The sequence below is a fragment of the Hymenobacter elongatus genome (assembly GCF_004745955.1).
In the GTDB taxonomy this organism is placed as follows: Bacteria; Bacteroidota; Bacteroidia; order Cytophagales; family Hymenobacteraceae; genus Hymenobacter; species Hymenobacter elongatus.
Map to the genome: position 1 here is coordinate 1 of NZ_SRLD01000018.1, position 57,671 is coordinate 57,671.

Annotated in this window: 41 protein-coding genes and 1 riboswitch (1 of these 42 running past the window's edge); of the genes, 23 read left to right on the forward strand and 18 right to left on the reverse strand. The window is 61.4% G+C overall.

Going from position 1 to position 57,671, the window contains the following annotated elements; all coding sequences use genetic code 11:
• Positions 1 to 411: 411 nt before the first annotated feature.
• The 3 genes from E5J99_RS10490 to E5J99_RS10500 all read right to left on the reverse strand — a co-directional run bounded on the left by E5J99_RS10490 (position 412) and on the right by E5J99_RS10500 (position 2,888).
• On the reverse strand, positions 412 to 777 hold the full coding sequence (locus E5J99_RS10490; RefSeq protein WP_135497684.1) for a hypothetical protein: 366 nt from the start codon (positions 775 to 777) through the stop codon (positions 412 to 414).
• 282 nt (positions 778 to 1,059) lie between these two features.
• Positions 1,060 to 1,842, reverse strand: a complete 783-nt coding sequence (locus E5J99_RS10495; protein ID WP_135497685.1) for an alpha/beta fold hydrolase — start codon at positions 1,840 to 1,842, stop codon at positions 1,060 to 1,062.
• A 62-nt stretch (positions 1,843 to 1,904) separates the two neighbouring features.
• Entirely contained in the window at positions 1,905 to 2,888 is a 984-nt protein-coding gene (locus tag E5J99_RS10500) for a hydrogen peroxide-inducible genes activator (RefSeq protein ID WP_245318875.1), read from the reverse strand.
• A gap of 84 nt (positions 2,889 to 2,972) precedes the next feature.
• Here E5J99_RS10500 and E5J99_RS10505 point away from each other — a divergent pair, with 84 nt between their 5' ends.
• Positions 2,973 to 4,478, forward strand: coding sequence for a catalase (locus tag E5J99_RS10505; protein ID WP_135497686.1), 1,506 nt, complete (start codon positions 2,973 to 2,975; stop codon positions 4,476 to 4,478).
• A gap of 230 nt (positions 4,479 to 4,708) precedes the next feature.
• Here the strand turns inward: E5J99_RS10505 and E5J99_RS10510 are convergent, their stop codons facing one another.
• The 3 genes from E5J99_RS10510 to E5J99_RS10520 form a co-directional block, all read right to left on the reverse strand.
• The gene (locus E5J99_RS10510; RefSeq protein ID WP_167852078.1) at positions 4,709 to 6,049 is read right to left on the reverse strand and encodes a family 1 glycosylhydrolase; all 1,341 of its coding nucleotides are present in this window, start codon (positions 6,047 to 6,049) and stop codon (positions 4,709 to 4,711) included.
• Between the two features lie 35 nt (positions 6,050 to 6,084).
• Positions 6,085 to 7,761: a GMC family oxidoreductase gene (locus E5J99_RS10515; protein WP_135497688.1), complete on the reverse strand. Its 1,677-nt coding sequence runs from the start codon at positions 7,759 to 7,761 to the stop codon at positions 6,085 to 6,087.
• A 118-nt stretch (positions 7,762 to 7,879) separates the two neighbouring features.
• Complete coding sequence (locus tag E5J99_RS10520; RefSeq protein ID WP_135497689.1) at positions 7,880 to 8,479, reverse strand: gluconate 2-dehydrogenase subunit 3 family protein; 600 nt, start codon at positions 8,477 to 8,479, stop codon at positions 7,880 to 7,882.
• Positions 8,480 to 8,775: 296 nt separating this feature from the next.
• Here E5J99_RS10520 and E5J99_RS10525 point away from each other — a divergent pair, with 296 nt between their 5' ends.
• Complete coding sequence (locus E5J99_RS10525; RefSeq protein ID WP_135497690.1) at positions 8,776 to 12,774, forward strand: T9SS type A sorting domain-containing protein; 3,999 nt, start codon at positions 8,776 to 8,778, stop codon at positions 12,772 to 12,774.
• Between the two features lie 390 nt (positions 12,775 to 13,164).
• Here E5J99_RS10525 and E5J99_RS10530 read toward each other — a convergent pair whose 3' ends face one another.
• Positions 13,165 to 14,010, reverse strand: a complete 846-nt coding sequence (locus E5J99_RS10530) for an SDR family oxidoreductase (protein ID WP_245318883.1) — start codon at positions 14,008 to 14,010, stop codon at positions 13,165 to 13,167.
• Between the two features lie 386 nt (positions 14,011 to 14,396).
• A complete protein-coding gene (locus E5J99_RS10535; RefSeq protein ID WP_135497692.1) occupies positions 14,397 to 15,497 on the reverse strand; it encodes an alkene reductase in 1,101 nt (366 codons plus the stop codon).
• 166 nt (positions 15,498 to 15,663) lie between these two features.
• Here E5J99_RS10535 and E5J99_RS10540 point away from each other — a divergent pair, with 166 nt between their 5' ends.
• Positions 15,664 to 16,077: a winged helix-turn-helix transcriptional regulator gene (locus E5J99_RS10540; protein WP_135497693.1), complete on the forward strand. Its 414-nt coding sequence runs from the start codon at positions 15,664 to 15,666 to the stop codon at positions 16,075 to 16,077.
• Between the two features lie 10 nt (positions 16,078 to 16,087).
• Positions 16,088 to 17,785: a hypothetical protein gene (locus tag E5J99_RS10545; RefSeq protein WP_135497694.1), complete on the forward strand. Its 1,698-nt coding sequence runs from the start codon at positions 16,088 to 16,090 to the stop codon at positions 17,783 to 17,785.
• A 99-nt stretch (positions 17,786 to 17,884) separates the two neighbouring features.
• Here E5J99_RS10545 and E5J99_RS10550 read toward each other — a convergent pair whose 3' ends face one another.
• Positions 17,885 to 19,000 (reverse strand): alkene reductase, encoded by a 1,116-nt coding sequence (locus E5J99_RS10550; protein WP_135497695.1) that lies wholly within the window; start codon positions 18,998 to 19,000, stop codon positions 17,885 to 17,887.
• A 176-nt stretch (positions 19,001 to 19,176) separates the two neighbouring features.
• Positions 19,177 to 19,283: riboswitch (SAM riboswitch) on the forward strand.
• A gap of 70 nt (positions 19,284 to 19,353) precedes the next feature.
• Between E5J99_RS10550 and metH the strand changes: the two genes are divergently transcribed.
• A complete protein-coding gene (metH, locus tag E5J99_RS10555) occupies positions 19,354 to 23,520 on the forward strand; it encodes a methionine synthase (protein WP_135497696.1) in 4,167 nt (1,388 codons plus the stop codon).
• A 97-nt stretch (positions 23,521 to 23,617) separates the two neighbouring features.
• Complete coding sequence (gene metF / locus E5J99_RS10560; RefSeq protein ID WP_135497697.1) at positions 23,618 to 24,574, forward strand: methylenetetrahydrofolate reductase [NAD(P)H]; 957 nt, start codon at positions 23,618 to 23,620, stop codon at positions 24,572 to 24,574.
• Here the strand turns inward: metF and E5J99_RS10565 are convergent.
• Complete coding sequence (locus E5J99_RS10565; RefSeq protein WP_135497698.1) at positions 24,571 to 25,260, reverse strand: MarR family winged helix-turn-helix transcriptional regulator; 690 nt, start codon at positions 25,258 to 25,260, stop codon at positions 24,571 to 24,573. The two genes, metF and E5J99_RS10565, sit on opposite strands and share 4 nt — an antisense overlap.
• A gap of 114 nt (positions 25,261 to 25,374) precedes the next feature.
• Between E5J99_RS10565 and E5J99_RS10570 the strand changes: the two genes are divergently transcribed.
• The 8 genes from E5J99_RS10570 to E5J99_RS10600 all read left to right on the forward strand — a co-directional run bounded on the left by E5J99_RS10570 (position 25,375) and on the right by E5J99_RS10600 (position 33,777).
• Complete coding sequence (locus E5J99_RS10570; RefSeq protein WP_135497699.1) at positions 25,375 to 27,828, forward strand: TonB-dependent receptor; 2,454 nt, start codon at positions 25,375 to 25,377, stop codon at positions 27,826 to 27,828.
• 119 nt (positions 27,829 to 27,947) lie between these two features.
• Positions 27,948 to 28,424 (forward strand): tetratricopeptide repeat protein, encoded by a 477-nt coding sequence (locus E5J99_RS10575; RefSeq protein WP_135497700.1) that lies wholly within the window; start codon positions 27,948 to 27,950, stop codon positions 28,422 to 28,424.
• A 249-nt stretch (positions 28,425 to 28,673) separates the two neighbouring features.
• Positions 28,674 to 29,255 (forward strand): energy transducer TonB, encoded by a 582-nt coding sequence (locus E5J99_RS10580; protein ID WP_135497701.1) that lies wholly within the window; start codon positions 28,674 to 28,676, stop codon positions 29,253 to 29,255.
• A 69-nt stretch (positions 29,256 to 29,324) separates the two neighbouring features.
• Positions 29,325 to 29,858, forward strand: coding sequence for a hypothetical protein (locus tag E5J99_RS10585; protein WP_135497702.1), 534 nt, complete (start codon positions 29,325 to 29,327; stop codon positions 29,856 to 29,858).
• Between the two features lie 65 nt (positions 29,859 to 29,923).
• Positions 29,924 to 31,447 (forward strand): N-acetylmuramoyl-L-alanine amidase, encoded by a 1,524-nt coding sequence (locus E5J99_RS10590; protein WP_135497703.1) that lies wholly within the window; start codon positions 29,924 to 29,926, stop codon positions 31,445 to 31,447.
• Positions 31,448 to 31,621: 174 nt separating this feature from the next.
• Positions 31,622 to 33,022, forward strand: a complete 1,401-nt coding sequence (locus E5J99_RS10595) for an L-lactate MFS transporter (RefSeq protein ID WP_167852073.1) — start codon at positions 31,622 to 31,624, stop codon at positions 33,020 to 33,022.
• A gap of 42 nt (positions 33,023 to 33,064) precedes the next feature.
• Positions 33,065 to 33,211: an MFS transporter small subunit gene (locus E5J99_RS21265; RefSeq protein ID WP_167852072.1), complete on the forward strand. Its 147-nt coding sequence runs from the start codon at positions 33,065 to 33,067 to the stop codon at positions 33,209 to 33,211.
• Between the two features lie 113 nt (positions 33,212 to 33,324).
• Positions 33,325 to 33,777 (forward strand): putative signal transducing protein, encoded by a 453-nt coding sequence (locus E5J99_RS10600; RefSeq protein WP_135497704.1) that lies wholly within the window; start codon positions 33,325 to 33,327, stop codon positions 33,775 to 33,777.
• Positions 33,778 to 33,786: 9 nt separating this feature from the next.
• Here E5J99_RS10600 and E5J99_RS10605 read toward each other — a convergent pair whose 3' ends face one another.
• On the reverse strand, positions 33,787 to 35,001 hold the full coding sequence (locus tag E5J99_RS10605) for a molybdopterin molybdotransferase MoeA (RefSeq protein WP_135497705.1): 1,215 nt from the start codon (positions 34,999 to 35,001) through the stop codon (positions 33,787 to 33,789).
• Between the two features lie 145 nt (positions 35,002 to 35,146).
• Here E5J99_RS10605 and moaC point away from each other — a divergent pair, with 145 nt between their 5' ends.
• Together moaC and E5J99_RS21860 are read left to right on the forward strand one after the other, a co-directional pair.
• Positions 35,147 to 35,638, forward strand: a complete 492-nt coding sequence (moaC, locus tag E5J99_RS10610) for a cyclic pyranopterin monophosphate synthase MoaC (RefSeq protein WP_135497706.1) — start codon at positions 35,147 to 35,149, stop codon at positions 35,636 to 35,638.
• The gene (locus E5J99_RS21860) at positions 35,628 to 36,815 is read left to right on the forward strand and encodes an NTP transferase domain-containing protein (protein WP_245318877.1); all 1,188 of its coding nucleotides are present in this window, start codon (positions 35,628 to 35,630) and stop codon (positions 36,813 to 36,815) included. Before moaC ends, E5J99_RS21860 begins: the two co-directional genes overlap by 11 nt.
• A gap of 130 nt (positions 36,816 to 36,945) precedes the next feature.
• On the opposite strand, the gene E5J99_RS10620 is transcribed toward E5J99_RS21860, so the two are convergent.
• Complete coding sequence (locus E5J99_RS10620; protein WP_135497707.1) at positions 36,946 to 37,362, reverse strand: molybdenum cofactor biosynthesis protein MoaE; 417 nt, start codon at positions 37,360 to 37,362, stop codon at positions 36,946 to 36,948.
• A gap of 249 nt (positions 37,363 to 37,611) precedes the next feature.
• Positions 37,612 to 37,854 carry a MoaD/ThiS family protein gene (locus tag E5J99_RS10625; protein ID WP_135497708.1) on the reverse strand — a complete coding sequence of 81 codons (243 nt, stop codon included), beginning with the start codon at positions 37,852 to 37,854 and terminating at the stop codon, positions 37,612 to 37,614.
• Positions 37,855 to 37,983: 129 nt separating this feature from the next.
• On the opposite strand from E5J99_RS10625, the gene moaA reads away from it, so the two are divergent.
• Positions 37,984 to 38,991 carry a GTP 3',8-cyclase MoaA gene (gene moaA / locus E5J99_RS10630; protein WP_135497709.1) on the forward strand — a complete coding sequence of 336 codons (1,008 nt, stop codon included), beginning with the start codon at positions 37,984 to 37,986 and terminating at the stop codon, positions 38,989 to 38,991.
• A gap of 26 nt (positions 38,992 to 39,017) precedes the next feature.
• Here moaA and E5J99_RS10635 read toward each other — a convergent pair whose 3' ends face one another.
• Entirely contained in the window at positions 39,018 to 39,695 is a 678-nt protein-coding gene (locus E5J99_RS10635) for a hypothetical protein (protein WP_135497710.1), read from the reverse strand.
• Positions 39,696 to 40,031: 336 nt separating this feature from the next.
• On the opposite strand from E5J99_RS10635, the gene E5J99_RS10640 reads away from it, so the two are divergent.
• On the forward strand, positions 40,032 to 40,808 hold the full coding sequence (locus E5J99_RS10640; RefSeq protein WP_210114435.1) for a DUF6252 family protein: 777 nt from the start codon (positions 40,032 to 40,034) through the stop codon (positions 40,806 to 40,808).
• A 42-nt stretch (positions 40,809 to 40,850) separates the two neighbouring features.
• On the opposite strand, the gene E5J99_RS10645 is transcribed toward E5J99_RS10640, so the two are convergent.
• Positions 40,851 to 42,011 (reverse strand): putative sulfate/molybdate transporter, encoded by a 1,161-nt coding sequence (locus tag E5J99_RS10645; protein ID WP_245318879.1) that lies wholly within the window; start codon positions 42,009 to 42,011, stop codon positions 40,851 to 40,853.
• Positions 42,012 to 42,168: 157 nt separating this feature from the next.
• Positions 42,169 to 43,278: a molybdopterin-synthase adenylyltransferase MoeB gene (gene moeB / locus E5J99_RS10650; protein WP_135497712.1), complete on the reverse strand. Its 1,110-nt coding sequence runs from the start codon at positions 43,276 to 43,278 to the stop codon at positions 42,169 to 42,171.
• Positions 43,279 to 43,667: 389 nt separating this feature from the next.
• Here moeB and fdhD point away from each other — a divergent pair, with 389 nt between their 5' ends.
• The 4 genes from fdhD to E5J99_RS10670 all read left to right on the forward strand — a co-directional run bounded on the left by fdhD (position 43,668) and on the right by E5J99_RS10670 (position 48,315).
• Positions 43,668 to 44,561 (forward strand): formate dehydrogenase accessory sulfurtransferase FdhD, encoded by an 894-nt coding sequence (gene fdhD, locus E5J99_RS10655; RefSeq protein ID WP_135497713.1) that lies wholly within the window; start codon positions 43,668 to 43,670, stop codon positions 44,559 to 44,561.
• A gap of 82 nt (positions 44,562 to 44,643) precedes the next feature.
• Positions 44,644 to 44,967: a DUF7009 family protein gene (locus E5J99_RS10660; RefSeq protein WP_135497714.1), complete on the forward strand. Its 324-nt coding sequence runs from the start codon at positions 44,644 to 44,646 to the stop codon at positions 44,965 to 44,967.
• A gap of 56 nt (positions 44,968 to 45,023) precedes the next feature.
• Positions 45,024 to 47,582, forward strand: a complete 2,559-nt coding sequence (locus E5J99_RS10665; RefSeq protein WP_135497715.1) for an FdhF/YdeP family oxidoreductase — start codon at positions 45,024 to 45,026, stop codon at positions 47,580 to 47,582.
• A 175-nt stretch (positions 47,583 to 47,757) separates the two neighbouring features.
• Entirely contained in the window at positions 47,758 to 48,315 is a 558-nt protein-coding gene (locus E5J99_RS10670; RefSeq protein ID WP_135497717.1) for a hypothetical protein, read from the forward strand.
• A gap of 138 nt (positions 48,316 to 48,453) precedes the next feature.
• Here the strand turns inward: E5J99_RS10670 and tamL are convergent, their stop codons facing one another.
• Together tamL and E5J99_RS10680 are read right to left on the reverse strand one after the other, a co-directional pair.
• Positions 48,454 to 50,895 (reverse strand): translocation and assembly module lipoprotein TamL, encoded by a 2,442-nt coding sequence (gene tamL / locus E5J99_RS10675; RefSeq protein ID WP_135497719.1) that lies wholly within the window; start codon positions 50,893 to 50,895, stop codon positions 48,454 to 48,456.
• Between the two features lie 24 nt (positions 50,896 to 50,919).
• The gene (locus E5J99_RS10680) at positions 50,920 to 56,061 is read right to left on the reverse strand and encodes a translocation/assembly module TamB domain-containing protein (protein WP_135497721.1); all 5,142 of its coding nucleotides are present in this window, start codon (positions 56,059 to 56,061) and stop codon (positions 50,920 to 50,922) included.
• 388 nt (positions 56,062 to 56,449) lie between these two features.
• Between E5J99_RS10680 and E5J99_RS10685 the strand changes: the two genes are divergently transcribed.
• Positions 56,450 to 57,671, forward strand: partial view of a 4-alpha-glucanotransferase gene (locus E5J99_RS10685; RefSeq protein ID WP_135497723.1) — the 5' end (the start) only. The gene runs 1,517 nt beyond the window's last position; the window shows 1,222 of its 2,739 coding nt (coding positions 1–1,222); its start codon is at positions 56,450 to 56,452; the stop codon falls past the right edge of the window.

Sequence of the window (57,671 nt, forward strand, 5' to 3'; positions counted from 1 at the left end):
GGCCAGCGCTGGGCCAACCACGGTTGCGACCATCTGCTACGGCTACGCGTAGCCTACAAAAGCCGAAAGTTCGACCTCGTCACCCAACTACTCAAAAGCAGCCAAGCGAAGATTTGAATTACACCCTCCGCCATACCCCATATACGGACAAGAAAGAACCCATGTACAACTATAGTGCTCACAACTAGTAGTAGATGCTCCTTTCTTTTGTGTAATCAGGTGTTGTTGGCGAACTCCATTGGCATAGGCAAATAGAGTTACTTGTTTATTCTCTAATTGAGTTACAATCAGATTGCCTGTAAAAGCAGTGAGAAATTCACTGCCGCTCACAACTGACTTATGCCCACTAATATTGCCTTTTAGGCTTGTGTTTACGTATTCAACTAAGCTACATTGGAATTGTCCGTCAGTTTACTTGAAACGCAAGTATTTGTGACTTCCTAACAGGGTAATAATATGAGGTTTTGCTATAACAGGCTCGAGCGGTACATAGAAATAAGAAACGGAATTACTTGTATTTTTCCTCAGCGTATTCTCCCATTTCGGAATGTAGCTCCACGAAATCCCGTTCAAGGGTTTTGTCGGTAACATATCACGGAGTATATCGTTGTACTTCTCTTCCTGAAATTGCCGCTGCAACAGTTGACTGTTGGCAGGCTGATAGATATTACTAGAAGAAATATTCGGAGTAGGTTCTTCGTCTTGCTTGATACAGCTCCCTAATAGAAGCAATGCTACGGCAATACCGTAAGTCCACAAACGCGTGGTGTAATTCATCAAATTAGATATATAAGACGAAGGAAATCGGTATTCATATCCCGCACCAGAAAATATTGCTGGTGATCTACCTAAGAAAGTAGATTGAAACAGAAAGCACTAAGAATGCAATAGGATAGAGCGGAGCTGAACACTGTGTTCAGGTAGATAGCAGTTGCTACAAATATATTATATCAGTGGAGATGAAAAAGTTTTAAGTCATTATTTTTTCGTTAAGTTATTTTATGCTTTGAAGGAGAGAAATGTGATGAGAACACAACAATAAGTGACACGGAACAAAGATTATCCAACCAACCCCTGCTTCGCCACGAACTCGCGCAGCAGCTGAGCTACTTCTTCCGGTGCTTCCAGCGGTGGCAGGTGGCCCACGCCGCCGATGATTTCCAGCGGCGTGCCGTCGGGTAGGTAGGGCAGGGTTTCGAGGCCGTGCACCGAGGGCGACATAATGGGGTCGGCGCCGCCGGTGATGATGAGGCACGGCAGTTGCACCAGGCACAAGCGCGCCGAAATATCCTCGCGGCTGCCGTGGCGCATCCACGCATCCCAGGCCGGGTGCGAAGCGCGCAAATTGTCCTCGATAACCAGCCTGGTGACTTCCTCCGCAACGGGCCGCACCAGTAGGATATCGGCCGTGGCGGCCGCAGCGGCCGGGTGGCCGAATGCTTTCAGCGAGGCCGCCCGCTCCGCATCGGTCATGGGCTCGATGGTAGGCGGCGACGGGGCCAGCAGCACCAGGCCGCGCAGGCCGGCGGGCTGCCGGGCGGCCACGTCCATGGCTATTTTGCCGCCCATCGAATGGCCTACCAGCACGTAATTGGTGAGCTTGTGCCGCTCGACCACGGCCAAGATATCAGCCGCGTAGTGCTCCAGGGTGTAGCCGGCGTTGGGGGCCGCGGCCGCGCCGAAACCGCGCAGATCGGGGGCCAGGCAGTGGAAATCGGGTGCCAGCTGCTCCATTACCAGCTGCCACTCCCGGCCGCTGCCAGCCCAGTAGTGCAGCAAAACGAACGTAAGTGGGCCGTGGCCGGCTTCCCGCGTGGGCAAATCGATGGGGACTAGGGGCATGAAGGAGGCAGTTGCTTTTCTGTAGCGTACGCAAACCGCCGTGCCGTGGCGCAGCTGCCCGCCTACTTCCACCGGATCTTCTGCCCCGCCTTTCCTACCTGCAGCCGGGCGGGCAGCTTGGCCAGAATAATATCGCGCAGCGTAGCCAGCAGGGGCAGCCGCACAAAGCCGTGGTGCACCACGAGGCTCACTTCCCGCACCGGCTCGGGCGCGGCAAAGCGTTTAATCATCGGATTAGTATCGACTTCGTTCAGCACCGCCAGCTCCGGCACCAGCGTGTAGCCAGTGGTCCGGCTTACCAGCTGCTTGAGGGTTTCAATCGAGCCGCTTTCGTAGGTGTAGGGGCGGGGCGCGGCCGGCGCGGGCCGGTTGCACAGGTTCAGCACCTGGTGGCGGAAACAGTGGCCCTGCTGGAGTAGCCACAAGCCGTCGGCGTCCAGGTCGGCGGGCTCGATAACTACCTTTTCGTAGAGTGGATGCCCTTCGGCAATGTAGCCCAGAAAGGGTTCTTCCAGCACCGGAATCTCGCGCAGGGCCCGGTCGTCGAGCGGCGTCACGAGCAGGCCCACATCCAGGGTGTGGTCTTTGAGGCGCTGCATAATCTGAGCCGATTGCAGCTCCTCGACATGTACCCGCAGCTGCGGGTGGCGCTCCACGAGCTCCACCAGAAACAGCGGCACCAGGTACGGAGCCAGGGTAGGAATTACGCCCAGGCGCAGCTCGCCCACCAAGTCGCCTTTTTCGAGCTGCACTACCTCGTGGAGCTGCTGCACTTCGCGCAGGATCTGGCGGGCCTGCTGCACCACTTTAGCGCCGGCCACCGTGGGGCGCACGCCTTTGCTGGTGCGGTCGAAGAGCAGGATGCCCAATTCCTCTTCCAGCTTTTGTACCTGCATGCTGAGCGTGGGCTGGGTAACGAAGCAGGTAGAGGCCGCCAGCACAAACTGCCGGTGGGTATCGAGGGCCACGATGTATTCAAGCTGTTGCAGATTCATGCTCCGAATATAGCCAATGGCTATACACTTATCATAAGTATTGATTTTCATTATACTGCATTAAACCCAACCTTTGAGGCCGCTCCCCAAGCCTGGAGTCGCGCACCTACTATTCTCACCTCATCCGCTACTAGCATGGAAGAATCCACCCAACCCAGGAAGCTGACCACGGCTTCCGGTCGTCCCATTTTCGATAACCAAAACTCGCAGTCGGCTGGAGCCCGTGGCCCGCTGCTGCTGCAAGACTATTTTCTGCACGAAAAGTCGGCCCACTTCAACCGGGAGCGGATTCCGGAGCGGGTGGTGCACGCCAAGGGCAGCGGTGCCTACGGCACCTTCACCGTCACGCACGACATCACCCACCTGACCCGCGCCAAGCTGTTCAGCAACATCGGCAATGCGTGCAAGCTGTTCACCCGCTTCAGCACCGTGGGCGGCGAGAAAGGCTCGGCCGACACGGAGCGCGACCCCCGCGGCTTCGCCCTGAAGTTCTACACCGAAGACGGCAACTGGGATTTGGTGGGCAACAACACGCCGGTGTTCTTCGTGAAAGACCCGCTGAAGTTCACCGACTTCATTCACACCCAGAAGCGCGAGGCGCGCTCCAACCGCAAGTCGCCCACGATGATGTGGGACTACTGGAGCCTGAACCCCGAAAGCCTGCACCAGGTCACGATTCTGATGAGTGACCGGGGCACGCCCTATGGCTACCGCCACATGCACGGCTACGGCTCCCACACCTTCTCACTGATTAACGCCGGGAATGAGCGCACCTGGGTGAAGTTCCACTTCCGCACCCAGCAGGGCATCAAGAATTTCTCGAACGAGGATGCCACCAAAATGAAGGGCGAAGACCCGGATTTCGCCCAGCACGACCTGATTGACGCCATCGACGGCGGCAACTTCCCGCGCTGGACGATGTTCATCCAGACCATGACCGAGGAGCAGGCCCGCGACTTCCGCTGGAACCCGTTTGACCTCACCAAAGTGTGGCCCCAGGGCGAATTTCCGCTCCAGGAAGTGGGCACGATGGAGCTGAACCACATTCCCGAAAACTACCACGCCCACGTAGAGCAGGCCGCCTTTGCCCCCGCCCACGTAGTGGACGGCATCGGCTACTCGCCCGACAAGATGCTGCAGGGCCGCATTCTGAGCTACCCCGATGCCCACCGCTACCGCCTGGGGGCCAACTACGAGCACCTGCCCGTGAATGCCTGCCCCTTCGGCTTCAGCAACTACCAGCGCGACGGCCGCATGGCCCTCGGCGACAACGGCGGACCCGGCCCGAACTACTTCCCCAACTCCTTCGACGGCCCCGTGGAAGACAACACTCAGGGCGAGCCGGCCCAGGCGCTGGACGGCTTCGCGGCCCGCTACGACCGCAACGAAGGACCCGGCAACGACGACCACTACACCCAGGCCGGCAACCTGTTCCGGTTGCTCGACGCCCAGGCTCAGCGCAACCTGATCAACAACATCGTGGGGGCCATGAGCGGCATCGACGGCCCCAAGAAGGACCTTATCACCCAGCGCCAGCTCTGCCACTGGTTTCGGGCCGATATCCGCCTGGGTATGGCCGTGGCCAAAGGCCTCGGTGTCGATGTGGAGATGCCGACGCAACATGTAGCCGCCGCGGTTTAAAGGATATCTGACCTACCTTTTTCTGCACAAACAGCCGGCTCTCGCAAGGAGGCCGGCTGTTTGGTTTTTATGTGTCATTGCGAGGCGAAGCCGAAGCAATCCGTCCTCTGCGAAGGTAGTCCCGGGAAGGGGCTCGTCACTGTAACGCGAAGTTCCACTTCGCGAGTCGTTGAACAACTCGCGAAGTGGAACTTCGCGTTACATGCGCTTTGCTCACCATGGCAGGCCTTCTACACCTCCACCTTCAGCGTGGCTGGCTGCTCAGTAACCTGGAACATCTCGCCGTGGGGCACGATGGTAATCTGGCCGTATTCCTGCAACAGCTGGCGGTAGGATTCGGCCACTTTGCGGGGCTTGCGGTCCAGGTCGTAGAGGCCACAGGCATTTACTTTGCCGACTTTCCGCGACAAGGCAATGTCCCAATCGACCTGGTCGATGAGGGAATACCAGGTGAAGCCGAGCACGGGAACCCCCTCCTGGCGCATGCGCAGAATGTTGACCCACTGCTTCCAGAGCCAGGTAGGCGCGTCGTTGGCATCGAAAACGTTGGTCTCGGTGTGCATCACGGGCTTGCGGTAGCGCTGGTAATACTCGTGGGTGATGTTGTACCAGCCCAGCACGTCCATGCTGGTGCACTCCTCGCCGCTGGGCAGAATAATTCGCTCGTTGCGGCCGTAGTAGTCGTTGCCCATCACTTGGTAGCCCGGCGGCTCACCGGCCATAAACCACTCGTATTCCCGGCGTGTCATCCCGTTGTCGTACAAGTAGTTGAGTACATCGGCATCGGGGTGATGGGCGTAGAGCAGGTCCAGCGACAGAAACCGCAGCTTGTTTTCCAGCTTGATCTGGGCGCAGGGCGTGGCGCGCAGCTCATGGATGTATTCGGCCGATTCGCTTTGCACGATGATGCAGTCGGGTCGTACTTTGGCAATCTGCTGCGTGGCCATAATGCTGGCCGCCACGATATGCTTCATGGCCGTCACGAAAGCCTTATCGGACTTGAGCTGCTCGTTCCAGATACCGTCTTTAGCGCTCATGCGGGCCGTCACGAAAATCTCGTTGATGGGCGTGTAGTAGCGCACCCACGGGTAGCGCTGGGCCACGGCTCCGGCAAACTCGGCAAAATGCACCGGCAGCTCGGGGTTTTGGAAGTTGCCGATCCAGTCGGGCACGCCAAAGTGCAGCAGATCCAGAATCGGGGTGATTTCCAGCCGCTGCATTTCGGCCATGGCCTGGTCGGCAAACTCCCAATCGTATTTTCCCGGCCCCAGGTGCATGCTGTAATAGGGCAATCCGTAGCGCAACACCTTCAGGCCTAAATCCTTGACCAGGGCCAGATCTTCCTTCCACCGGTCGTAGTGGCCACACTCGGCCAGCAGGTCGCGGCGGGTTTTACCGTTGTCAATCGTGGGGTAAGAGCATTCGATACCGGTGGCAAACATGAAGTTGCCGGGCTCCCCCGTGGGCAGGCCGCTACCGTCGCGGCCCCCGGCACCACCATATTCGTCGCCGGCGTAGTTGCCGTCGCCAAAATGGTCTTTGATATGGGTTAGAAAGCCTTTTGCCATAATACTGAGGATGAAGAGGAAAGTGATGTTGCGAGCGGTTACTTCTGGCTTTCCAGAAACTTATCGGCCGTGCGCAGCGCCAGGGCCATAATCGTCAGGGCTGGATTGACGCCTAACGCACTGGGGAATACGGAATTGTCGCAGATATAGAGGTTGGGCACATCGAAAGCACGGCCATTGGCATCCACCACGGCATCGTCGCCCGAGAGGCCCATGCGGGCCGTACCGATAACGTGGGCCGAGCGCTGAAACGCCCAGATATCGGTGGCCCCGGCGGCTTCCCAGATACGGCGCATGAGCTTTTCGGCGTGGGCATTCATGCGGTGCTCGTTTTCGTGGTTGGTGAAATGCACGCGGGGCTTGGGCAGGCCCCGGGCATCCTTTTCCTCGGCCAGCTCCAGAAAGTTATCGGCGTGGGGCAGGCAGTCGCCCAGGATGTTGATACCCGCTATGTGGTTGTACTGCCGCATGTAGTCGCGCAGGCGCTGCCCCCAGAAGCCCCGCCCCCGTGCCACTTCCCCGGCGAAAGTAACGGGCATTATACCAATGCTTTGCAGCAGGTAGCCGCCGGCAAAATCCGCGTCTTTGGGCCGGTGCGTGTCCTCCGAAATCAGGGCGCCGGGAATGCCTTTGTAAGGGCGGATATCTTCGGCGAAAGTACCGAACACCTGCACGCCGGGATGGGCCATAAAGTTGCGGCCTACGTGGCCGCTGCTCAGCGCCAGCGCATTGAGCAGCAGCAAGCGGGGCGTTTCCACGGCCCCGGCGCACAGAAACAGGTGGCGGCAGCGCAGGCGCTGCTGTTCGCCGTTCTGCTCATATACTACCCCGGTTATCGTGCCGCTGGCGTCACGCTCAATCTCGGTTACGTAGCTGTTGGGCCGGATATCGGCCCCGTGCGCGGCGGCCAGGGGCAGAAACGTGACGTCCATACTGGCCTTGGCCCCAGTGCTGCACCCGGCCTGGCAAAATCCCCGGTTGGTGCAGGCCTCGCGCCAGCCTACGCCTTCCTGGTAGTAGCGCGCCGACAGCGCCGCATTGGCCGCCGGCGACGTCCGGATGCCCAGCGTTTCGCAGCCGCGCTGCATCAGCTGGGCGGCCCCGTTCAGAGGCAGCGGCGCCAAAGGGTAGCCCTTGCGGCGGGCGGCCCCCCAGGGATACGGCGTGGGGCCGGAAATACCCAGAAACTGTTCCAGCTCTTCGTAGTAGGGCTCCAGCTCGTCGTAGCCAAAGGGCCAGTCGACGCCCACGCCGAAGTCGCGGTGCAGGTGCAGGTCGGCGGGCTGGGGGCGCGGGGTGTAAGCCGTGTAGTGCAGCGTGGAGCCGCCCACGCCGATGCCGGAGTTGTTTTTGCCGAAAGCCACCGGATCCTGGCCGGCCGACAGCCGCTCATCGTTCCAGAACAGATATTCCTGGGCTTTTTCGTCGGTGGCAAAGTCCTTTTTCGGGTCGTGCCAGGGGCCGGCCTCCAGCGCCACTACTTTCAGGCCGGCCATAGCCAGCCGGGCCAGCAGCGGTGCGCCCCCGGCCCCGGTGCCAATTACGATGCAGTCGACTCCCTCGGCGGGCAGCGGAATTTCCAGCGGCGCGGGCTGCGGCACGATGGTACCGGCCGGCTCGGCTCCTTCTGCCACCAGACTCCGCAGCAGCGGGTCCTGAATTTCGGTTTCTACCGGATTTACAATGCCTTCTTCCAGGATTTCTTCGTCGGGCATGAGTCGTGTACTTATGAAATAATGGAAGGAAAAGGAAGCGGGTCGGTGCGTGGGCGCAGCTGGCGGCGCAGGCAAACCAATGCGCTACAACAAAACGCCAGCCGCCCCAAACCCTGTCTTACCGGTTCGCCTCTGGTTCGCGGGGCTCGGTTTCGTTGAGGCCGAGACGGGTCCAGCCGGGCACGTCGGCCATACCTACGTAGCCGATTTCCTCCTGGGCCAACGGGTGAGCGTAATACGTATCGGTCAGTTCGGCCAGCAGCTCCTCGAAGAAGCGGCCGGCGGGCACGGTTTGCCAGGCGTCGCCGGGAGCCTGCTCGTCCTGCACGGCTTGCAGCACGGCGTCCTGCTGTTCCGGACTCAGGCGCTCAAAGTCCTGCTGAAACATTGCCTGGGCACTTTCCCGGATGCCGCCCAGGCCCAGCCGGTAGGCTTCGCGGTCGGGGGGCATCACGTCGTAGCGCCAGCCGTCGGAGCCGCCCGCCAGCAGGCGCTGATCCAGGGCCGGGGCCAGCTCGATGGGTTCGGGGCGGTCGGGCTGCGGAAACAGGCGCGCGGCTACGGCCCGCAGCAGGGCGTAGGTAGCGGGGTCGAAAAACTGCGGCGTGTAGGGCGGCGCGTTCAGGCGGGCTTGCAGGGCCGCCCGCGTGGCCTCGGTTACCAGCTCGGTCGTCAGCAGTGCCCGCACCGTGCCCTCGGGATAAAAGGAAGAAGCCATAGCAAAGAGAAAATTAAGAAGCCCAGGGCCATTCTTTACTGACGAGCTAAGCCGCCCGAAGGTTATTGCGCGGGCAGCTCGGTTCACTGCAGTAACCCGGCAAAGCCGGTTTTGTGGGACGCCTTGCGGAAATAATCAATGCTATAGCAGCCTGCTTTTCGGCGCAGCAAACCCAGCGGAACCGATAGACCCGGTACGGCACGCACTTTTTGGCACGAGTAGCTACCGGCACTGCACTGGCTTTTATCTATCTTGAACAAGATTTTCTACCATCTGCAACTTCTTTCCTCTTGCGTATGAAGCAACTTCTCTACACACTGCTCGCCCTGGGCTTGGCGCACACCGCTTCGGCCCAGCTTACGGGCACCAAAACCATTGACCCCGGCGGAATGGGTGCGACCAACTACGTCAGCTTCGGGGCGGCCGTAGCGGCGCTGAACGCCGGCGGCGTGGGCGCTACGGGCGTTACGTTTCAGGTGAAAAGCGGCGTCGTATTCGCGGAGCTGGTGCCGGCCATTACGGTTAGCGGCACGGCAGCCGGCCGCATCGTGTTTCAGAAAGACGGCCCCGGGGCCAACCCCAAGCTGCAGGGAGCCGGCGCGGGCGCTACCGACGCGGGTATTACCCTGGATGGTGCCGACTACGTGACCTTCGACGGTATCGACGTGACCGATGCCGCTACCAATACCACGCCGACCCAGCAGTTGGAGTTTGGCTTCTGGCTAAAAAGCGGCGCCACTAACAACCTCGTGCAGAACAGCACCGTGGACCTGAACCGCGCCAACACCACCAAAACCTACGGAGTGTATGTGCAGGACGGCAATAACAACCTGAACCGCTTCCTGTCCAACACCGTGCAGGACTGCTACTACGGCTACAACTTCGACGCCGGCACCACGCTCTATGATAACGGCAACGAAATCGGGGCCGGTGCTACGGGCACCAGCCGCGTGCTGAACATTGGCGCTCCTGCCACGGGCGGGCCCACGGGCATCGTGTACGGCATCTACCTCCGCTCCCAGACCAGCGTGAAAGTGTCGGCTACGGACGTAGGCGGCCTGACCGGCCCCAGCGCGGTGTATGGCATCTACTCGACCGGCACCAACAACACCGCCGACATATTTGACAACCGGGTGCATGCCATGACGGTGACGGGCAGTTCGTCGGCGACGCAGGGCATTTATGTGAATAGCGGCGTCACGCACAGCATTTACCGCAACTACACCTACGACATCACCGCCAACGGCGCTACGGGCTTCGCCTCGGGCATTGATATCACGGCCGGCACGACGAATAATGTGTACAATAATTTCATCTACGACATCAAGGCTCCGGCCAGCACGGCCGGCACGTCGGTGCGGGCGCTCAGCTTCCGGGGCGGCACCAACAACTACTGCTACCACAACACGGTGGTGCTCAACTACACCCCGACGGCCGCCACCAACAAAAGCGGCGCGCTCTACATCTCGGGCACCACGCCGCTCGACATCCGCAACAACATCTTCGTGAACCTGGTGACGCTGCCCAGCGGCGGCGGCGGGGTGGCGGCGGCGTTCTTCAAAAGCACCGCCGTACTCACCACTATGGCGGCGGCTTCCAACAACAACCTGTTTTACGCCGGCCCGCCTTCGGCCGAGAAACCCATTTTCTACGCGCCCACCACGGTAGCTACCGTCGACCAGACGCTGGCCCAGTACAAGGCCCGCGTAGCCCCCGCCGACCAGAGCGCCATGACGGAAAACGTCCCGTTCATTAACCCCCTGACCGACCCCCACCTGCAGCCCGGCGCGGCCACGCAGGCCGAAAGCGGCGGCTTGAGCCTGGTGGCGGCCCCCTTGCCCGTGCCGACCGACATCGACGGCAACGCCCGTACCGTAGCCACGCCTGACCTGGGAGCCGATGAGGGCACGTTCCAGCTAGTGGACCTGACGGGGCCGAGCATTGCGTACCAGCCGCTGCCCAGTACGGCCAGCTTCGGCAACCGTCCGTTGAGCGGCGTCAGCATCACGGACCCGCGCGGCGTAAACGTGAGTGCCGGGCTGGCTCCGCGCCTGTACTACAAGAAGAAGACTGATGCCAGCGTGTTTACCGCGCCCAACAATGCCACCGGCAACGGCTGGAAATGGACGGAAGGCACCGCCGGCACGGTTCCCACGTTCAGCTTCGTTCTGGACGTGAGCAAGTTACAGACCGGCCCGGCCCCCAACGACTCGATTCAGTACTTCGTGGTAGCCCAGGACCTGGCCGCTACGCCCAACGTCAGCGCCCTGCCTGGTGCGGGCTTTGCCGCCACCTCGGTGGCCGCCATTACCAGCGCCCCCACCAAGCCCTATGCTTACCGCGTGCTGGCTTTGTTGAGCGGCATCAAAACCGTGGGCGCGGCCGCTACGGCCGACTACCCCACGCTGACGGCCGCCGTAGCCGACCTGAACAACAAGGAGCTGGGCGGAGCGCTGGTGCTGCAACTGCTGGACGCCACCTACCCCACCGAAACCTTCCCGATTACCTTCAATGCCAACACCGGCTCCAGCACCGCTAATTCGGTAACGGTGCGCCCCGCGCCCAACCGCAGCGCGGCCCTCACGGCCCCCGCTACTGCCACCACGCCGCTGTTCATCATCGATGCCAGCAACGTGACCCTGGAAGGGGCCACGGCTAACACGAACAGTGGCAGCCTGACGCTGACCAACAACGGCACGGCAGCCAGCAGCGGCGGCGTATTCGTGACGGGCAACGACGTGACAGTGCGCGGCCTGGGCATTACTGGCGGCGGCGGGGCAGCAGGCTACGGCGTGGCCTTCAGCGGCGCTACCAATGGCACCGTGCGCGGCTGCACCATCATGCGCACCGGCACCGGCATCCAGTCCCAGACCAGCTGCGTCAACTTCACGGCGGCCAATAACACCATTGGCAGCAGCGCGGCCACGGAAAAAATCGGCACCAGCGGCATTGTAGTAGTTGCTACGCAGGGCTTCGCGCTTACCAACAACAACGTGGTGGGCGTCACGCGGGCCGTCAGTCCTTCGGTGGCGGGCATTGTGGTGGCCACTACCTCCACCGACGGCCTCATTGCCAACAACCAGATTCGGGACATTGTACACACCGGCACGGGCACTTCCAGCAGCTTCGGGGCCTTTGGCATCCGGCTCTCGGCCAGCAGTACGGCCGCCAATATCTCGGTGGTCAACAACACCATTTCCGACCTGCTGAGCACCGGCGACGATGGCGTGGCTTTCACGCCGCAGGGCCTGTACCTGACGGCGGGTGGCGGCTACAAGCTGGGCTTCAACACGGTGCGCCTCACTGGCACCATCGCCGCAGGCACCACGCCCATTTCTGCAGCCGTGACCATTGCCAGTACCGTGACTGACGTGACGCTGGTCAACAACATCCTGGTAAATCAGCAAACCTCGACGCCGGCCGCCGGCAAAAGCTACGCGCTGTACGTGGCCGGTACTACTTCGCCCTTTACTCTCATCGACAACAACGCCTATTCCGCCCCCGATGGCAAGGCCCGTCTGGCCTACCTGAACGGCGCGGAACGCCCTACGCTGGCCGCTCTGCGCACCGCCACCGCCCAGGACGCCAGCAGCCTGGTCACCAACCCGGTATTCAGCCTGATTCTGCCCGGCGACCTGCGGCCGGTGGCCAACTCCAATTGTAACCTCGACGGCAAAGCCCGGCCCGTGGCCGGCGTAACCATTGACTTTGCCGGCAACCCGCGCAACGCCACCACGCCCGACATCGGCGCGTTTGAGTTTGCCGCTACGGCCCGCACGGCTCCGGTCGCCCCGAACCAAGTCGGTATTCAGAATCAAACCATTCCCAACCTGATGGCTACGCCCGCACCCGCCGGCACGGCCGTGTGGTACACCGATGCCGCCCTTACCCAGCGCGTGTTTGCCGGTTCCAGCTTTGCCACCGGTCGCACCGCCCAGGGCCTCTACACCTACTACGTGGTCGATTCGCTGAATGCCTGCGTGAGTCCGGCTACCACTGTGCGCCTCACCATTCTGGGGCCAAACGCCACCGTGGCGGCGTTGCGCGAGCTGACAATCTCCTGCTACCCCAACCCCGCCCACGACGATCTGACGTTAGCGGTGGAAGGCCCGGCCCGCACTATTGTAGTGGAGCTGCTCGATGCGTTGGGTCGCCCGGTGCTGCACCAGCAGGTGCGCCACGATGCGCCCGCAACCCGGCACCCGGTAGCGGTGCAGGGCTTGGCCAAAGGAATGTACCTGCTCCGTCTCAGCACTGAAGGCCAGACGACCGGCCGACGTATCGTACTGGAGTAAACAGATTAGTTTTCGACGCTAAAAAGGCGCTTCCGGCATGGAAGCGCCTTTTTTAATGTTTAGGTTGTAGACTTGTTCCTGAATTAGGAACCGATGCTAACATTCGGCTGTCATGCTCATCTGACGTCCGCTTGTCGAAGCATCTCTACCGCCATGTTAAGTAGTATTGCGGTAGAGATGCTTCGACAAGCGGACGCCAGATGAGCATGACGTTCTTTTTTCGTTTCGCTTTATTCAGGAACAACTCTTGTATGTAAAGACTCAGGCTGTCATGTCGAGCAACGCGAGACATCTCGCGTGCCACAGTAATCAGATACTATTGCGACAGAGATGCTTCGGCTACGCGGACGTCAGATGAGCAGGACGAAAGTGGCGTTTTCGGACTTGGACTTACTGGTCGCTGGAGAGCTTGCCACCGGTGACGTGCACCAGGCTACCGGTCATAAAGCTGCCATCCTGGGAGGCCAGCAGCACGTAGGCCGGGGCCAGCTCCTCGGGCTGGCCGGGCCGGGCCAGGGCCACTTCGTAGCCGAACTTGGCAATTTCCTCAATCGGCATCGTGGCCGGGATGTTGGGCGTCCAGACAGGGCCGGGCACCACGCAGTTTACCCGGATGTTGCGCGGCCCCAGGTAGGTGGCCAGCGACTTGGTGAGGGCATGAATGGCCGACTTGGTGCAGGTGTAGTCGATGAGCAGCGGATTGCCGGTGAGCCCCACGATACTGCCCGTGTTGATGATGGAGTCGCCGGCCTGCAGGTGGGGCAAGGCGGCCTGGGCCATCCAGATATAGCCCAGAATATTGGTATCGAAGGTGCGGCGAATCTGTTCTTCAGTCACATCCTCAAACTTCTCCTGCGCCATCTGGAAGGCAGCATTATTCACCAGAATATTGAGGCCGCCCAGCTCGGCGCGGGTGCGGCGCACGGCCTGGCGGCACTGCTCCGAGTCGCGCACGTCGAGGCGCAGGAGCAGGCATTTGCGGTGGCGCTTCTCCACCTGCCGCTTGGTTTCCTCGGCATCCACGTCGTTTTCGTTGTAGAGCACCGCCACGTCGGCTCCTTCGAGTGCAAAAGCAATGGCCACCGCCCGCCCGATACCCGAGTCGGCACCGGTGATGAGAGCCACTTTTCCTTCCAGCTTTCCAGCGGCCTTGTAGTTGGCAAAGTCCGTGTCGGGCTGCAGCTTCATATCGGCTTGCTTGGCCGGATACGGCAGCTTTTGCGCCGCCTGTTTCATGTCCTTGGCCGTGGGGCGCTTTTCGGGCTTGGTGGCGGGGCTGGCTTTCTTGACGGGAGCTTTGGCGGGAGCGGCAGTTTTTTTGGCAGGCATAGCGCGGCAGAATAAAGATGGAGCTTTGGCTTACGCGAAAACCCGGAAAAAGCTGCAAGTGAAGCGTTTTACGCCAGGATTTTGCAGCAAGCGCACCATGCAAGAATGCAGTATCCCATACGCTTGGTGCCGCCCATCTTCGCACCATGCCGTTGCACAAGCAGCACCAAACGACACCCAACCGGCGCGGGTGCCATGACGCAAAGGAGCACAGCACGGCGTTATTCCCACCAAAAAAAGCCCTGGCCCGCAGAGAAGCGAGTCGGGGCTTTTTTTTAGATTCTGCTGGCCAACTATACCGTCGTTGCCTGCTTAGCCAGCACCGGATAGTCGGTGTAGCCCTCGGGGCCGGGCGTGTAAAACAAGTCCGGATTGGGTTGGACCAGCTCGGCATCCTGCTGCATGCGCTCCACCAGGTCGGGGTTGGAGATGAAGGGGCGGCCAAATGTGATAAGGTCACCTTTGCCGCTTTGCAGATCCTGCTCGGCGCGCTGCTTGTCGTAGCCGCCGCTCAGAATCAGCGTGTTCGTAAACCGCTCCCGGATGCCGGCTACCAGCTCGGCCGGCACCTTGGGCGCACCCATGCTGGAGTGATCCACGAGGTGCAGATATACCAGATTCAGCGCCTGCAGCTGCTCGGCCAGATACAGGTACTGCGCATCCAGCTCATCAAACGGCTTCAGGTCGCCGGCCACGCTGTGGGGCGAGAGGCGAATACCAACCCGCTCGGCCCCAATAGCACCAATGACGGCCTCGGCTACTTCCAACACGAATCGGCTACGATTTTCGATGCTGCCGCCGTACTCGTCGGTGCGCTGGTTGGCGGCCGGATTCAGGAACTGCTCGAGCAGGTAGCCGTTGGCGCCGTGCAGCTCTACGCCATCGAAACCGGCTTCGATGGCCAGCTTGGCGCTGTGGGCGTGCTGCTGCACCAGGGCTTTCACCTCGGCCGTGGTCAGGGCGCGGGGCGCGGGCTGGGGCTGCAACTGCTCCTGGTCGGTCCACATTTCGCCGGCGGCGGCAAGGGCCGAAGGCGCTACCATTTCGGCGCCGGCTGGCAGATTCAACGGGTGGGCAACGCGGCCAGTGTGCATGAGCTGCACGAAAATATGGCCGCCCTTAGCGTGCACGGCGTCCGTCACCAGCTTCCAGCCCGCCACCTGGGCGGCATTGTATAAGCCCGGAATGCGGGAGTAGCCCAGGCCGTTGGCATCCGGCGAAGTGCCTTCGGTGATGATGAGGCCCGCTCCGGACCGCTGGCCATAATAGGTAGCCATCAGGGCGTTGGGCACGTTGCCGATGGCCCGGCTGCGCGTGAGCGGTGCCATCACCACGTGGTTGGTCAGGCTCAACGAGCCGAGCTGGGCAGGAGCAAAAAGGTTGGCAGTGGTCATAAAGTACAGATGTAGTGGTGGCCTCGTGAAAGAATACCGTACGCAACAGCCCGGGGCGCGAGGAGTTGCAAAGGTTATGGCTTCAGGATACTTTTGTCAAGTAGGTACCTTTTCGTAAGGCAGGTTTCTTTTGGTAACTAAAATTGATAATCAGGCACATAGTTTTATGCTCAACGCAAAGAAAGAGTTCGTGTGTCCCACCACGGCAGCGCTGGACGTGCTGGGCGGCAAGTGGAAAATCTTTATTCTGATGCTGCTCAAAGACCAGACGCTCCGGTTTGGCGAGCTGCAAAAGCGCATTCCAAAGGTGACGCAGAAGATGCTGACCCAACAGCTGCGGGAGCTGGAAGAAGCCGGGCTGCTGCACCGGCAGGTATTCGCCGTCATTCCGCCCCGGGTCGAATACCGCCTCACCGAACACGGCCAGACGCTGAAACCCGTGCTCGAATCATTGCACATGTGGGGCATCCTGCACCGCGAAGCGCGGGGCCAAGCCCCGCTTGCGCCCTCCGATGACTCTTGTGGTATGGTGGCGGGCAGCGGTACGCCCGCGGCGCCGGTGTTGGCCGTGGCTTCCTGAGGCGGCCCGTATGATTTCCAACGTTTCCTGGCCCGTTCTCAACCGACTTGCCTTCGGCCTGGCCGTGCTACTGCGCTGGGCCCACGAGCTGGCAATGCCCGCCCTCACCCGCGACATGCAGACCCAGACCGAAAGCGCCGTAAATCTGCTGCGCGGCCATGGCGTGAGCTTGGCCCGCACCAACTGGCAAGACCTTTCGGCCCCGATTTTTGAGCCGCTCAACCTCTGGCCGCCCGGCTATGCCTGGCTGATGGCGGGCCTGTTACGGTGGGTGTCGCCGGAGTTTCTGGTAGCCATGCAAAGTATGCATTGGGTGGGGCTGCTGGGGCTGCTGCTGGCGTGGTGGCATCTGCTCAAGCCCCTGAAAAATGTGCTGGTGCCTTACGCCCCGACGGTCATTTTTCTGTTCTGGGGTCTGAGCAATGCGCCCTTTCATCTGCTTTTTGGCACTGATCTGCTAGCGCTGGCTTTTTACACGGGTGGGCTGGCGGTGCTGTTTACTATCCTCGCGCAGCCAGCCGGGCAGCGCGCTTGGGCGCGGCCTACGGGGGCAGCCTTGCTGATGGTTGGGCTGGGCTTCGCAGCTTGCCTGTTCCGATTCGCGTATTACCCGCTGGCTTTCTTGCTGCCCGTGGTGCTGTTGCTTTTCGGTTGGCGCTGGCGGCCCCGGCTGGTGCAGCCGGCGCTGGCGGGACTTCTGTTTTTGGTGGCACTCGTTGGCGGTCTGCTCCTGTACCAGTCCCACGTTGCGGGCGACGCTTATTACATCACGAAGTTCTACACCCAGCTCACGACCGAGCCCGTCAGCGCCGCCACGCTGGGCTTGTACTGGAACCACTTGCTGCAGTTCGACCCCATTCTATTTCACAGCTTCTTCTCCAATGAGCTGGATTTTGGCCGGATTCCGCGTGGAAATGCAGTGCGCCTTGTAATGATAGGGCTCATTTCGGTGGTAGTGGCTGCGGTGCTGTGGCGGGGCTTGCGGCAGGAGTGGCGGGCGGCCTACCGCCGGGGCCGGTTCTGGCCCACACGCCGGATGCTGTTTCACCTGTTGGCGGGCGGCACGGCCGTTGTTTGCAGCAGCTTGCTGGTGGCTATTTCGTTGCGCTATCCGGCGGCGCTGGTCGGCTGGTTTGCCGGGGGCCAATGGACCTACGTGGCCGACACCCGCTACTTTCTGCCGGCATTCCTGAGTATTTCGGCCATGCTGCTGGTGCTGGTGCTAGGCCGGCCTCCACAGCTGCGGCCGGCACTCCGGGGAGCCGCTGGGGGCCTGCTGGTTGCCTCGCTCCTACTTTCGCTCGTTACCCGCGACCGGCGCACGGCCCAGAACCTGCTTCAGCCGCCCGCCTTTTTCATCGACCGCGCCCAGGGCCATACCACCGATGTGCAGCGGCTCGACCACTTCCTACGCACCGTACACCCCGGCGAACCGATAATTCTAGGCCGTAACTACTACAACAAGCGTGTAGAAATAGCCGCGCGACTGGCGGGCCACATCATCCTGGATGCCGATTCATTGCTGGCCCACCAACCACTGCGCACCACCAAACCAGTGATGATGCTCTTCGACCTGAATGCTGCCACGCCACCTACGCCGGCTGTAGCGGCGTTTCTGCGGCGGCATAAGGCCCGGCAGCGCCTGCGGCTACCCGAGGTGCAGGCAACTATTCTGACGTTGAAAATTCAGCCGAATGATGAGCTGTGAGTGGTTGACCAGCAGTAGCTTTCGTCTATAAATTCCAGTAAAAAGCCCTGCTACGGTGCATCCGTAGCAGGGCTTTTTACTGGGTAGCGAGTCCCGTTGTTAGCGGGTGGCCACTGCCGCTTCCGTCAGGGCCGGATAATCGATGTAGCCTTCGTCATCACCGCCGTAGAACGTGGCTGGATCGGGTGTATTGAGCGCTGCGCCCTGCTGATAACGCTCCACCAAGTCAGGATTGGCGATGTAAGGAATGCCAAAGGCAATCATATCTGCCTCTTTGTTTTCCAGCGCGGCCTCGGCCGTTTGCTGGGTGTAGCCGCCGTTCAACAGGAAGGGGCCGGTGAAAATCTTACGCAGATGCGGGCCTACCGGCTCCTGTCCCGGCTGGGCGGCCATAGGGTGACCGGGCAGGGCCTCAATCACGTGCAGATACGCCAGCCCGAGCTTATTCAGTTGCTCGGTGACGTAGCTGAACGTTGCCAGCCGGTCGGAGTCGTTGATGCCGCCCACGGCACCCGTCGGCGACAGGCGAATGCCCACCCGGTCGGCACCGAATACGGCGGACGCCGCCTGCACTACTTCCAGGGCGAAGCGGGCACGGTTTTCCACGCTGCCGCCGTACTCGTCTGTGCGCTGGTTGGTGCCATCCTGAATAAATTGATCCACGAGGTAGCCATTGGCCCCGTGGATTTCTACGCCATCGAAGCCGGCTGCTTTGGCGTTTTCGGCGGCGCGGCGAAAGTCCTCCACAATAGCTTTCACCTCGGCTGTTTCCAAGGCGCGGGGCGTTGGAATCTCTTCCATGCCTCTGCCCGTAAAGGCCTGCACGTTCGTGGGCTTCACCGCCGACGGAGCCACCGGCAATTCGCCATTATGAAAAGTGGGGTGCGAGATGCTGCCCACGTGCCAGATCTGCATAAAGATGCGGCCCCCGGCTGCATGCACGGAGTCCGTGACCTTTTTCCAGCCCGCTACCTGGGCTGCCGAATAAATACCGGGCGTATAAATGTAGCCCACACCTTGGGGCGAGATTTGGGAGCCCTCGGTGATGAGCAAGCCGGCCGAGGCCCGCTGGGTGTAGTATTCGACGGTCGAATCGGTGGGGACGCTGCCGTCGTTTTTAGCCCGGCTACGGGTCATCGGGGCCAACACGAGACGGTTGGGCAATGTAAGCGCGCCCATGGTGAAGGGCGTAAAGAGGTTCGCGGAATGGGTCATGGGGAAGAGAATCACTATGGTAAAAGCAACAACCCTATTTAGTTGCAAGCTATTTAGTTGCTCACAACTAATAGACCACTTGAAAAGTTTTCTGTTATTATCTCACTGCTGCTACTTGCGGGCAACTACGACCTGAGACTTGTATTCCGCTCGTTGCGCTCGTATCTTCGTGATGTTACTTATCCAGAAAGACCGAGGGACTGGGCCCGACGACGTCTTGGCAACCTGATAAACAAGGTGCCAACTCCCATTTCGGCGTTTCGGCGGCGAATAAAGATAAGTACCGGACTCGCCCTTGCGCGGCTCTTTCTGGATAGGCTTTTTGGTACCGCCTTTTTAGCTGAGAAACCGCTATGCAACCGACGCCCCGCCCCGACTCCCCGCTTTACGCTATCCTTCAGCAGCGCATTCTCGTGCTCGATGGCGCCATGGGCACCATGATTCAGCGCCACCCGCTGGACGAGGCCGACTTCCGCGGCGCCCGCTTTGCGGATCATCCCAAGCCCCTGCGCGGCAACAACGACCTGCTCAGCCTCACCCGCCCCGACATCATCCGCGGCATCCACCACGACTACTTCGCCGCCGGGGCCGACATGGTGGAAACCAATACCTTCAGCGGCACCACCATCGCCCAGGCCGATTATGGTTTGGAGCATATCGTGTATGAGCTCAACTTCGAATCAGCCCGGATTGCCAAAGAGGTAGCCGACGAATTCACCGCCCGCGAGCCGCACAAGCCGCGCTTCGTGGCCGGGGCCGTGGGGCCCACCAACCGCACCGCTTCCCTGTCGCCCGACGTGAACCGGCCCGGCTTCCGCGCCGTGACCTTCGACGAGCTGGCCGCGGCTTACCTCGAGCAGGTGCGCGGCCTCATCGACGGCGGCTCCGACACGCTGCTCATCGAAACCATCTTCGACACGCTCAACGCCAAGGCCGCCCTGTACGCGGTGCAGAAGTTCTTCGACGAGGGCGGCAAAGTGGTGCCGGTCATGATTTCGGGCACCATCACCGACGCCTCCGGCCGCACGTTGTCGGGCCAGACGGTGGAAGCCTTCTGGAACTCCATCAGCCACCTGCCCCTGCTGAGCGTGGGGCTGAACTGCGCCCTGGGGGCCGACCAGCTCCACGTCTACGTCAAGGAGCTAAGCCGGATTGCCGACGTGCACATTTCCGCCTACCCCAACGCCGGCCTGCCGAATGCTTTTGGCGGCTACGACGAGTCGGCCCAGGAATTCGCGGCCGTAGTCGAGAATTACCTGAAGGAAGGCATCGTGACAGTGGCCGGGGGCTGCTGCGGCACCACGCCCCAGCACATTGCCGAGCTGGCGAGGCTGGCCGCGAAATACCAGCCGCGGAAGCTGCCCACCGTGCCCCGCGCTACCCGCCTGGCCGGCCTGGAGCCGTTCGGCATCTACCCCGACAGCCTGTTTGTGAACGTGGGCGAGCGGTGCAACGTGACCGGCTCCCGGGCCTTTGCCCGCCTCATCCGCACCGGCTCCTACGAGGCCGCCCTGCAGGTGGCCCGCGACCAGGTGGAAGGCGGCGCCCAGGTGCTCGACGTGAACATGGACGAGGGCATGCTCGACTCCGAGCAGGCCATGACGACGTTTCTGAACCTGATTGCCTCCGAGCCCGACATTTCCCGGGTGCCGGTGATGATTGACTCCTCGAAGTGGACCGTGCTCGAAGCCGGCCTGAAGTGCGTGCAGGGCAAGAGCATCGTTAACTCGATTTCGCTGAAAGAAGGCGAGGACGTATTCCGGCAGCACGCCCGCACCGTGCGTCAGTACGGGGCCGCCGTGGTGGTCATGGCCTTCGACGAAACCGGCCAGGCCGACACGTTTGAGAAGAAAATTGCGGTGTGCAAGCGCAGCTACGACATTCTGGTGAACGAAGTGGGCTTCCCGCCCCAGGACATCATCTTCGACCCCAACATCCTCACGGTGGGTACCGGCATGGAGGAGCACCGCAACTACGCCCTCGACTTTATCGAGGCCGTGCGCTGGATCAAGGCCAACCTGCCCGGGGCGCTGACTTCCGGCGGCATCAGCAACATCAGCTTCTCCTTCCGCGGCAACGACGTGGTGCGCGAGGCGATTCACTCCAGCTTCCTCTACCACGCCATCCGCGCCGGCCTGGATATGGGCATCGTGAACCCCAGCCAGCTGGCCGTGTACGACGAGGTGCCTAAAGACCTGCTGGGGCTGGTGGAAGACGTGCTGCTCAACCGCCGCGCCGACGCCACCGAGCGCCTCGTCGACTTCGCCGAAACCGTGCAGCAGAAAGGCAAGGTCGAAGTGGTGGCTGATGCCTGGCGCAGCCTGCCCGTGGCCGAGCGGCTCCAGCACGCCCTGGTGCGCGGCATCACCGAGTTTATCGACCAGGACACCGAGGAAGTGCGCCAGCAGGTGGGCCGGCCTTTGGAAGTTATCGAAGGCCCGCTGATGGCCGGCATGAACGTGGTCGGGGACCTGTTCGGGGCCGGCAAGATGTTCCTGCCCCAGGTCGTGAAGTCGGCCCGGGTGATGAAAAAGGCCGTGGCCTACCTGGAGCCCTACCTGCTGGCCGACAAGCGCGGGCAGGAGCGGCAGACGGCCGGCAAAATCCTGCTGGCCACGGTGAAAGGCGACGTGCACGACATCGGTAAGAACATCGTGGGCGTGGTGCTGGCCTGCAACAACTTCGACATCGTGGACCTGGGCGTGATGGTACCGCTGGAGCGGATTCTGGACGAGGCCGTGAAGCAGCAGGTCGACATCATCGGCCTCAGCGGCCTGATTACGCCCAGCCTCGATGAGATGGTGTACGTGGCCCAGGAAATGGAGAAGCGCGGCCTGAAAACGCCCCTGCTCATCGGCGGCGCCACCACGTCGCGCCTGCACGCGGCCGTGAAAATCGCGCCCAACTACTCCGGCCCCATCGTGCACGTCCACGACGCGTCCCGCTCGGTGGGCGTGGCCGCCAGCCTGCTGGGCTCCAGCGCCGAAGCCTACGGCCGCACCGTGCGCGACGAGTACACCAGCCTGCGCCAGGATTACGCCAGCCGCCAGCGCGACAAAAACTACCTGCCCATCGAAGCCGCCCGCGCCAACGGCTTCCAGGCCGACTGGGCTACCGCACCCATCACCAAACCCACGTTTCTGGGCACCAAAGTCCTCGACCACTACCCGCTGGCCGAGCTGGCCGAGTACATCGACTGGACGCCGTTTTTCCACACCTGGGAGCTGAAGGGCCGCTACCCGCGCATCCTGGACGACGCAACCCTGGGCGAAGCCGCCACCAGGCTTTTCGCCGACGCCCAGGCCATGCTGCAAAAAGTCATTGCCGAAAACCTGCTGACGGCTCGCGCCGTGGTCGGCTTCTGGCCCGCCAACACTGTGGGCGCCGACACCATCGAAATCTACGCCGACGACCAGCGCCAGCAGGTGACGACCGAGTTCTTCACCCTGCGCCAGCAGGGCGAGAAGGGTCCGACCATTCCCAACCTGGCCTTTTCCGACTTCCTGGCCCCCAAAGACTCGGGCCGGGCGGACTATATCGGCGGCTTTGCCGTCACGGCCGGACTGGGCATCGAGAAGCTGATCGAGCAGTTTGAGGCCGACCACGACGACTACTCCAGCATCATGATTAAGGCCCTGGCCGACCGGCTGGCCGAGGCCTTTGCCGAGCGCCTGCACCAGCGGGTGCGGGAGGAGTTCTGGGGCTACTCGGCCGGGGAGAAGCTGACCAAGGAAGAGCTGATTCAGGAGCAGTACCGCGGCGTGCGGCCCGCCCCCGGCTACCCCGGCTGCCCCGACCACACCGAGAAAATCACCCTGTTCCAGCTCCTCGACGCCGACCAGCAAACCGGCATCATCCTCACCGAAAACCTGGCCATGTACCCCGCCTCGTCGGTCAGCGGCCTTTACTACGCCCACCCCGACAGCCGCTACTTCGGCCTCGGCAAAATCGGCAAGGACCAGGTGACCGACATTGCCGGGCGCAAGAACATGCCGGTGCCGGAGCTGGAGCGGTGGTTGTCGCCGAATTTGAATTACGAGGTGGCGAGTAGTGCGCCTCACCCCCCGGCCCCCTCTCCGAAAGAGGAGAGGGGGAGCCAGACGACAACGCCAGCTGCCGAGCATTTTTACCCGCAGGATAAAGTTCTTACGGCCGATAAGCGGCAGTACGGCAAGCTGGACCTGAAAGGACGAAGCCAGGAAATGCGGCAGCAGCCCACGGAAGCGGAAGAAGTGCTCTGGCAGGCGTTGCGCGACAATAAGTTGGGCTCGAAGTTTCGCCGCCAGCACAGCATTGACCGCTACATCGTGGACTTTGTCAGCATTGGCTCCAAGCTGATTGTGGAGGTGGACGGCGACGTGCATCAGCAGTCCGATCAGGCCGCTTATGACCAGGGACGCACGGCCTTGCTGACGGAACTGGGCTATCAGGTTCTGCGCTTTCCCAACGAGCAGGTAACTCAGCGTCTTCCCGAAGTGCTGGCGGCTATTAAAGCCCTCCTGCCCGTTTCTGCCAACTAACTCTTTACTCTTGTCTGCAATCAGCCGTCTGGCACCCCCTCTCCTCTTTCGGAGAGGGGCCCGGGGGGTGAGGCGTCCAAGTCGCGCCACCACGACCATGAAAGTAACCGAACACCTGTCCCGCGCCGACGGCAAAACGCTGTTTTCCTTCGAAGTGCTGCCGCCCCGCAAGGGCGAGAACATCCAGACGCTCTTCTCCAACATTGAGCCGCTGCTGGAATTCAAGCCGCCGTTTATCGACGTCACCTACCACCGCGAGGAGTACGTGTACCGTCAGCATCCCAACGGCCTGCTGGAGAAGAAGACCGTGCGCCGCCGCCCCGGCACCGTGGGCATCTGCGCGGCCATCAAAAACCGCTTCGACGTGGACACCGTGCCCCACCTGATCTGCGGGGGCTTCTCGAAGGAGGAAACCGAAAACGCCCTCATCGACCTCAACTTCCTGGGCATCGACAACGTGCTGGCCCTGCGCGGCGACCCCATCAAAAGTGAAGGCCACTTCAAGCCCGAGCCCGACGGCCACGCCTACGCCTGCGACCTGATCGGGCAGATGGCCAACCTCAACAAGGGCGAGTATCTGGATGAGGAGCAGGATGATACCTGGGCTACCAACTTCTGCATCGGCACGGCCGGCTACCCCGAAAAGCACTTTGAGGCGCCCAACTACGGCGCCGACCTGCGCTACCTCAAGCATAAGGTCGACCGCGGCGCCGAGTACATCGTGACCCAGATGTTCTTCGACAACGAGCAGTTTTTCAGCTTCGAAAAGCGCTGCCGCGACGCCGGTATCACCGTGCCCATCATCCCGGGCCTGAAGCCGCTGACTACCAAGGGCCAGCTGACCATGCTGCCCCGCTCCTTCTACCTCAACATTCCGGAAGCGCTGGCCGAAGCCGTGCACCAGGCGCCCAACAACGAGGCGGCCCGGCAGATTGGCATCGAGTGGTGCGTTAACCAGAGCAAGGAGCTGATGGCCCACGGCGTGCCCTGCCTGCACTACTACTCCATGGGCAAGTCGGAATCCATCCGGCGGGTGGCGGCGGAGCTGTTCTAAACGGCCGGAGTTTCGGCCGGGGCGGGCGGCAGCTGCTGCAGGAGCTGCTCGAAGCTTTCGGCCCGCGGGCCGGCATAGATAGGATGGTGAAACGCGTCCAGCTTTTGCAGCAGATATAAAAGCTGGGCCCGCTCGGCGGGCGTCAGGTCGCCGGCAATAAGCTGGGCCGCCTGGTCCATCGGCCCAAATACCCGCCCGAGCACCTCCATGCCCAGAGCGGTGACGGTCAGCTGCTTGCTGCGGCGGTCGGTGGCGTGGGCCTGCTCGGCCACCAGGCCCCGCGCCAGCAGGCGTTTGATGACCTCGGTGCCGGAGGCCTTTTCGTGCATGTTGCGGGCAATCAGCTCCGTTTTCGACAACGGCTGGTGGCCAAATACGGTAGCCAGGTAGGCAAAGTCGTCGGGCGTAAGCAGAGGCGTGCCGGCCAGACCCAGCCGGATGTAGGCCCGGGCGTAGCGGTTCATGAAGATAATCAGCCGCCCGATGTCCGCCTCCGGCGACATTGGCGGGGCCGCTGCTACTGCGGCTTCCTGCGCACTGGTCGGCAAACTGTTCGGGACGGGAGCCGTGCGCGCATGCAGCCACGCGGCAAAGCTGGCCAGGTCGGCGGGCGCACCGCGGGTGGGGCGCAGCCGGTCAAATTCCTCGACCTGCTCCAGTAGCTGCTTTAGGAAGGAATAATTCATGCGTAGCGAGGTAACCAGCGGGCTGGGGAAAGGTATGAAAAAATTCTATTTAGTTTTAAAACATATTAATCGTCTTTAAGTTTGTGTGATATAACACTAAAGACTGTTTTTGCCATGCGACTTTTCTACGCGCTTACTTTGCTGATGCTGAGCATTGGCAACCTCAGTTTTGGCCAGAATACGGGCGTGCTCAGCGGCACCATCCGCGACCGGGCCACCCAGCAGCAGCTGCCCGGCGTGACGGTGGCGCTGGAAGGCACCAGCCTGGGCACGGCCACCGACGAGCAGGGCCGGTTCCGGCTGGCAGACATCCCGACGGGCAGCTACAACGTGCGCGTCTCCTTCGTGGGCTACGAGCCGCTGCTGCGCGCTAATACAGTCATTACCAGCGGCAACGCCAACATCGTGAGTCTGCAGCTGGCCCCGGCGGCGCAGGCCCTGGGCGAGGTGACCGTGACGGCCAGCCGCGCCATTCGGGTGGCCACGGCCGAAACGCCGCTGAGCGTGCAGCGCCTCAACGTGGAGGAAATCAAAAGCAACCCCGGCGGCAACTTCGACATTTCGAAGGTGGTGCAGGTGCTGCCCGGCGTGGGCGGCGGCGGCACGGGCGGCACCGCCGGCTTCCGCAACGACATTATTATCCGGGGCGGCGCGCCCAACGAAAACGTGTATTACCTCGACGGCATTGAGGTGCCCGTCATCAACCACTTCCAGACCCAGGGCAGCGCCGGTGGGCCGGCCGGCATGCTCAACGTGAGCTTTATCGAGGACGTGACGCTGAGCACCTCGGCCTTTGAGGCCCGCTACGACAACACGCTGAGCAGCGTGCTGCAGTTCCGGCAGCGCGACGGCAACCCCGACCGGGTGCAGGGCAACGTGCGCCTGAGCGGCACCGAAGTGGCCGGGACGCTGGAAGGGCCGCTGGCCCAAAACACCACCTTTCTGGCTTCGGTGCGCCGCTCCTATCTGCAGGTGCTCTTCAAGCTGATTGACTTGCCCATCCGGCCCGACTATTGGGACTCGCAGTTCAAAATTACCACCAAGCTTGGGTCCAAAACCACGCTTACGGCGCTGGGTCTGGGCGCCCTCGACCACTTTGAAGTAGCCGTGCCCCGCAAATCGACGCCTGAAAACACGTACTCCATCCGCAACACGCCCACCATCGACCAGTGGAACTACACCGTGGGCGTGAGCCTGCGGCAGCTGCTGGAGCGCGGCTACCTGAACCTGGCCCTGAGCCGTACCCAGCTCAGCAACCAGGCCGATTTCTTCGAGGGCGGCACCGAGTTTGCGGGCGACGAAAGCCGGCGCGTGCTGCTCACCCGCTCCGGCGAAACCGAGAACAAGCTCCGCCTCGACGTGAACCGCAGCCTGGGCAAGTGGCAGTACGCCTACGGGGCCGTGGGCCAGCTTATCGAGTACGACAACCGCTACTTCAACCGCCTGCGCCAGGCCGTGCTGAACCCCGACGGCTCGGTGCAGCAGCCGGCCGTGAGCGTGCAGTTCCAGTCCGACCTGCAGTTTGCCCGCTTCGGAGCCTTTGCCCAGGTAACGCGCCCCTTCCTGACCGACGACCGCCTGACGCTCTCGGCCGGGCTGCGCGCCGATGGCAACTCCTTCACCGAGGGCGGGGCCAACCTGCTGCGCACCTTGTCGCCGCGGGTGTCGGCCTCCTACGCGCTGGCTTCGCGCTGGAACCTGAACGCCAGCATCGGGCGCTACTACAAGATTCCGCCCTCCACCCTGCTCGGCTTCCGCGACGCGGCCGGCCAGCTCGTGAACCGGCCCAACCGCTACATCGGCAGCACGCACTACGTGGCGGGGCTGGAGTTTCTGCCCAGCGCCAGCCGCCGCTTCACGGTGGAAGGCTTCTGGAAGCAGTACAACCACTACCCGGTGAACACGCGCGACGGGATTTCGCTGGCCAACCTGGGCGGCGACTTCGTGGCCCTCGGCAATGAGGCTGTCACCAGCACCGGCCGCGGCCGGGCCTTCGGGGGCGAGTTTTTCTTTCAGCAGAAGCTGACCCGCAACCTGTTTGCCGTGACGTCCTACACGCTGTTCCGGAGCGAGTTTACGGGCCGCGATGGGCGCTACAAGCCCTCGGCCTGGGATACGCGCCACCTGGCTTCGGTGCTGCTGGGGCGCAAGTTTGGGCGGGGCTGGGAGCTGGGCGTGAAGTACCGCCTGGGCGGGGGCTCCCCCTACACGCCCTTCGACGACGCGGCCTCGCAGCAGAACTATCTTACCATCGGACAGGGTGTGCTCGACTATAGCCGCCTGAACACCCAGCGCCTGCGCACCTTTCAGCAGCTGGACCTGCGTGTCGACCGGAAAATCAACCTGCGCCGCCTCACCTTCGACCTCTACGCAGACGTGCAGAACGTACTGGCTCTCAAGGCTCCCGCCGCCCCCAGCTACACCTTCCAGCGCACCCCCGACAACAGTGCCTTCGTCACCACCGATGGCCAGCCCCTGCGCCCCGACGGCTCCAACGCCGTGCCGTTCCTGCTCGATAACAACAGCACCCTGGTGCTGCCCACCATCGGCTTCATTGTTGAGTTTTAACCCTATTCCTGGCCTGGCCGACGGCATCGGCGGCTACCGCAGTGTCTGGTGCGGGGAAACGGAAGCGGCAGTGGGCGCGTAAATGCCAGCACCCTTCCCTCCCCTCACCTGCTCCGCCGTTGGCTGCTCTCGATGATTTATTTGCCCAGCTTCGCGTGGCTACGGCACCCGCCGAAATCGAAGCGCTCCAGAATGGCATCTGGCACCTTTGGCTGATAACCGGCAACGTACAGCTCGACAAGCAGCTGGAAACGGGCCTGCGCGCCCTGGCCGCCGCCGACTACACACAGGCCATCGGGATATTTACCCAACTGCTGGAAGAACGGCCCGATTTTGCCGAAGCCTGGAACAAGCGCGCCACGGCCTACTACCTGCGTGGCGAGTATCGGGCATCGCTCCTTGATATTGCCCAAACCCTGCAGCGCGAGCCCCGGCATTTCGGCGCGCTGTCGGGGTGGGCAACCATCCTGCATGTGCTGGGCGACTATCGGGGCGCGCTGCGGGTACTGAAACGGCTGGAGGTTTTGTGCCCGCATCTGCCCGGCTTGCGGGCCCGCCTCCACGACCTGCGCGACCAGTTGGAAGAAGAAAGCTGACGGACAGATGGTTGTGCGGTTATGGAATCTTTTGTAACTTTCCCGGACTTGCGTCTTTTGCAAAAAAAGCATGGCTGCAACTATATTTCACTGCTTCTAGTTGACGCACAGAATTTAAACCGGTTTTACCACTTCAGCTTACGTACGCAACTCTTTGTTTTCAATAGAACAATACCATCATACAGTATAACCCAATCCCCCCCGGTTATGTACTGCTGGTCATGTTGAAAACAGTTTCCCACCCGCTCTATGAAAAAAACTGTACTTGTTCTGCTGCTGGTCTTCGCATTGCCGGCATTAGGTTGGTCTCAGCGTCTCCGCAAAACTGAGTTTGAAAGCGGGATGATTGAAAAAGGCAACAAGGTTGGGGTATGGGAATACTACGCCTACACCCGCGACGGACGCCAGGTAACGCTCCAGAAGTATGACCACACGGCCAAAAAGCTGGTTTTTTTCCGTCCCATCGAGGATATTCAGTACAACGCGGAGCTGCAACCCGGCCAGTGGACTCGCAGCCGCGTCGATCAGCCACCTCTGTTCATTGGCGGCGACCCGGCCCTGGCCGCCTACACGACCAAGCTCAACTACCCCGTAATGGCCCAGGACCGCAAGCTACAGGGCAAAGTGCTGGTTTCCTTTGCCATCGATACGCTGGGCCAGGCTTCGGGCCACAAGGTGCTCATGAGTGTGGGCGGCGGCTGCGATGAGGAAGCCATGCGTGTATGCCGCAATATTCCGAACCAATGGGTGCCTGCCCGCAAAGATGGCCGTGCCGTGCCGGTAGTGTATGAGTTGCCCTTTACCTTCAGGCTGCAGCCCGCAACGCCGTAATCTGCTCCCGGGCGGCCACGCTACCGGGCGGCGCATAATCTTCGGCGCGCCGGTTACGTACACGGCACTATGATACGAACCAGTCTCTCTTACAGTGCTGCCTTGCTGCTGGGTGCCAGCATCCTGACGGCTTGCGACAGCACCCCGCGTGAGCGGCAGGAAGCCGTGCGCCAGGAAGCCCGCAACCTCGATTCGCTAGCCGACCGTGCCGCCGATAAGCTCCGTATTGCCGGTCGCCGGGCGGCCCGTTTCGACTCCGTTTCGCGGGCCCGAAACCGCGAACCACTCGACAAAACCACCTCGGGTACGTTTGCGCAGCAGCTGATGGGCACCTATGCCGACATCGAGACGCTCACACCCACGACCATCGAGCCGGCTTACGTGCAGCTCCTCCGCCAGACCCGCGCCCAGCGCCGCCAGTGGACCCAGCGCGACTGGGACTATGCCACCGGCATCTATAAGCGCCTCAACGAGCAGCTCCGATCCATTCGCCTGGACCTGAAAGGCCGCAACGAGCTTCGAATCCGGGCGTTGCAGGCCGAGTTTACGGCCCTCGAAACCAGCCGGGACGTGAAAGACCTGGGCCAAGCCATAGAAGAATAAACCAGTATTTTTTGCCCCCAAAAGCCCCGTGTACACGGGGCTTTTTTGCGTTTCCCCGCTTCGCCATGCGCTTCTTCTATTTCAGCCACCGACTCGCGCTGCTGCTGGTACTACTCGTGGGCATTCCGGAATCTGGCCGGGCGCAGGCCCTGATTGAAACCGCCGAGACCGTGCCGGCCGCCAACCAGTGGCTGCACCCCGGCGACCGGCTGCAGGTGCGGCTCAAAGGCAGGCCGGGCCAGCGCGTCACGTTTCTGAAGGGCCTACCAATGACGGAACTGGCTCCTGCCCTGGCGAAAGGCCAGCGCGGTATCTACCAGGGCACTTACGTAGTGCAACCCACCGATACGCTCCACAACCGCCCCGTGCATTTCCAGGTGCTGCGCCCCGACAGCACCGTAGCGGCTTCGGCCAACAGCCGCAGCAAAGTCCGGTTTCTGGACCAAAATATGCCCCAGCTGGCCGTCACGAAAGGAGCACTGGCGTACCTGAACTATGGCCTCGGCGAAGACCGCCTGGGCGGGGCCAAGCTGGGGTACCTCGACTCATTGGTCGTGCTGCAGGTGACGGGCATGATGGGCAGCCAGTACCGGGTGCGGCTGGCCGAAAACCAGCATGCCTGGGTGCCGCAGGAAGTGGTGCGGCTATTGCCGCCCGGCGGCTTCAGGCCCACGTCCCTCACCGGTTCCTGGAGCGTATCCGGCGATTCGCTCTACGACTACGTACAGGTGCCGCTGGAGGTGCGCCTGCCCTACCGCTCCCAGCTGCTGACCAACCCGACGCGCCTGGTAGTCGACATCTTCGGCGCTACCTCCAATACCAACTGGATAACCCAGCGCGACGGGCTACGGGAGCTGGGCGACGTACATTATGAGCAACCCCAGCCCGACGTATTTCGTCTGGTACTGCCGCTGCGCCACGCCCAGTCTTGGGGCTATGCTATTGAGTATCGTGGCACTACGCTTCGCATCCGGGTGAAGCGCCCCCCGGCCCGGCTGCGGCTGCGAGGCCTGACCATAGCCCTTGATGCCGGCCACGGCGGCGACAATATCGGGGCCACCTCGGCCAGCGGCAGCCAGGAGAAAGTACTTACGCTGGCCATCACCCAACGCTTGCGCCAGGTGCTGGAAAAAGCCGGCGCCCGGGTGCTCATGACCCGCGAAACTGATGTATCGGTGGAAAACGGCGCCCGGGTACTACGGATGCGCCAGCTCAATCCGGATCTGCTGCTCAGCATCCATGTCAACTCGTCGGGCAGCGCCACGGTGCAGGGCACCAGCACTTACTACCGCTACGTGGCGTTTCGGCCGCTGGCGTTGGCTATCTACAAGGAGGTGCGCAAAACCGGGCTTAAGGGCTTCGGCAATGTAGGCAGCTTCAACTTCAATCTGAACGGACCAACGGAATACCCGAATGCACTGATTGAAACCGCTTTTGTGTCAAATATCGAAGACGAAAAGCGCCTCGTGAGCCCGGCATTTCAGCAGCAGCTGGCCGAGCGCATCAAAGACGGCCTGGAGGAATTCCTGAAAGCGGCCCGGGCCGCGGGGCCGCGCGGCTGGCTGTTGCAGGAGCCGGAAGCGAACTAAAGATGGCGGGCTATAGCAGTTTAGCAAGAAATACTAATCCGACGGCAACATCTGTCGTTAAAGCCGCTAACTTCCCTATGTTAAGCTGGTTCTCGCCCTACTTCAGCAGCGAGGTCGCCGCTGGCTCACTTTTCCGCTCTTTTTTTCACCTTCCCTAAACCCCCAAAACTACCCATGGCAACAGATTCTTTCCTGGACCGCAGCCGCACCATTGCCGGGCCGGGCTACAACCGCTGGTTGGTGCCCCCGGCCGCGCTGGCTATTCACCTGGCTATCGGGCAGGCGTATGCCTTCAGCGTATTCAAAAAGCCCATGGGGGCCCTCATCAGCGGCAACGTAGACAAGCCCGACGCGCTGGACTGGACCCCGGGGCAGTTGGCGGTTATCTTCTCCATTGCCATCGTGCTGCTGGGTCTTTCGGCGGCCGTTTTTGGGAAGTGGCTGGAGCGTGTAGGCCCGCGCAAGGCCATGCTGGCCTCAGCCCTCTGCTTCGGCGGTGGTTTTCTGATTGCCTCACTAGGAGTGCATCTGCACCAAATCTGGCTGGTCTACTTCGGCTACGGCTTCGTGGGCGGCTGCGGGCTGGGCATCGGCTATATCTCGCCGGTAAGCACGCTCATCAAGTGGTTTCCGGACCGGCCGGGCGTGGCGACGGGCATGGCCATCATGGGCTTTGGCGGCGGCGCTATGATTGGCTCGCCGCTGGCGGTGGCCCTCATGGCACAGTTTAAGGATATGGCCCCAATGGGAGTTGCGCCTACCTTCATTGCCATGGGCATCATTTACCTGGTCTTCATGATGTTCGGGGTTTTCAGCATCCGGGTGCCCGCCGATGGCTGGAAACCCGCGGGCTTCGTGCCCAGCACCCAGGCTAATGCGCTTATTACGACCGCCAACGTGGATGCTGATAACGCCATTAAGACGCCGCAATTCTGGCTGCTGTGGGTAGTGCTTTGCATGAACGTGACGGCCGGTATCGGCGTGCTCGAATCGGCTTCCCCGCTTATTCAGGAGTCCTTTTCGGATACTGCTATGGGCGTGGGCCGGGGCGTAACGGCGGCGGCGGCGGCGGGCTTCGTGGGCTTGCTCAGCTTGTTCAACCTGCTGGGCCGCTTCTTCTGGTCGTCGGCCTCCGATAAGCTCGGCCGCAAGCCTACCTACATGATTTACTTCGGCTTGGGCATTGCGCTCTATGCCTTAGTGCCCACCCTGGCGGCCAGTGCCTCACTCACCTTGTTTGTGATAGTCTGCTGCGTAATTATGAGCATGTACGGCGGTGGGTTTGCTACCATTCCGGCCTATCTGCGCGACATGTTCGGCACGATGCAGGTGGGCGCTATCCACGGCCGCCTGCTCACGGCCTGGTCGACGGCGGGTATCCTGGGCCCGTTGCTGGTCAACTACCTGCGCGACAGCCAGAAGGCTAAAAACCTGACGGGCGCAGCGGCGTACGAAACCGTATTCTATACCATGGCCGGTATACTGGTGGTCGGCTTCATTGCCAACCTGCTGGTGTCGGCCGTTAGTGCGCGCTACCACGTGCAGGAAGCGGCGGCGACTAAAGTAGCCGCTTAGACTTCTCCCGTTTTCGTCATTCGCCGCTATTTCATTTCTCTCATGGAAACCAGAACCACCCCCAACGTACCCGTCGATACCGCTCCTTCCTCCGGCTTGCAGACCGCTCTAGCCTGGCTCTACGTCGGAGTGCCCCTACTGTGGGGCGTATCCCAGACCTTCATCAAGGCGCTGGCTTTGTTCAACTAAGCAACGGGCAACAGCTTTACAGCTACCGCTTTTCGTACAAACAAAAGAGCATTCGGCACGCCGCCAAATGCTCTTTTGTTTGTTATTTACCACCTGCTTCTTAGCCCCAGACTATGCCTTCTCAGCCGCCCGAGGACCGTATCGTACACCTCGACTCCTTCGCGGACCCCATCAGCGCGCACCTAGCCAAAAGCCGCCTCGAAGCCGAGCAGATTCCCTGCTTTCTGACCAACGAAAATCTGGTGTCGCTCAACCGCCTCTACGGGCCGGCCACCGGGGGCGTACGGCTGCACGTGCGCCAGCAGGATGTAACGGCCGCCATAGAGATTCTGCGCTACGAAACCGTGCCCATGACGGCCACCTTCACCGCCGACGACGACGTGCCCGCCACCGACGAGGTGCGGTGCCCCAAGTGCGACTCCACGGATGTAGCCTTCGGGCCTGCCACCCGCAATACCTACAATTTTCCCATGCTGGTATTGTCGATGATTCTAGGGTATCCGCTGCGGGGCAAGCGCTACCACTGCTTTCATTGCCAGCACGAGTTCAAGCGCCTGAAAGCCTGAGCGCCAGCCTTACCCACGGAAGCGCACCACGGGAAAAGCGTCGCCGGCTTTGAACTCGCTCTGGTCGGCGGGCAGACGCAAAAAACCGTCGCACTGCAGCAGCGAAGCCAGGTCGCCGGAGCCGCCAATGGTTTGGGGGTGCGCCAGCAGATGCCCATACGCAGAAGCCTCCAGACGGACAGGCAGGAAATACGTCATGGGCGGCAAAAACGAGATATTCTTGGCGAGCAGCGCCGTAACCTCGGGCCAGAGCGCGTGGGGCTGCTGGCACGTACGCAACCAGGGCAGCACGTATTGGTAGAAGTTGACGAAGGTAGAAACCGGATTACCGGGCAGCGCGAAGACCACCGCGCCGCCCGCTTTTTCGCCAAACCAAAAAGGTTTGCCGGGTCGCTGCCGCACTTCATGAAAAATCTGAGTCACCCCCAGCTCCCGCAGCATAGCCGGCAGAAAGTCGGCCTGGCCTTTCGAAACGCCCCCGCTCAGCACCAGCGCGTCGAAGGCAGCCAGCAGCGGCGGCAGCCCCTGGCGCAACGCGGCCTGGTCGTCGTTGAAGTGAAAGGCCTCACTTTCGGCCCCGGCTTCGCGCAGCGCAGCCTGCACCATGTAGGCATTGGAGCGCCGGATCTGGTGGGGCAGTGGCGTTTGGGTCAGCGCCACCAGCTCGTCGCCGGTGCTGACCACGGCCACCCGCAGTGGTCGGCCCACACGGAGCACAGCGGCCCCGATGGTAGCGGCCACGGCAATTTCGGCGGGCCCCAGCCGTACGCCGGCGGGCAGCAGCAAGTCGCCCTGCTGACGGTCGGTGGCCTGGTGGTGCACATTGTGGCCGGCGGCGGGCGGCGGCACCAGCACGGTGGCTACGCGCTGGCCACTGGCCTCATGAAACTCCAGATCTTCGTAGCGCACCACCGTATCGGTGCCCGGCGGCAGAACAGCCCCAGTCATTATTTCAACGGCAGCCTGCGGATCAGCCAAGGCCTGGGGCAGCATGCCGGCCAGCTGGGTGGCAGCAATCGGGAAGGCAACCTGCTTCGATTCTATACTATTGAAATTCAATGCAATACCATCCATTGCCACCCGGTTGAAGGGCGGAAAGTCACGGTCGGCGGAGAGCGGCTCGTGCAGCACCCGACCCACGGCATCGAGCAGGGGCACTGTTTCGGTGGGTATGGGGCGGGCAGTGGCCAGCACCTGGCGCGTGGCCTCGTCGACAGAAATCATCTTGGGGAGAAAAAGCGTTACAAGAAAGCGCCAGCCGGTTTCGGGCCATATTTGACGTCCCTTACTCCAACTCAAGCCGAGTATACGCGGTTTGTTACAACTTTCACCCCGGTTGCGGCCGGGCTTGCTTCACTTCTTCGCTCCTATGTCTGATTCTTCCCGCTCACTCACCCACCTCAATGCCGCCGGCCAGCCCACAATGGTGGACGTAGGCACCAAAACCGCCACCCGCCGCGTGGCCCGGGCCCGCAGCCGCGTGCTGCTGGGTTCCGAAATCATTCGGCTCGTGCAGGCCGGCGAATTGCCTACCCGCAAGGGCCCGGTGTTTCAGACGGCTATTCTGGCCGGTATTATGGCCGCCAAAAAAACCTCCGACCTGATTCCCCTCTGCCACCCGCTAGGGCTGGATGACTGCCAGATTCAAATCGACGTAGTAGGCCCCGATACCATCCACATCATCTGCACGGCCACCCTGACGGGCAAAACCGGCGTGGAAATGGAGGCTCTCACCGGGGCGTCGGTAGCGGCCCTCACAGTGTATGATATGTGCAAGGCGCTGTCGCACGACATCGTGATTCAGGAAACCCGCCTGCTGGACAAAACCGGCGGCAAAAGCGACTTTCATCATGTCGACTAACCCAAGCTCCGCTATTCTCCGCACCAAGCACGCGGCCCTGGTGCGCCCCGTTAGCGGCGAGTTTGGCCGCCACGAGCTGGCCATTCTGGGGGCGCCCTGTGGCAGCATAAAGGAGCTGGTGACGCGCCTGCTGCCCCACCTGGCTCCTTCGCTGAGCGTGGGCTACGTGGATGCTGACCACGCCGCCGGCGACGAGGCCGCCGAAGGTGGCGCGGGCGGGGCTAGTGCGGTGCTGCAAGCCGGGGCCACTGCCGAGCTGACCGACAAGATTCAGTTTTGGCGGCTGGACCAGCGCCGCGAGCTGGATGGCTTTGCCCAGAAAGAACTGTTGGCCCACCAAAGCCTGGTGCTGGTCAATGGCAACCATTTCCGCGCCCAGCAGCAAATTATCATCCTGGACCCGGCCAAACCCCTGAACCGCAAGCTCGACCGGCTCACCGACGTGCAGCTGATTTTGCTGCCCGAAGGCGTTCGGGAGCTACCGGAGTATCTGGTGGCTCACTTCGCGGAAAAAGGGCAGATTCCGACGATGCTGCTGGCCGACACCGAAGGCGTGGCGGCTTTTGTGGTGCAGTGGTGGCAATGCCGCCAGCCCCGCCTGCGCGGCCTGGTGCTGGCCGGTGGCCGGAGCCAACGCATGCAAACCGACAAAGGCCAGCTGCGCTATCATGGCCTAGAGCAGCGCGAGCACGCGGCGCAGCTACTGGCCGCCGTGTGCACCGACGTGCATGTATCCTGCCGGCCCGACCAGGTGGCCGAGCTACCCGCCGGCCTGCTGCCGCTCTCCGACCGATTTTTGGAGCTGGGTCCGCTGGGCGGCATTCTATCGGCTCTCCAGCTCGACCCCAACGCGGCCTGGCTGGTAGTGGCCTGCGACCTGCCCTTTCTGTCGGAAGCTACGCTTCAGCATTTGGTACACAACCGCAACAGCGCGAAAGTCGCCACGGCCTTCCAAAGTCCCCAAAATGAGTTTCCCGAGCCGCTGATTACGATTTGGGAGCCGCGCAGCTACGGCACGCTGCTGCGCTTTCTGGGCTTGGGCTACTCCTGCCCGCGCAAAGCGCTGATTAACTCCGATATCGAGCTGCTGGCTGCCCCTGACCCGACGGAACTGCGCAATGTAAATACGCCCGAAGAAGCCGCCGTGGCCCGGCAGGAGTTGGGTCTGGGACAATAAAAAAGAGCGTCATGCTGAGCGACGCCGAAGCATCTCGCGTGCTGACGCCTGATGACTAATCCAACGTCAGGACGCGAGGTTCCTCGGCAATCTCGGAACGACGTGCTTTTGTATTCTCTTGAACACCCTTCTACGGGTGAGCCGCTACCCACACGGAGCCGTCTTCGTATTCCTCTTTTTTCCAAATCGGTACCACCTCTTTGATAGTATCGATAATGTACTGGCAGGCGGCAAAGGAGTCGGCGCGGTGGGGCGTGGATACGGCTACGACCACGGCTACGTCGCCGATTTCCAGGCGGCCTTTGCGGTGCGTTACGGCTATTTGGCGCAGCATGGGCCATTTTTCCTGCGCCTGCTCGGCCACGCGGCGCATCTGCTTGAGGGCCATGGAATCGTAGGCCTCGTAGTCGAGGCGCACCACGCGGCGGCCGGTGCTCTGGTTGCGTACGGTGCCGATAAAGGTATTGACGGCCCCGGCCCCATCATCCTGCACCGACGCCAGCACGGCGGCCACGTCGATGGGTTGGTCAGTAAGTTCTATCTGCATCGTGGGAAGTGATAATCGGTAATGAGCCGTTTCGCCAGCCCAGCCAGCAAGTGCTCCTTACTACTTCTTAAGTACTGGACTTGTTCTTGAATTAGGAACCGATACTAAAATTCGACTGTCATGCTGAGCAAAGTCGAAGCATCTCTACCGCAATGCTAATTACCACTGCGGTAGAGATGCTTCGACTTTGCTCAGCATGACGCTCTTTTTTCGTTTTGCTTTATTCAGCAACAAGTCTACTACCTGAGCCTATCCGCCACTAACGGGCGGAATCAGGGCTACTTCGTCCCGCTCCTGAAGCTGGTAGTCGTCGGTGGCATAGTCGCTGTTCACGGCCACGGCGAAGCTCGTCAGCTCCCGGAGCGCGGGGTAGTGGGCACGCAGCTGGTCAATCAGGCCCGCTACCGACTGCTGGTCGGGGGTATCGAGGTCGAGCACCGAGCTGCCGACTATTTCTTTGGCAATGCCAAAAAGCGCTATTTTCAGTTTCATTTGCTGTTGTGTCTGCAGAAGCAGTATACGGGCTGCGGCGGGAACAGAAAAGCCGATTGGCGGTTTTTTGTTCTGAATCTCTTTTGGCCGTGTTTGCGTTGAGGCAATAGTTGTTTTTCTAGCTGGTTTATGTCCGTTGCTCCCACTGTCTTATTCGATACCCACGGCCGGCCGTTGGAATACCTGCGCTTGGCCGTTACGGACCGCTGCAATCTGCGCTGCTTCTACTGCATGCCCGAGGAAGGCATCCAGTATCTGCCCAAGCAGGAGCTGCTGACGTACGAGGAAATGGAGCGCGTCGTGAGCATTCTGGCTGGTATGGGCGTGCGCAAAGTGCGCCTCACCGGCGGCGAGCCATTCGTGCGCCGCGACTTAGTACCCTTCATCAGCCGGTTGAGCCAGATTCCGGGCATCGACGACATCAGCCTCACTACCAACGGCGTGCTGACGGCCCCGCACATTCCAGAGCTGGCCCGCCTGGGCATCCGCACCGTCAATCTGAGCCTCGATACGCTCGACCGCGCCCGGTTTGCCCGCATTACCCGCCGCGACGAGCTGCCCCGCGTGCTCGACACGTTTTACGCCTTACTGGCGGCTGGCATCAAGGTGAAGATCAATGCCGTGGTAATGGACGGGCAGAACATCGAAGACCTTGTGCCCCTGGCCGAGCTAACCCGGGAGTTGCCGGTTGAGGTGCGCTTTATTGAGGAAATGCCTTTCAATGGCGGGAGCCACGGCGCTATCCAGATTCCCTGGAGCCACCTGCGCATTCGGGAGCACCTTGAGCAGCACCTGGGCCTGCTGACGCCACTGCCTTCCCGGCCCGGCGACACGGCGTCGCACTACACGGCGGTGGGCCACCAGGGCCAGCTGGGCATCATAGCGGCCTACTCACGCACGTTTTGTGGCACCTGCAACCGCTTGCGCCTCACGGCCGAAGGAGGCCTCAAAACCTGCCTCTACGACCAGGGCGTGCTCGATGTACGGGCTCTGCTGCGCGGCGGCTCCGCCGACGCGGAAGTAGCAGTGGCGTTGGCGGCAGCCTTCCGCCACCGCGCTGCCAACGGATTCGAGGCCGAGCGGCAGCGCCCCGTACATCAGCTCAGCTTCGAGTCGATGAGCACGATTGGGGGTTAAGAAAGGCAGATTTCAGGGTGGCCTGGTTAGTTGCGCCCAAGGCTCGTATGCACATCAACGGCCGTCCGACGACCATTTTGATAAGCAGGACACCACGGTGGGGTGTTGCGTACTGCGGCTTCCAGCGCCCGGCGGGCCGAGGAGTCCAATGCAAGTTGATTGCCAACGGCTTGTAGTGTAGCAAACCCCAGGGCGTCGATTCTAAGGTCTAACGCTAACACCGAGCCGCGCTTTAGCTGTTGCCGTAGCGGCGCGGTGGTCAGCACGCTTTCTACATAGTTGACGAAACCAAACGTATCGTAGGCGACAAATTGTGGAGCACGGTTGGCGAGTAGCGTACTAGGAGCCGGAGCCGGCGCAGTGGGACTTATCGGCAACTCATCGGCCATGCGGCTGGCCGCGCTGCTATAGGCTTTCTGTTGGCTCAAGAATAAAGTGGTCGATTCGCTTTTCACAAAAAGCGGCACGTTCAGACTGTCACGCACGGCAAATACCACGGTCGGAAAATTGCCCGCCCACTGATAGCAAACTATATCGGCATACAGAAACCGGGGCGCGGACGGCTTTTCCAGCAGCTGCCGCAGCGTGTCCGGCTCCGTGATGACGCGGTAGCCCTGGGCTTGTAATTTCTGTCTTAGCGGAGCCAGCACGGGGCCAAAGTCCTTGGTAGCGTTTATCAGCAGTGGCCCGGCCGGATTTGACACGCTTATATAAATTAGTACTTGTTGGGCTTTGGCTTTGGCCGCCAGCAACGTAAAAGCACAAAGCAGCAGCCAACCGGCACAATGAGAAATCAACAGGGACCGGTGCATGGCGTACATATAGTGTTTGCATGTATGGAGCTAAACACTCATCAAGGTAAATAGAATATCAGTGCGGCTGGCGCTGTTTCCACGCGCACTACCCCTACCGTAGCTCACGCTGCTCAGTGTGACCGTCTGATGATTTTCAGAACCTACCTGGCATCTTAGAGCTTGGAGTCAGCTGTTACTAAGCGTTGTTTTCTACTATATTGGTCCTTCAGTATACCTCTTCCCACCATGAATATTCCTCTACGCTTACGAGGCCAGTTTGCTGTGTTGCTTGTGCTCCTGCTCGCTCTGGTTTCGTGCTCGCGCAAGGAAGATATCAGCCCGAAAAATGGTACTGTTATAGGCAGCATCAGCCCGGCAGGTGCGGCCACCGGCCTCACGCTTACTGCCACCGATGGCAAAGTATACACGGCCACGCCCGACGCTCTTACCGGAAGCTTTACGGTAGCCCAACTGCCCCTAGGCAACTATTCAATAACCACAACCCCCGCTGTGGGCTACACTATTCCGGCACCGGTTTCCGTAGCCGTGTCCGCCACTTCTACCACTGTGGCCCCCATCAAGCTGAGCCGTGATGGTATTATCCGGGGCAGTATGACATGGACTGTTGGCGGCACAACGTTTACCGCGTCCCGGTTTTATGGGGAGTTAAGCAACACCATTGTCTCTATCGTTGGAGCCACCCAACTCAACGGAGCCTGGCACGAAGTAGCACTAGTTATTCCGATGAAGGATCAGGCAGGCAACCTTGTTTTCAAAGGCGTGGGCACCTACATTCTGGGAACCGGGGAATACCCGTTTGGCAAGTACGTGGACAATACCAACAGTGGAAATGCTACCTACTCAACCTGGCTTGCCAACAAGCCCGTCGGCACCGTTGTCGTAACGAGCTACAACGATGTGAACCGCACTATTGGCGGCACCTTTGAATTCGAGGCAGCAGCTAATCTAAATACGACGGGCAGCGTCACAGTTAGTAAGGGAAGCTTCAACTTCCAGTTTTAAGCAAGCCGTAGTGAAATAGCCCGTTTTTGCGGGCGGCTACTTTCACTTTCCCAAGCCCACCCAACCGCGCCGCATGGCGTAGTACACGGCTGTGCCTATCACCAAGCCTACCAAGTAGCCGTAGGGCAGGCCGCTGCATAGCACGCCCACCAGCAGAGCCACCGTCAGGTCAGCTTTGGAAGTGGCTAAGTCGCGCAGCAGGGTGGCCAGCGTGAGGGCTTCGAACAGCAGCAGCACCCCCAGAATCGGCAAGGGGAAAATCTGCACAACCTCGGCGAAGCCCTGGCTGAAAAACAAGCCCAGCACCAGAAACAGGCATCCGTAGAGCACCACCGAGCCGCCGGTGCGCGCCCCAAACGCGTAGTGCCCCACCATGCCGCCCGAACCGTGGCACACCGGAAAACCACCGAAAAACGGCGCTACTACATTCATCAGGGCATACGTGAGGCTGATCTGGCGCACCGTCACCTGCCGTTCGGGGTAGTGGTCGTGAATAACCTGGCGGGTAGCCAGAATAGAGTTGCCGAGCGACAACGGAATCTGGGGCAGGGCCAGCAGAATGGCCCCGGTGATAATATCGGCGCGCTGCGGCACATGCCAGGCAGGCAAGTGCAGGCCAATGGCCCGCTGGGCCGTAGCGAGGTCGAGTTTGAACACCAGCGCGTAGAGCACGCCCAGCGCAATAACCACCAGCGCGGCCGGCCAGCGGCGGTTGCCCAGCAGCAGCACCGTCACGACGAAAGCGGCGGCGGCCAGCGCGTAGCCGGCGGTACCGTCGGCGGGCACATATTCTTTCAGCGCCAGCGTGGCCAGCTGCAGGGCCAGCCCAAACTGAATACCGCGCACCACGGGCTTCGGAATCAGCCGGGCCAGGGCATCGATGAGGCCCGTAACCGAGAGCAGCAGCATGCTCACGCCAATAGCCAGGCCCCCGCCAAAAATGATACGGCCAGGAATTTTCTGGGCGATAACCAGCGCGGCAAAGGCTTTCAGGGGCTGCACCGGCATGGGCATGCCATACCACAGGCCCGAAAACATCTGTAGCAGTCCAAACACGATGAGCAGCCCGGCACTATCGACGCCAGAGGCGGCAATGACGCCAATGAGCAGCGGCAAATCGGTGCCCAAATCGCCAAAGGCCCCGGCCAGCTCGTTACGATCGAAGCGAATACGGCGGACGGGCGCGGGAGCAGTGAGCGGCACAGGAATTCGTAGTAGAAGCGAAGAAAACCGGAAGAGCAAAGCGTGGCAAACGGCAACAAGCCACTTACCCCTCGCCTGGAATCAGCGGGCTGGAATAGCGGGCCTTCAGCTACGCGAAATAGATGCTTCGCGCTGCCGGGGCAGCAAAGCTACGGCCTTAATACGTGGGCATGGCCGGATCGACTTCGGTAGCCCAAGCGTGCACACCGCCCGTGAGGTTAACAAGGTTATCGAAACCGAACTCCTGCTGCAGCTGTGCAATAGCCCGGCTGCTGCGCCCGCCGTGGTGGCAATACACGACGATGGGCTGGTGACGCGGCAGCTCCTGGGCGCGCTCAGCTAGGCTGCTCACCGGCATCAGCACCGCGCCGGGCAGGCGGCACAGCGCGTATTCGGCCGGCTCGCGCACATCCAGCACAAACGGCGGCAGCGCCGCCGTCAGCTGCTGCCGGAGCTGTGTGGGCGTAACGGCGGCCACCAGCGGCTGGCACAGCTCGGCGTAATCGGCGGGGTTGGCCGTGTCAAGGTTGATACGTGCCCGCTCGGGGTGGCGGACAAACCGCAGGGCGCGGGTTTGGAACGACAGCGCGTCGAAAAGCCACAGCCGGCCGCTGAGAATTTCGCCCAGCCCCAGAATAACCTTGAGGGCTTCGGTGGCCTGAGCGCACCCAACCAGTCCCGGTAGTACGCCCAGCACGCCGGTGGCGGCACAGTTGGGCGCCTGGGCGGCCGAGGGTGGCTGCGCAAACAGGCAGCGGTAGGTGGGCCCGCCCTGGTAGTTGAACACCGAAACCTGGCCTTCGAACTTATAGATGGCCCCCGAAATCAGGGGCTTGTCTGCACTCACGCAGGCATCGTTGAGCAGGTATCGAGTCGGGAAGTTATCGGAGCCGTCGATGACCAGGTCGTAGCGCGCTACCAGCGCGCGCACCGAAACCCGGTCGACGCGGCGCGGCACTACTTCGCACTGCACCAAGGGATTGAGCCGCTGCACAGCCTGGGCGGCGGCTTCGGCTTTGTTCTGCCCCAGCTGGGCGGGCCCGAACAGAATCTGACGCTGCAGGTTGCTGGCTTCCACCTGGTCGCCGTCGGCAATGCCCAGCGTGCCGACACCGGCGGCGGCCAAATACTGGAGCACCGGGCAGCCCAAGCCTCCGGCACCCACCACCAGCACGCGGGCGGCCTTGAGTCGCAGCTGCCCGGCTTCCCCTATTTCGGGCAGCTGCACATGACGTTTGTAGCGTTGCCGCTCTTCGGAAGTAAGCATGAAGCAAGTGTTGGAGCGTAGTGGGGAGTATAAAGAAAGTTGATTCCGTCCTGCCTTGATTAACACACGCCAGAGCAAGCAGAACACATGTATCAGAACTCTTTTGCCCGCTCTTGTGTGCAGCTAGGGAGTGAAAGTTGGGTTAGTGTAGCTACGGGACTTTGGTGGTGTCGCACAAGTCAGCACTCTTACCTCCTGGCCCGTATACGGCCATTGCAAGGGCAGCGGCCTGAAACCTTTGCTTCCCCGTCGACAGAAGAAGCGGAGAAGCAGGGGCAGTTTTCAAACTTGCGGTACGACCCAAAAGTTATTCTTTTACTGCCAGCAGAAACGCGGCCACCGGCATCCGGTTGCGCTGCTTCAGCCCGCAAAACTCAGCATTTTTCCGCATGCCAACGCCCCCCGTATTTCTGCCGCCTACCAGCTACGACTACCTCACGGTGCAGAAAGTGACCGGGGCTGAGAGCAGCGCCGCCTCCGACGTGGTAGCGGCGGAAGAGCCGCTGGAAATTCGTCTCGGCTTTGGCCCCGCCCACCAGCGGGAGCACCGCACGCTGGCCATCACCATGCGCACGCCGGGCCACGACATGGAGCTGACAGCCGGCTTCCTGCTCACCGAAGGCATCATCCGGAGCCGTGCCGACCTGACGGGCATCCGCTACTGCCCCGATGTGGAAAAGGAGGAGGAGCGCGAAAACGTGGTGCGGGCCGAGCTGGCCGAAAGCCTGGACGTATCGTTGCCGCGCCTGGAGCGCCACTTTTACACGTCCTCCAGCTGCGGGGTATGCGGCAAAACCAGCATCGACGCCGTGCATGCCGCGGCTTGCCCCGTGCTGCCGACTACCGGGCCCTACGTGGCCGCCGAAGTCATTCATGCGCTACCGGCTCGGCAGCGGGCGGCTCAGGCGCTGTTCGAGCAAACCGGGGGCCTGCACGCGGCGGCCTTGTTTTCGCCCGAGGGTGCGCTGCTGCTGCTACGCGAAGACGTGGGCCGCCACAACGCCCTGGACAAAGTAATTGGGGCGGCGCTGCTGCAAGAGTGGCTTCCGCTGCACAACACGGTTTTGCTGGTCAGTGGCCGGGCGTCGTTCGAGCTGGTGCAGAAGGCCGCCGTGGCCGGCATTCCGGTGTTGGCGGCCGTGGGGGCACCCAGTTCGCTAGCGGTGCGGGCCGCCACCGATTTTGGCATGACCCTCTGCGGCTTCGTGCGGCAGCAGCGCTACAATATCTATTGCGGCGCGTGGCGCATCCAGACTGAAGCAGGAAATATGCCCGGGAAATAGGCAATTATCCTGTCTTGGTTTTACCCTTTACCACGCACCTGCGTACTTCTACATTCCTGCTTTTACCTCCTGTGCTCTACCCATGAAGCTCCGTCTCGAAGACAACTCGCTCCGCCTGCGCCTTTCGGAGGCCGAAGTCCGGCACTTCGCTGCTACCGGCCGGGTAGCGGTGGGCATGGCGCTGGGGCCCACCCAGCAGGAGAGCCTGACCTACGCGCTGGAACGGGCTGATTCGGAGGAATTTCGCGTTACGTATGGCACGGGCACCCTTACGGTGAAGGTGCCCGCCGCTTTGGCCGACACCTGGACCAGCACCACCCAAAATGGCCTTTCCGCCACCCTGATGGTAGCTAAAAACCAACCGTTACGTATTCTGGTTGAGAAAGACCTGGATTGCAGTCATTAGACTATCAGGCTCCGCTCCACGCATTCCTTACATCCACGCCGCCACCGACACCTACTATGGAAGATTCCCCTAAAACCGACCCTACCAAAGCTGGCAAGGACCAGGAGCAGAAAGCTGAGAATGCGCCTAAAAGCGGCGAGCGGCCCGACCAGGGCAAAGCTCCCGCGCCCGACCACTACCGAGCGGAGCCCCAAACCAAGCACGAGCAGCACCACATTACGGCCCCCGATACGGTCAATGCCAAATACCTAAACCCGGTGCTGGCCCAGCCACCGGAAGCCCTGACTGGCCTCCGGCTGGAAGGCCAGCAGAGAGTAGCCGCCGGCGTTACAGCAGTCCTCAAGTCGATGCAGTTCAGCTGGGCCGAAGGCGGCGTGGGTAGGGGTACCAAAGCTTTGCTGGGCCTCAACCAAAAAGACGGTTTCGACTGCTCCAGCTGCGCCTGGCCCGACCCCGACGAGCACCGTTCGGTAGCCGAGTTCTGCGAAAATGGCGCTAAGGCCACTGCCTCCGATGCCGACGACAAAGCTGCGGGCCCGGAGTTTTTTGCCCGCCACAGCTTGGCCGAGCTTTCGCGCATGACCGACCGCGACCAGAATAACGCCGGCCGCCTGACGCACCCTATGGTGAAGCGCCCCGGCGACAACCACTACTCGCCTATCGCCTGGCCCGCCGCCTTCCAGATTATTGCCGACGAGCTGAACGCCTGCGACTCGCCCGACGAGGCCGTGTTCTACACATCGGGCAAGGTGCCCAATGAGCCGGCTTTCCTGTTTCAGCTGTTTGTGCGGCAGTTTGGCACCAACAACCTGCCCGACTGTTCCAACATGTGCCACGAGAGCAGCGGCTCGGGGCTGAGCCCAACGCTGGGCCTGGGCAAGGGCTCGGTCACGCTTAATGACATTCATGAGGCCGAGGTTATCTTGGTCATTGGCCAGAACCCCGGCACCAACCACCCGCGCATGCTGTCGGCTTTGCAAAAGGCCAAGCGCAACGGAGCCAAGATTATCAGCGTGAACCCGCTGATTGAAGCTGGTCTCAACCACTTCAAGAACCCCCAGGATTTCATGAACCCGCTACGCGCTTTGGGTGCGCTGATGGGTGACGGCACCCAGATTACTGACCTGTTTCTGCAGGTGCGCGTGGATGGCGACATGGCCCTGCTGCGCGGCATCATGAAGCACCTCTTTGAGGCTGAAGACCGGAACCCCGGCAAGGTAGTAGACCGGGCTTTCGTGGCAGAGTATACCACTGGCTTTGAGTCGTTCGAGCAGAACATTCGCACTACTTCCTGGGAAGATATCGAGACGATAAGCGGCATTTCGCGGGCTCAATTGCTGGAAGCGGCTAATATGCTGGCGACGAAGCAGAAGATCATCACCTGCTGGGCAATGGGCGTTACGCAGCAGCGCCAGGGCGTGCAAACGGTGCAGGAAATCGTGAACCTGCAGCTCATGAAGGGCGCTATCGGCAAGCCGGGCGCGGGCACCTGCCCGGTGCGCGGCCACTCCAACGTGCAGGGCGACCGGACGATGGGCATTTGGGAGCGGGTGCCGAAAGGCTTCCGCGAAGCGCTGGAGAAGGAGTTTCACTTCACCACGCCGACCGAGGATGGCTACGACGTAGTGGAAGCCATCAAGGCTATGCATCTGGGCAAAACCAAGGTGTACTTTGGCCTGGGCGGCAACCTGCTGGCGGCTGGCCCGGACACCGAAATCATTGCCGACGGCATGCGCAAGCAGAATCTGACCGTGTACGTGGGCACGAAGCTCAACCGCGGCCACCTCGTGACGGGCAAAACCAGCCTGCTGTTACCGTGCTTTACGCACGTCGATATTGATATGCAGAAATCGGGACAGCAGATGACTTCCTGCGAAAACTCGATGGGAGTTGTGAGCCAGAACAAAGGAATTTTGGTGCCGCTGGAGGGCGAGATGCTCAGTGAGGTAGCCATTATCTGCGGCATGGCCATTGCCACGCTCGGCGACCGGACCAAGACGGACTGGGTAGCTATGACGGAGAACTACGACGTCATTCGCGACCATATCTCGCGCGTAATTCCGGGTTTTGAGAAGTTCAACGAGAAGCTGCGGCGGCCCGGTGGCTTCTACCTACCCAATGGCCCCCGGGAGCGGAAATTCACTACGCCCAACGGCAAGGCGAACTTCACGACGACCACCCTCGACAACTACACCATTGAGCCCGACCAGCTGATTATGATGACGGTGCGCAGTCATGACCAGTTCAACACGACCATCTACGAGTACAACGACCGGTATCGGGGTATTCAGGGCGAGCGGCGCGTGCTGTTCATGAACGTGCAGGACATGGCCACCCGCGGCATCAAGGCCAAGGATTTGATTGATATCACCAGTCATTTCGAAGGCCAGGAGCGCACGGTGGAGAAATTCGTGGCCGTGCCGTATGACATCCCGAAAGGCAACGTGTCGGCGTATTTCCCCGAGGCCAACCCGCTGGTGCCCATCACCAGCGTAGCCAAAGTAAGCAACACGCCGACGTCGAAGTATGTGGTGGTAACGGTGGTGCCTACCCGGGCCGTCGATAGCACCAAGGAATACCTGGAAGCCCGTGTGGCGGCGCAGGAAACGGCCTAGGCTGTCCTGCACCGGCTTCACCAAGCAACGAGCCCCGGCGCACCAATGCGCCGGGGCTTTCTGTTGCTAGCCACTTAGTGGTCGGGCTGGCCCGGCGTAGGGCTTTTATACCGATGCGCTGCCACCCAACTCCCATTCTCTTCGTATTCTTGTTGCCTTCTTCACCTGCCTGCTTATGTCCACCGATTCCGAAATATCCATCTTCACCCACCACTTCGGCCGCCCTAACCCAGCCGTGCCGCCGGGCGACTTTTTCACCGACAAGTTCGACAAGAGCCTGTGGCGCATGATGTACGACGAGGTGGGCGCGGGCTGGTACCGCAACGGCTTTCTGTACCTGTTTGGCACCGAGCTGCCGCTGCTGAACCTGGCCCTGGCAGCGTGGGCGCACATTCTGGAAGCCGAGGTAGAGCGCACCGTTATCGGGCGCAATGCCTACGGCATGCTGCTGGTGGCCGAGAGCACCACCGAGGAAGGCACCGATGCGCCCATTGGCCTACTCGACCCGGCGGCGGGCACCTACACGAAGTTCGAAGGGCTGGATTTTGCCGGTCTGCTCAGCGACTGGCTCCCGGAAGACCGCCTGCCCGGCTTCCTCGACCAGGCTGCCTACGACGCCTTCCGGCAGAGCGACGGACAGCTGCTGGCCCACGAGGTGCTGGCCGCCGGCCCGGCCCCCGAAGACGCGCTGACGTACCACCAGCGCATGGCCGCGCAGCATGCGGGCCGCTGAACTGCCAGCCCCAGCGGGTCGGCAGTTCGGTAGAAAAACCGATCCTGAAAAACTCAAAAGCCCCAGCGGGGCGGCACCTTCATTCAACGATTGGTGCCAACCCGCTGGGGCTTTTCGCTTACTTGCTGCCTACTGGGCCTAGAAAGGATAGCCGATGGCAATATTCAGGCGGGGGGCGGGTTCTATGGCGTCGGCCAGCTTGATGCCGTTCGTGTCGAAGACTTCGCCGGTGGCGTAGGGGTAGCGCAACGGGTAGGCCAGATCGAAGCGGATGACGAAGAACTGCACGTCGATGCGGATGCCCGCGCCGGCGCCCACGGCCAGCTGCTTCATGAAGCTTTTGGGGTCGAACTGGCCGCCGGGGCGCTTATCGTCGGGGTTCACCAGCCAGATATTGCCCGCATCTACAAACAGCGCCCCTTTCACGTAGGGAAACAGATCCTGGCGGTATTCGGCATTGGCTTCCAGACGCACGTCGCCCACCTGGTCGTAGAACTGTGTGGAGGTTTCGCGGGAAGTAATGGGGCGGTAAGTGCCCGGCCCGAGGCCCCGGGCGGCAAAGGCCCGCACGCTGTTTGGCCCCCCGATACCGTACTGTTTCAGGTAGGGCAGCACCGTGGAATTGAGGTACGGGATGCCGGCCCCGATGAGCACGCGGGTGGCAACCTTGTTGCCGCTGGTACGGTCGGGCGAGATGCGGAAGTAGTTGCGAAACTCCAGATCGACCTTGGTGTACTGCGAAAACTCCTGCTTGAAAAGCGTATAGGCCTGGCTGTTATCGGCCGGGTTGGTCACCTTCTCGCGGCCTGCCAGGTTGCTGACCAGGTAGGCCAGGTTGCCTGAGCCTTCGAGGCCGCCGCTGAAATAAATCTGGTTGCGGCGCTGCTCCAGCGTCTGCTGATTATAGGTGTAGCGGTAGCTGCTGCCCAGAATAAACTGCTGGCGGAAGCTATTGGCCAGAAATGGCCGGTCAATAAGCAGCTGTTTGAACTCGGGGCTGGTGGTGCCCAGCCGGATGTATTGCAGATCAATCGGGCGTAGCTCCTGCTCGTTGGTGAGCTTGGTTTTCCAGGTGTAGCCGTAGTTCAGAGTCACCACATCTTCCTGAAAAGCCCCCACCCGCTGCACGTAGCGGTAGCCGGCCCCAAAGCTGGTGCGGGGCTGGAAGTCGGAGTTGCGCAGCCGGATATCGAACAACGGCGTAAGCAGGCGCGGCACCAGCAGCTGGGCATCCACGCCGACTTCGTAGCTGGTGATGCCGATGGTATTGGTGTTGGCCAGGGTCTGATTTTCGAAATTGCCCGTCAGGTTGATGAGCAGCTGCTCGGCCCCACGCAAGGCCGAGCGGTTGCGGTACTGCACCTGGAAGCCCGGCCCCACAAAGCCGTTGGACTTACTCACCAGCAGCACTTCGGCCCGCAACGACTGCTTGGGCACCTGGGTCATCCGGATAAAGGAGTTCAGGAAGCCGTAGCCGGCCGAATCGGCCTTGGCGCGGGCGGGCCGGAAGCGCATATCCACGAACTTGAACGTGCCCAGGCTCATCAGACGGCTCAGCGTCTGGTCGGAGCGGCGGCGGCGGTACACGCTGTCGGGATACAGGAAGGTGGCGTTGGTAATGGCGCTGGCCTTGAACACCTTCTCGTCGGGGTAATAGCGGTATTTCCCGTAGATGATGGGCCGCTGGTTCTGGGTGGTATCCGAGAGGTTGTAGCTGGTGTTCAGCGTCACGTTGTTCAGGATGTAGGGCTTGGCCGCGCGGGGCGGAATCGTGCCTTTCACCTTCAGAAACACGTTCACCTGGTTGTCCAGCGTGCTATCGACCTGGAACAGAATATAGTCGGGCGTGAAATAGTAGTAACCCTGGTTTTTGAGCACGCCGTCGATGCGGGCCCGCTCATTGATGAAGGTTTGCAGGCTGTACGGGTCGCCCACTTTCAGCAGCGAAGCCGACTCGGTGGCCCGGATGGCGCGGTCAATCAGCGTGTCGCGCTCCGGGAAGTGAATCTCCTTGATGGTATAGGGCTTGCCGACGTTGGCCGTGTAATCGACCTGGGCGGTAGCGCCTTTCACCGCCACTTTGCTGCTCACGGTGGGCTTGAAATAGCCGTTGTTGTTGAGGCGGTTCACCATCAGGCCCTTCACCGTCTGGGTATCGGCTTGGCTCAGCAGCACGGGTTTTTCGCCGTACTTATTGGCCAGCCACTTGCCCAAACCCTTGGTTTTGCCCTCGCCCATGTGCCAGAAATACAGCTTGGGCCGCAGCCCCAGAATGGAGGCGTTGGGCTTGGGAGCAATAACGGCCGTCAGCTCCGTGGTCAGCGCGGCCTCATTGGGAATCGGGCTGTCCGACTGCACTTTCACCGCGCCGCCGGTATAGAGCTTCGCGCCTTCGGGAATGAATTTCGTGCCCGAGCAGCCGCTGGCCAGCAGCCCGGCTACCACGGCCAGCAGGCGCACCCCACCCCCGGCCCCTCCCCACAGGAGAGGGGTGCCAAGCGAAGCTGACGACTGACACTCCTCTCCTGTGGAGAGGGGCCGGGGGTGGGGTTGCGCACGGGAGAAGAAGGACAAGAACATTGAGCTCAATAGAAAACGAAAAAACTAGCGGCTGGTGGTGGGTTTCGGCTGCGCCCGCACCGAGTCGCGGCGCGTGACGGCACCGGGCGTCTGGGTCGAGTCGGGGGCGGCCTTTTTCTCCTGGCGGCGCTGGCGGCGCTCCTGCTTCACTTCCTCCTTCACCACGTCGTCGATGCCCTTGAACAGGTCGGCCAGGTCGCGGTAGTCGCGCTGGAAGATGAGCGACGCGCCGGTACGCACAAACTGCCCGTCGATGTCGCCGTAGGCGTTGTTGCGGAAGGCCCGCAGGCGGATGCGGCCATTGGCCAGCACGTTGTACTCCACGCTCACGTCGCCGGCAAAGCTGCTCACGCCGCCGCTGTTCTGGCCAGTTGAGGCCTGGTTGCCGCCGCCCAACGGTACGTCGGTACCGAGACGCACGGTGAGGCGATTGTTGAGCAGCTGGCGGCGCACGGCTACGTTCAGGTCGGTGCGGGTTTTCTCGGCCCCCGAGGAGTAGTCGGCATAGGAATTCACGCCCAGCTCCACGCCCAGGTTGGAAAGGTAGCTACCGGTCAGGTTATTTAGCTGCTGGGTCAGCACCTGGCTGGCCGAGCCGCGCAGCTGGTCGGCCACGATGTTGCCGCCGCTCGACTTAAACGGATCCTGCGACATAAACCGGCTGAGCACCAGCAGCGAGAATACCTGCTTGTTCAGCTCCGAGGTTTCGCTGGGCTGGCGCAGTTGGGCCAGGCGCGTTTCGATGGGGCCGCGCAGCTCACTGCGGGCACTTTCGGGCAGCTTGATATCGAAGCCGATAAGGGGCTTGAGCAGCTCGCCGGTCACGTTCAGGTACACCTGGAAGGGCAGTTGGTTGCGGCCCACGGCCTGCAGGGTTTCGTCGGCCAGGCCCTGGGCGGCCAGCAATTCGGCCGGCGGCGCTTTCACGTTATAAATAGCCGACACGTTTAGCTGGGCATTATACGGGTCGCCGGTCCAGGAAATGGTGCTGCCGGGGGCAATGGCGAAGTCGCGGGAAGCTAGGTCGTAGAGCGACATGGCGTATTTGCCCTCCGTCACATCGAGGCGGCCGTTGAGCGTGATAGTGCCGCTGGGGTCAATGGCCGTGCGCAGCGTGCCGTTGGCCCGCACTTTCAGGTTGTCGCCGCTGGCTTGGTCGATGATGATGGTGAAGGGCGTGTTGTCGTTCACCGTCACGGTGGCCGTGATGTCGTAGCCGGCGGCGGTTTTCACCGAATCCAGCGCCAATCGGCGGGAAAGCATGGTGTCGAGCGGGGCGCTTTTGTCGATAAACTGCACGATACCGTCGCTGCTTACCTTACCGGCTTCGTCGTTGGGCACGGCCACTTTCAGGTCGGAGCCTTCGGCCACCACGGCGCGGGTGCGCACCACGGGCAGGTTCATATTGCCGGTAATGCGCGTATCCGAATCGACCACCAGCTTGCCCCAGAACAGCGGATTATCCTGCCGGGAACTTTGCACGGCCAGAAACTTGTCGGTCGTCACGTTCAGGTCGAAGCGGTAGTCATCCACGTAGTTGCGGGTGTACACCGTGCCCGTGGCCACGGCCTTGTTGCCCACCGAATCGACCACCGTGAAGTTGTCGAAGGTGAGGCCCTGCGGTCCGAAGTTCACCGTCTGGCTCGGCACGCGGTAGGGCGCACCCAGCTGGCTCACAGTAAAGCCCGCGTCAGCGGTAGTCGTAATAGCGCCCTGAATCAGCGGCTGGCTCACGTTGCCGGTCACGTTCAGGGTGCCGGTCAGGCCGCCCGTCGATTCGCGCAGCTGGCCGGCCGAGAAGGCCTCGGCAGTTTTGATATCGAGGCGGTTCACCGTTACCACAAACTGAATCGGGTCGGGCGGCGTGGCCAGGTAGTAGCCCACGGCCCGCACGTCAGCACCCGAGGCGTTGGTCAGGCGGGCATCCACGTTGTAGCGGTTGGCGGTGGGGTTGGTGGCTTTCAGCGTCACATCACCCAGCAACGACTTATTGTAGGCAAAGCTGGTCAGGGCCAGATCAGCGGTAAATGCTTGTTTGGGCTTGCCGATGCTGAAGGCCACGGCCTGCCCATTGAGCGTGCCCGCCACCATCGAGTCGGGCATGCCGCCGGCTTTGGCCAGGCCGTTCAGGTCGAAGTTGGTAATCGTGGCCTGCAACGGATACTGCGCACCGGGCAAGGTTTGCAAGGCCAGCACCTGGTTGCCCTGACTGAGCCGCACATTCTGGGCCAGAATAGCGCCGGTAGCCGTAGTGTAGCGCACCTCGTTGTTGGGCTCCACGGTCCATTTCTGGTTGTCCAGCACCAGGTTGGGCGCAAAGCTGAACGCATACGCAGCACCCTGGTTAATGACTTGCAGCACGCCCGCCACGTTCAGCTTCTGCACGCTGTCCGATTCGGCAATGCGCAGGTTGGTGCCAATCTTGTTATCGGCGATGCTGCCTACCAGGCTCGGATTCGGCAGCCGCAAGGTCGTATCCTGACTAGCCTGCCGCAGCCGCACCGCGTAGTCCAGCTTCTGGGCATCCGACGACACATTGAGCCGCAGTGAATCCAGGGTGTATACGTCGTAGCGAATCAGCGGAATGCGGCTGTTCAAGGTCAGATTAGCGGCGCGGCTGTCGTAGCTGCCGGCCAGCTTGAAGGGCGAAAGCTGCTTGAGGCCCGGCACCAGCTGGGTGGCAATCTTCGGGTCTTTCAGGTTGGCATCGAAGGTAAACTGACGATAGACGCTGGAAGGCGTGTACTTCACCCCTGGCAAGTCGAAATACCGGTCGATGTGGCGCTGCAGCTCCAGAGCAATGTCGCCCAGGCGGGTATTGCCGCGCAGCGTAGCGTCCAGCACATTGGAGGCAAAATCAACCTCGGTGCGGCCCGGCCGCTGCAAAATGCGGCCACTGAGCGAGTCGAGCGCAAACGGTTGATTGTCCTTTACAATTACGATGCGGCGGCCCGAGAACGTGCCGTTCAGCGAGTTCAGATCCGAGCCGCTGATGTTGGCCTGCAAATCACCCTGAATGCGCAGGTCGCCGCCGGTATAGAAGCCCAGCGCCGTCAGGTTGGCCCCGCGCAGGTTCAGACGGTCGACGGTGTAGGTGGGGTTGTTGGCGTCGCGCAGGTTCACGGTAGCCAGCAGGTCCAGGTTCAGGTTGGGGTCGGTTTTGCTTCGGGCGTCTATTTTGTAGATCTGCCGGTCGATGTCCACGTTGGCCGTAATGCCGCGGTAGTTGTAGCCGTTGTAGCGGGCACTCTGCACATTGGCCACCAGCTGGCCGCGCATCTGGGCCGGGTCGAGGCCGCGCGCGTTCAGGCGGCCGTTGGCCGTGATTTTACCAATGGTCGGGTCGCGCAGAAACTTGCCCACATCCAGCCCCTGGGTGCTGAACACGGCCGTAATCGGCTCCTGCCCTTTCGGCCCCGCGCCCATATCTATCTTGGCCGTGGCGTTGCCGAAGCTGGTGGTAGCCCGCAGGTTGGCATCAAAAATCTGGGCCGTGGGCCGGCCTTTAAACGTGCCGGCCACCGTCATGCGGGCCGGCAGGCGGTATTCGGCCGGAATCGTACCCTTCGGCAGCAGGCTTTTCAAATCGGCATCCGAGGTCGAAAACTGCTTGATGTTCAAGTCAGCGTACAGGCGGCGGTCGGTTTCGGGCAACCCCTGAATCCGGCCGCTGGCCTTCACCACCGTGTTGCGGAAGCCCACGAATTCCAGGTCTTTGATGCGCATGTCGCCCACGCGCCCGGCCACCTTGCCGCTGATGAGCACCGACTGATTCGGGCCGGTATTGAACGGCGGCGTGCCGGCCAGGTCGGGGGCCAGGTACAGGATGTCGCGGAAGCCGAGGCGCACGTTGCGCAGGTCGCCCTCGATGCCCAGATTCGGCAGCTGCCTGGTATCGGCCAGCGCGTCGAGGCTCTTGTAGCGCATGGCCAGCGTCTGGCGGATGCGGGTGTGAGGCGTTATTAAGTCCAGGTTATCCAGCCGGGTCTGCACCGAGTCGAAAATCACGTCGGCCGTAGCACTCTGCACCTGGAAGCCGCTTTTTTCCTTGCCCGCCAAGTTCACGATGCGGCCCGTAGTGCTGTTTTCGGAGTAAAAAAGGTTCTCCGTATTCAGCACCAGATCCGTGAACTGGAGGTGGTTGTAGTCCATAGCCGGCACGCGGGTGCGCTGCTTGGGCTCGTCGAAGTTGTCGAAAGCCACGTCCACGCCGCTGATATCGGACTTCTTGAGCGTGACTACCCAGCTGGTGGCCGCGCCGGTGGCTTTTTCCACCGATTCGTTCAGGTCGCGCACGGCTTCGGCGGGGTTCACCACGCGCTGCTCCACGGGCACATTCTCATTCTGGGCGTAGGCAAAGGACGTATTGCGCAGCTTCAGCTGGTTAAGGTCGATGCGCGAGTTGATGAGGTCAATCTTATCGGCCGTGGCTTCGGCCTCACCGATGCGGGTGCTGATAAACTGCGCCGCCACGTTGTTGCGGTACGTCAGGCTCACGTTGTTGAGCGTGGCGCGGTTCAGGCCAAATACGGTCGTAAGCGGCTCGGAAGGCGTGTCGGGCGGCACCTTGGTTTGCACAATTCCGATGCTGGTATTTTTTAGCGCAGCGGTATTGATGCGGTAAATAGACCTGTCAACATCTACCTCATCCATCGTCACAGCCAGGTCGCCAACCTTAGTGCGAATGTCGTTGCCGTCCACCTGATCCTGGTACGTTAGGTAGATGTTGGATAAGTGCAGGTCACCGATGTTGTACTTGAAGCCGCCCGTGGAGTCGACGGGAGCGGCGGCGGTAGTATCAGTGGAAAAGGCCGCCACGATAAAGTCATAGTTGGAAACGCTGTCGGGCTCGGTACGCTTGATGTGCAGCGTCCCATCATTGAGCTCCAGCGACTTCACATTGATCTGCGATTTGGTCAGCGCCCACAGGTCCAGATTGAGGCCAACATGACCGACCGAAAGCAAGGTATCTCGCTGCTGGTCTTCCAGATACACGTTGTCGAAAGATATAGCATTACGGAAGTCGGTGCGAAACTTGCCGATGCGTACTTCCGTGCCCAGCTTGTCGCGAAGATAGGTTTCAGCCCGGCGAGCTACGAAGTCCTGAGTAGCGGGAAACTGCAAAGCCACGACGGCCACAATTACCAGCAGCAACACAAAAGCCACCAACCCGAGTAGGGCATATAGAGCGCGGCGGGCGTAAGTAGGGAGAGAGTTAATGGCGCAAAAAAGATTGAAGGTACGCCCGTCCCAACGCAAAAACAACCGTGCGGGTTGGCTTGCGCTTCGTGCGCTGCTTACGGCCGGGGCACGTCCCGACCGCTAAAACATAGTATTTATTCAATGAATAAAATTATCAGAAAGTCGATCTGTACAGCCACCACCCAATAGCAACCACAAATCGCTGTTTACCTGCTTATTACCCAATAAATTCACTTGCGCAACTACCGCAATTAACGGCGCAAGTAATCAATTCGGTGCCACTACGCTTCCGGAAAGCAAAACTTACTCCTCCACTCTAGTATCTTTCGCCTCCAACCCGAATTTCCCTCCCATGATTCTTCGTTTTACGCTGCCATTTCATACGGCCTGGGGCCAGCGGCTGGTAGTCTGTGGCTCTGTGCCTACCCTGGGTTCCTGGAACCTGGCGCAGGCCCTGGATTTGCATTACCACCCGGCTTCCGGCTTCTGGAGCCAGGAAATAAGCCTGCCCGACGACCAGGCCGGCACCGTGGAGTACAAGTTTATTCTGCTCGATGAGCGCAGTGGCAACGAAGACTGGGAATGGGGTGCCAACCGCGTAGTGCACTACGATGGCCGCCAGTTGGGCCGCATCGTGCTGGAAGACTACTGGCGGCCGGCGGCCCAGCCCGAAAACGAGTTGCACACCGCCGCTTTCACCCAAGCGCTGATGCGCCGGCCGACCCCGGCAAAAGCCAGTACGACCCGCCCAGCGGCCCGCGTTGCCGATTCGGTGATGCGCTTTCAGCTGGCCGCGCCCCGCGTCGACTCCGACCACCAGCTCTGCGTGCTAGGCTCCGACCCGGCGCTGGGTGCCTGGGATGCCCGCAAAGCCGTTCTCCTCTCCGACCAAGACTATCCGACCTGGGTAGCCGAGGTGGCCCTGGAGCACCCCGAGCGCACCACTCAATATAAGTATGGTATCTGGGACCCGCGCGACAAGAAAATTCTGCACCTGGAAGCGGGCGACGACCGGATTATTTCGGCTTCTGCCGACCGCAAAACGTTGCGCGTCCGCGCCGATGAGCATTTCCGCTACCCTACCGGCAACTGGCGCGGAGCGGGTGTGGCCCTGCCAGTATTTGCGCTACGCAGCCGCCGGGGCTTGGGTGTAGGCGAGTTTCCCGACTTGAAGCTGCTGGTGGACTGGGCCGCCAGCACCGGCCTGAAAATGGTGCAGATCCTGCCCATCAACGACACCACGGCCACCCATACCTGGGTCGACTCGTACCCCTACGCGGCCATTTCGGTTTTTGCCCTGCACCCGCAGTACCTCAACCTCGACGAAATTGCCGAGCTAGCCGAACCCGCTGACCGCCAGGAGTTAGAGCGGCAGCGCGACGAGTTCAACGGCCGCAACTTTGTGGACTACGAGCCGGTGATGAACGCCAAGTGGCACTTCATCAAGAAGCTCTACCAACAGGAAAAGGGGAAGTTTCTGGCCGATCCGGAATTTAAGACGTTCCGCGAGCAGCAGCAGAGCTGGCTGGTGGCCTATGCGGCCTTCTCGGCCCTGCGCGACCGGTTCGGCACGG

Coding starts and splice junctions, on each gene's coding strand:
- E5J99_RS10565 (WP_135497698.1), bottom strand. CDS start 25,260: ATGAATTATTCCTTCCTAAAGCAGCTACTGGAGCAGGTCGAGGAATTT.
- metH (WP_135497696.1), top strand. CDS start 19,354: ATGCAACCGACGCCCCGCCCCGACTCCCCGCTTTACGCTATCCTTCAG.
- E5J99_RS10490 (WP_135497684.1), bottom strand. CDS start 777: ATGAATTACACCACGCGTTTGTGGACTTACGGTATTGCCGTAGCATTG.
- E5J99_RS21860 (WP_245318877.1), top strand. CDS start 35,628: ATGTCGACTAACCCAAGCTCCGCTATTCTCCGCACCAAGCACGCGGCC.
- E5J99_RS10670 (WP_135497717.1), top strand. CDS start 47,758: ATGTCCACCGATTCCGAAATATCCATCTTCACCCACCACTTCGGCCGC.
- E5J99_RS10605 (WP_135497705.1), bottom strand. CDS start 35,001: ATGATTTCTGTCGACGAGGCCACGCGCCAGGTGCTGGCCACTGCCCGC.
- E5J99_RS10600 (WP_135497704.1), top strand. CDS start 33,325: ATGCCTTCTCAGCCGCCCGAGGACCGTATCGTACACCTCGACTCCTTC.
- tamL (WP_135497719.1), bottom strand. CDS start 50,895: ATGTTCTTGTCCTTCTTCTCCCGTGCGCAACCCCACCCCCGGCCCCTC.
- E5J99_RS10525 (WP_135497690.1), top strand. CDS start 8,776: ATGAAGCAACTTCTCTACACACTGCTCGCCCTGGGCTTGGCGCACACC.
- metF (WP_135497697.1), top strand. CDS start 23,618: ATGAAAGTAACCGAACACCTGTCCCGCGCCGACGGCAAAACGCTGTTT.
- E5J99_RS10665 (WP_135497715.1), top strand. CDS start 45,024: ATGGAAGATTCCCCTAAAACCGACCCTACCAAAGCTGGCAAGGACCAG.
- E5J99_RS10585 (WP_135497702.1), top strand. CDS start 29,325: ATGATACGAACCAGTCTCTCTTACAGTGCTGCCTTGCTGCTGGGTGCC.
- E5J99_RS10500 (WP_245318875.1), bottom strand. CDS start 2,888: ATGAAAATCAATACTTATGATAAGTGTATAGCCATTGGCTATATTCGG.
- E5J99_RS10540 (WP_135497693.1), top strand. CDS start 15,664: ATGCTCAACGCAAAGAAAGAGTTCGTGTGTCCCACCACGGCAGCGCTG.
- E5J99_RS10545 (WP_135497694.1), top strand. CDS start 16,088: ATGATTTCCAACGTTTCCTGGCCCGTTCTCAACCGACTTGCCTTCGGC.
- E5J99_RS21265 (WP_167852072.1), top strand. CDS start 33,065: ATGGAAACCAGAACCACCCCCAACGTACCCGTCGATACCGCTCCTTCC.
- E5J99_RS10620 (WP_135497707.1), bottom strand. CDS start 37,362: ATGCAGATAGAACTTACTGACCAACCCATCGACGTGGCCGCCGTGCTG.
- E5J99_RS10625 (WP_135497708.1), bottom strand. CDS start 37,854: ATGAAACTGAAAATAGCGCTTTTTGGCATTGCCAAAGAAATAGTCGGC.
- moaC (WP_135497706.1), top strand. CDS start 35,147: ATGTCTGATTCTTCCCGCTCACTCACCCACCTCAATGCCGCCGGCCAG.
- moeB (WP_135497712.1), bottom strand. CDS start 43,278: ATGCTTACTTCCGAAGAGCGGCAACGCTACAAACGTCATGTGCAGCTG.
- E5J99_RS10495 (WP_135497685.1), bottom strand. CDS start 1,842: ATGCCCCTAGTCCCCATCGATTTGCCCACGCGGGAAGCCGGCCACGGC.
- E5J99_RS10505 (WP_135497686.1), top strand. CDS start 2,973: ATGGAAGAATCCACCCAACCCAGGAAGCTGACCACGGCTTCCGGTCGT.
- moaA (WP_135497709.1), top strand. CDS start 37,984: ATGTCCGTTGCTCCCACTGTCTTATTCGATACCCACGGCCGGCCGTTG.
- E5J99_RS10530 (WP_245318883.1), bottom strand. CDS start 14,010: ATGAAACAGGCGGCGCAAAAGCTGCCGTATCCGGCCAAGCAAGCCGAT.
- E5J99_RS10520 (WP_135497689.1), bottom strand. CDS start 8,479: ATGGCTTCTTCCTTTTATCCCGAGGGCACGGTGCGGGCACTGCTGACG.
- E5J99_RS10640 (WP_210114435.1), top strand. CDS start 40,032: ATGAATATTCCTCTACGCTTACGAGGCCAGTTTGCTGTGTTGCTTGTG.
- E5J99_RS10550 (WP_135497695.1), bottom strand. CDS start 19,000: ATGACCCATTCCGCGAACCTCTTTACGCCCTTCACCATGGGCGCGCTT.
- E5J99_RS10535 (WP_135497692.1), bottom strand. CDS start 15,497: ATGACCACTGCCAACCTTTTTGCTCCTGCCCAGCTCGGCTCGTTGAGC.
- E5J99_RS10570 (WP_135497699.1), top strand. CDS start 25,375: ATGCGACTTTTCTACGCGCTTACTTTGCTGATGCTGAGCATTGGCAAC.
- E5J99_RS10580 (WP_135497701.1), top strand. CDS start 28,674: ATGAAAAAAACTGTACTTGTTCTGCTGCTGGTCTTCGCATTGCCGGCA.
- fdhD (WP_135497713.1), top strand. CDS start 43,668: ATGCCAACGCCCCCCGTATTTCTGCCGCCTACCAGCTACGACTACCTC.
- E5J99_RS10660 (WP_135497714.1), top strand. CDS start 44,644: ATGAAGCTCCGTCTCGAAGACAACTCGCTCCGCCTGCGCCTTTCGGAG.
- E5J99_RS10595 (WP_167852073.1), top strand. CDS start 31,622: ATGGCAACAGATTCTTTCCTGGACCGCAGCCGCACCATTGCCGGGCCG.
- E5J99_RS10590 (WP_135497703.1), top strand. CDS start 29,924: ATGCGCTTCTTCTATTTCAGCCACCGACTCGCGCTGCTGCTGGTACTA.
- E5J99_RS10515 (WP_135497688.1), bottom strand. CDS start 7,761: ATGCCCGACGAAGAAATCCTGGAAGAAGGCATTGTAAATCCGGTAGAA.